Annotated in this window: 54 protein-coding genes and 1 pseudogene (1 of these 55 cut by a window edge); 19 read left to right on the plus strand and 36 right to left on the minus strand. The window is 62.9% G+C overall.

All coding sequences use genetic code 11. From position 1 onward, the window contains the following. Window positions 1-37: 37 nt before the first annotated feature. Window positions 38-304 (minus strand): hypothetical protein, encoded by a 267-nt coding sequence (locus tag HU736_RS03815; RefSeq protein WP_101319072.1) that lies wholly within the window; start codon window positions 302-304, stop codon window positions 38-40. 332 nt (window positions 305-636) lie between these two features. Between HU736_RS03815 and HU736_RS03820 the strand changes: the two genes are divergently transcribed. Continuing rightward, the gene (locus HU736_RS03820) at window positions 637-1,962 is read left to right on the plus strand and encodes a sigma-54 dependent transcriptional regulator (RefSeq protein ID WP_101319074.1); all 1,326 of its coding nucleotides are present in this window, start codon (window positions 637-639) and stop codon (window positions 1,960-1,962) included. 51 nt (window positions 1,963-2,013) lie between these two features. Here HU736_RS03820 and alkB read toward each other — a convergent pair whose 3' ends face one another. Then, entirely contained in the window at window positions 2,014-2,658 is a 645-nt protein-coding gene (gene alkB, locus HU736_RS03825) for a DNA oxidative demethylase AlkB (RefSeq protein WP_186698294.1), read from the minus strand. Window positions 2,659-2,914: 256 nt separating this feature from the next. Here alkB and HU736_RS03830 point away from each other — a divergent pair, with 256 nt between their 5' ends. Beyond that, window positions 2,915-3,211 carry a hypothetical protein gene (locus tag HU736_RS03830; protein ID WP_103437205.1) on the plus strand — a complete coding sequence of 99 codons (297 nt, stop codon included), beginning with the start codon at window positions 2,915-2,917 and terminating at the stop codon, window positions 3,209-3,211. Window positions 3,212-3,311: 100 nt separating this feature from the next. Here the strand turns inward: HU736_RS03830 and HU736_RS21945 are convergent, their stop codons facing one another. Beyond that, a complete protein-coding gene (locus HU736_RS21945; RefSeq protein ID WP_256585737.1) occupies window positions 3,312-3,446 on the minus strand; it encodes a hypothetical protein in 135 nt (44 codons plus the stop codon). Window positions 3,447-3,570: 124 nt separating this feature from the next. On the opposite strand from HU736_RS21945, the gene HU736_RS03835 reads away from it, so the two are divergent. Beyond that, window positions 3,571-4,071: a methylated-DNA--[protein]-cysteine S-methyltransferase gene (locus HU736_RS03835; RefSeq protein WP_186698292.1), complete on the plus strand. Its 501-nt coding sequence runs from the start codon at window positions 3,571-3,573 to the stop codon at window positions 4,069-4,071. On the opposite strand, the gene HU736_RS03840 is transcribed toward HU736_RS03835, so the two are convergent. Beyond that, on the minus strand, window positions 4,068-4,817 hold the full coding sequence (locus tag HU736_RS03840; protein ID WP_186698290.1) for a carbon-nitrogen hydrolase family protein: 750 nt from the start codon (window positions 4,815-4,817) through the stop codon (window positions 4,068-4,070). The genes HU736_RS03835 and HU736_RS03840 overlap by 4 nt on opposite strands. A gap of 87 nt (window positions 4,818-4,904) precedes the next feature. On the opposite strand from HU736_RS03840, the gene HU736_RS03845 reads away from it, so the two are divergent. After that, a complete protein-coding gene (locus tag HU736_RS03845; RefSeq protein WP_186698288.1) occupies window positions 4,905-5,420 on the plus strand; it encodes a DUF2867 domain-containing protein in 516 nt (171 codons plus the stop codon). Window positions 5,421-5,425: 5 nt separating this feature from the next. Next, window positions 5,426-6,121: a metallophosphoesterase gene (locus tag HU736_RS03850; protein ID WP_186698286.1), complete on the plus strand. Its 696-nt coding sequence runs from the start codon at window positions 5,426-5,428 to the stop codon at window positions 6,119-6,121. On the opposite strand, the gene HU736_RS03855 is transcribed toward HU736_RS03850, so the two are convergent. Continuing rightward, window positions 6,099-6,719, minus strand: a complete 621-nt coding sequence (locus HU736_RS03855) for a LysE family translocator (RefSeq protein WP_186698284.1) — start codon at window positions 6,717-6,719, stop codon at window positions 6,099-6,101. The genes HU736_RS03850 and HU736_RS03855 overlap by 23 nt on opposite strands. 75 nt (window positions 6,720-6,794) lie before the next feature. After that, complete coding sequence (locus tag HU736_RS03860) at window positions 6,795-7,613, minus strand: helix-turn-helix transcriptional regulator (RefSeq protein ID WP_186698282.1); 819 nt, start codon at window positions 7,611-7,613, stop codon at window positions 6,795-6,797. 135 nt (window positions 7,614-7,748) lie between these two features. Between HU736_RS03860 and HU736_RS03865 the strand changes: the two genes are divergently transcribed. Further along, window positions 7,749-8,372 (plus strand): LysE family translocator, encoded by a 624-nt coding sequence (locus HU736_RS03865; RefSeq protein ID WP_103437211.1) that lies wholly within the window; start codon window positions 7,749-7,751, stop codon window positions 8,370-8,372. Here HU736_RS03865 and HU736_RS03870 read toward each other — a convergent pair. The 13 genes from HU736_RS03870 to HU736_RS03930 all read right to left on the minus strand — a co-directional run bounded on the left by HU736_RS03870 (window position 8,369) and on the right by HU736_RS03930 (window position 21,987). Beyond that, on the minus strand, window positions 8,369-10,801 hold the full coding sequence (locus HU736_RS03870) for an autotransporter family protein (protein ID WP_186698280.1): 2,433 nt from the start codon (window positions 10,799-10,801) through the stop codon (window positions 8,369-8,371). The genes HU736_RS03865 and HU736_RS03870 overlap by 4 nt on opposite strands. Before the next feature lie 95 nt (window positions 10,802-10,896). Then, window positions 10,897-11,172: a peptidylprolyl isomerase gene (locus HU736_RS03875; RefSeq protein ID WP_101319093.1), complete on the minus strand. Its 276-nt coding sequence runs from the start codon at window positions 11,170-11,172 to the stop codon at window positions 10,897-10,899. Window positions 11,173-11,246: 74 nt separating this feature from the next. After that, window positions 11,247-12,014, minus strand: coding sequence for a 3-hydroxybutyrate dehydrogenase (gene hbdH, locus HU736_RS03880; RefSeq protein ID WP_186698278.1), 768 nt, complete (start codon window positions 12,012-12,014; stop codon window positions 11,247-11,249). A 91-nt stretch (window positions 12,015-12,105) separates the two neighbouring features. Then, on the minus strand, window positions 12,106-12,768 hold the full coding sequence (locus tag HU736_RS03885) for a glycosyltransferase family 2 protein (RefSeq protein ID WP_103437214.1): 663 nt from the start codon (window positions 12,766-12,768) through the stop codon (window positions 12,106-12,108). Further along, window positions 12,765-13,364, minus strand: a complete 600-nt coding sequence (locus HU736_RS03890; RefSeq protein WP_103437215.1) for a class I SAM-dependent methyltransferase — start codon at window positions 13,362-13,364, stop codon at window positions 12,765-12,767. Before HU736_RS03890 ends, HU736_RS03885 begins: the two co-directional genes overlap by 4 nt. Further along, on the minus strand, window positions 13,361-14,116 hold the full coding sequence (locus HU736_RS03895; RefSeq protein ID WP_186698276.1) for a PIG-L deacetylase family protein: 756 nt from the start codon (window positions 14,114-14,116) through the stop codon (window positions 13,361-13,363). Before HU736_RS03895 ends, HU736_RS03890 begins: the two co-directional genes overlap by 4 nt. Then, on the minus strand, window positions 14,113-15,183 hold the full coding sequence (locus HU736_RS03900) for an acyl-CoA dehydrogenase family protein (RefSeq protein ID WP_225912968.1): 1,071 nt from the start codon (window positions 15,181-15,183) through the stop codon (window positions 14,113-14,115). The genes HU736_RS03895 and HU736_RS03900 overlap by 4 nt, the downstream gene beginning before the upstream one ends. 94 nt (window positions 15,184-15,277) lie before the next feature. After that, complete coding sequence (locus tag HU736_RS03905) at window positions 15,278-16,294, minus strand: ABC transporter permease (protein ID WP_186698273.1); 1,017 nt, start codon at window positions 16,292-16,294, stop codon at window positions 15,278-15,280. Next, window positions 16,294-17,355, minus strand: a complete 1,062-nt coding sequence (locus HU736_RS03910; protein WP_186698271.1) for a microcin C ABC transporter permease YejB — start codon at window positions 17,353-17,355, stop codon at window positions 16,294-16,296. The genes HU736_RS03905 and HU736_RS03910 overlap by 1 nt, the downstream gene beginning before the upstream one ends. Continuing rightward, complete coding sequence (locus HU736_RS03915) at window positions 17,352-19,175, minus strand: extracellular solute-binding protein (RefSeq protein WP_367615280.1); 1,824 nt, start codon at window positions 19,173-19,175, stop codon at window positions 17,352-17,354. Before HU736_RS03915 ends, HU736_RS03910 begins: the two co-directional genes overlap by 4 nt. A 121-nt stretch (window positions 19,176-19,296) precedes the next feature. Then, window positions 19,297-19,578, minus strand: coding sequence for a peptidylprolyl isomerase (locus HU736_RS03920; protein WP_101319110.1), 282 nt, complete (start codon window positions 19,576-19,578; stop codon window positions 19,297-19,299). Window positions 19,579-19,719: 141 nt separating this feature from the next. Beyond that, entirely contained in the window at window positions 19,720-20,787 is a 1,068-nt protein-coding gene (locus HU736_RS03925; RefSeq protein WP_186698266.1) for a 3-deoxy-7-phosphoheptulonate synthase, read from the minus strand. Window positions 20,788-21,321: 534 nt separating this feature from the next. Further along, a complete protein-coding gene (locus tag HU736_RS03930) occupies window positions 21,322-21,987 on the minus strand; it encodes a response regulator transcription factor (protein WP_101319114.1) in 666 nt (221 codons plus the stop codon). A gap of 202 nt (window positions 21,988-22,189) precedes the next feature. On the opposite strand from HU736_RS03930, the gene HU736_RS03935 reads away from it, so the two are divergent. Beyond that, window positions 22,190-22,825, plus strand: coding sequence for a response regulator (locus HU736_RS03935; protein WP_186698264.1), 636 nt, complete (start codon window positions 22,190-22,192; stop codon window positions 22,823-22,825). 10 nt (window positions 22,826-22,835) lie between these two features. Here the strand turns inward: HU736_RS03935 and HU736_RS03940 are convergent, their stop codons facing one another. Next, entirely contained in the window at window positions 22,836-23,480 is a 645-nt protein-coding gene (locus tag HU736_RS03940; protein ID WP_103437221.1) for a pentapeptide repeat-containing protein, read from the minus strand. 96 nt (window positions 23,481-23,576) lie between these two features. Further along, the gene (gene exaA, locus HU736_RS03945) at window positions 23,577-25,442 is read right to left on the minus strand and encodes a quinoprotein ethanol dehydrogenase (protein WP_186698262.1); all 1,866 of its coding nucleotides are present in this window, start codon (window positions 25,440-25,442) and stop codon (window positions 23,577-23,579) included. 257 nt (window positions 25,443-25,699) lie between these two features. Here exaA and pedF point away from each other — a divergent pair, with 257 nt between their 5' ends. After that, window positions 25,700-26,137 (plus strand): cytochrome c-550 PedF, encoded by a 438-nt coding sequence (gene pedF, locus HU736_RS03950; RefSeq protein WP_181087847.1) that lies wholly within the window; start codon window positions 25,700-25,702, stop codon window positions 26,135-26,137. Window positions 26,138-26,292: 155 nt separating this feature from the next. Here the strand turns inward: pedF and HU736_RS03955 are convergent, their stop codons facing one another. Next, window positions 26,293-27,444: an acyl-CoA dehydrogenase family protein gene (locus HU736_RS03955; RefSeq protein ID WP_186698260.1), complete on the minus strand. Its 1,152-nt coding sequence runs from the start codon at window positions 27,442-27,444 to the stop codon at window positions 26,293-26,295. Window positions 27,445-27,460: 16 nt separating this feature from the next. Further along, window positions 27,461-28,531 carry an enoyl-CoA hydratase/isomerase family protein gene (locus HU736_RS03960; RefSeq protein WP_186698258.1) on the minus strand — a complete coding sequence of 357 codons (1,071 nt, stop codon included), beginning with the start codon at window positions 28,529-28,531 and terminating at the stop codon, window positions 27,461-27,463. 340 nt (window positions 28,532-28,871) lie between these two features. Between HU736_RS03960 and HU736_RS03965 the strand changes: the two genes are divergently transcribed. Then, the gene (locus HU736_RS03965; protein WP_186698256.1) at window positions 28,872-30,056 is read left to right on the plus strand and encodes a porin; all 1,185 of its coding nucleotides are present in this window, start codon (window positions 28,872-28,874) and stop codon (window positions 30,054-30,056) included. 86 nt (window positions 30,057-30,142) lie between these two features. Continuing rightward, the gene (locus tag HU736_RS03970; RefSeq protein WP_186698254.1) at window positions 30,143-30,679 is read left to right on the plus strand and encodes a sterol desaturase family protein; all 537 of its coding nucleotides are present in this window, start codon (window positions 30,143-30,145) and stop codon (window positions 30,677-30,679) included. Here the strand turns inward: HU736_RS03970 and HU736_RS03975 are convergent. The 5 genes and pseudogenes from HU736_RS03975 to fni form a co-directional block, all read right to left on the minus strand. Next, window positions 30,624-31,550: pseudogene (locus HU736_RS03975) on the minus strand (phytoene/squalene synthase family protein); the annotation flags it as partial. The gene HU736_RS03970 and the pseudogene HU736_RS03975 overlap by 56 nt on opposite strands. Further along, window positions 31,547-33,037, minus strand: a complete 1,491-nt coding sequence (locus HU736_RS03980; RefSeq protein WP_103437228.1) for a phytoene desaturase — start codon at window positions 33,035-33,037, stop codon at window positions 31,547-31,549. The gene HU736_RS03980 and the pseudogene HU736_RS03975, both read right to left, overlap by 4 nt. After that, the gene (crtY, locus tag HU736_RS03985; protein ID WP_186698252.1) at window positions 33,034-34,200 is read right to left on the minus strand and encodes a lycopene beta-cyclase CrtY; all 1,167 of its coding nucleotides are present in this window, start codon (window positions 34,198-34,200) and stop codon (window positions 33,034-33,036) included. The genes HU736_RS03980 and crtY overlap by 4 nt, the downstream gene beginning before the upstream one ends. Then, the gene (locus HU736_RS03990; protein WP_186698250.1) at window positions 34,185-35,471 is read right to left on the minus strand and encodes a glycosyltransferase; all 1,287 of its coding nucleotides are present in this window, start codon (window positions 35,469-35,471) and stop codon (window positions 34,185-34,187) included. Before HU736_RS03990 ends, crtY begins: the two co-directional genes overlap by 16 nt. Further along, window positions 35,468-36,514, minus strand: a complete 1,047-nt coding sequence (gene fni / locus HU736_RS03995; RefSeq protein WP_186698248.1) for a type 2 isopentenyl-diphosphate Delta-isomerase — start codon at window positions 36,512-36,514, stop codon at window positions 35,468-35,470. Before fni ends, HU736_RS03990 begins: the two co-directional genes overlap by 4 nt. 165 nt (window positions 36,515-36,679) lie before the next feature. On the opposite strand from fni, the gene HU736_RS04000 reads away from it, so the two are divergent. Continuing rightward, window positions 36,680-37,660 (plus strand): polyprenyl synthetase family protein, encoded by a 981-nt coding sequence (locus tag HU736_RS04000; protein WP_186698246.1) that lies wholly within the window; start codon window positions 36,680-36,682, stop codon window positions 37,658-37,660. Continuing rightward, window positions 37,657-37,881, plus strand: a complete 225-nt coding sequence (locus HU736_RS04005; protein ID WP_103437233.1) for a hypothetical protein — start codon at window positions 37,657-37,659, stop codon at window positions 37,879-37,881. The genes HU736_RS04000 and HU736_RS04005 overlap by 4 nt, the downstream gene beginning before the upstream one ends. A 79-nt stretch (window positions 37,882-37,960) precedes the next feature. Here the strand turns inward: HU736_RS04005 and HU736_RS04010 are convergent, their stop codons facing one another. Both HU736_RS04010 and HU736_RS04015 read right to left on the minus strand, forming a co-directional pair. Next, a complete protein-coding gene (locus HU736_RS04010) occupies window positions 37,961-40,081 on the minus strand; it encodes a TonB-dependent siderophore receptor (protein WP_186698244.1) in 2,121 nt (706 codons plus the stop codon). 162 nt (window positions 40,082-40,243) lie between these two features. Further along, window positions 40,244-42,247 carry a peptidase U32 family protein gene (locus HU736_RS04015; protein WP_150569337.1) on the minus strand — a complete coding sequence of 668 codons (2,004 nt, stop codon included), beginning with the start codon at window positions 42,245-42,247 and terminating at the stop codon, window positions 40,244-40,246. 178 nt (window positions 42,248-42,425) lie between these two features. Between HU736_RS04015 and HU736_RS04020 the strand changes: the two genes are divergently transcribed. The 3 genes from HU736_RS04020 to HU736_RS04030 are packed head-to-tail and all read left to right on the plus strand — an operon-like array spanning window position 42,426 to window position 46,104. Then, window positions 42,426-42,932 carry a (2Fe-2S)-binding protein gene (locus HU736_RS04020; RefSeq protein WP_150569336.1) on the plus strand — a complete coding sequence of 169 codons (507 nt, stop codon included), beginning with the start codon at window positions 42,426-42,428 and terminating at the stop codon, window positions 42,930-42,932. Beyond that, window positions 42,929-43,915 carry an FAD binding domain-containing protein gene (locus tag HU736_RS04025; protein WP_186698241.1) on the plus strand — a complete coding sequence of 329 codons (987 nt, stop codon included), beginning with the start codon at window positions 42,929-42,931 and terminating at the stop codon, window positions 43,913-43,915. Before HU736_RS04020 ends, HU736_RS04025 begins: the two co-directional genes overlap by 4 nt. Further along, entirely contained in the window at window positions 43,915-46,104 is a 2,190-nt protein-coding gene (locus tag HU736_RS04030) for a xanthine dehydrogenase family protein molybdopterin-binding subunit (protein ID WP_103437239.1), read from the plus strand. Before HU736_RS04025 ends, HU736_RS04030 begins: the two co-directional genes overlap by 1 nt. Before the next feature lie 54 nt (window positions 46,105-46,158). Here HU736_RS04030 and HU736_RS04035 read toward each other — a convergent pair whose 3' ends face one another. Continuing rightward, a complete protein-coding gene (locus HU736_RS04035; protein WP_186698239.1) occupies window positions 46,159-48,243 on the minus strand; it encodes a TonB-dependent receptor family protein in 2,085 nt (694 codons plus the stop codon). Window positions 48,244-48,288: 45 nt separating this feature from the next. Continuing rightward, window positions 48,289-48,669, minus strand: a complete 381-nt coding sequence (locus HU736_RS04040) for a RidA family protein (protein ID WP_103437241.1) — start codon at window positions 48,667-48,669, stop codon at window positions 48,289-48,291. A gap of 164 nt (window positions 48,670-48,833) precedes the next feature. On the opposite strand from HU736_RS04040, the gene HU736_RS04045 reads away from it, so the two are divergent. After that, complete coding sequence (locus HU736_RS04045; protein ID WP_103438769.1) at window positions 48,834-49,532, plus strand: tRNA (adenine(22)-N(1))-methyltransferase; 699 nt, start codon at window positions 48,834-48,836, stop codon at window positions 49,530-49,532. Window positions 49,533-49,536: 4 nt separating this feature from the next. Here the strand turns inward: HU736_RS04045 and HU736_RS04050 are convergent, their stop codons facing one another. Further along, window positions 49,537-49,806: a DUF2790 domain-containing protein gene (locus tag HU736_RS04050; RefSeq protein ID WP_186698237.1), complete on the minus strand. Its 270-nt coding sequence runs from the start codon at window positions 49,804-49,806 to the stop codon at window positions 49,537-49,539. A gap of 120 nt (window positions 49,807-49,926) precedes the next feature. Between HU736_RS04050 and HU736_RS04055 the strand changes: the two genes are divergently transcribed. Further along, window positions 49,927-50,859 carry a LysR family transcriptional regulator gene (locus HU736_RS04055; protein WP_103437243.1) on the plus strand — a complete coding sequence of 311 codons (933 nt, stop codon included), beginning with the start codon at window positions 49,927-49,929 and terminating at the stop codon, window positions 50,857-50,859. Window positions 50,860-50,906: 47 nt separating this feature from the next. Here HU736_RS04055 and HU736_RS04060 read toward each other — a convergent pair whose 3' ends face one another. The 3 genes from HU736_RS04060 to HU736_RS04070 form a co-directional block, all read right to left on the minus strand. Further along, the gene (locus tag HU736_RS04060) at window positions 50,907-51,188 is read right to left on the minus strand and encodes a hypothetical protein (RefSeq protein ID WP_186698235.1); all 282 of its coding nucleotides are present in this window, start codon (window positions 51,186-51,188) and stop codon (window positions 50,907-50,909) included. Between the two features lie 96 nt (window positions 51,189-51,284). Next, a complete protein-coding gene (locus tag HU736_RS04065) occupies window positions 51,285-52,577 on the minus strand; it encodes an MFS transporter (protein ID WP_101319166.1) in 1,293 nt (430 codons plus the stop codon). 214 nt (window positions 52,578-52,791) lie between these two features. Then, window positions 52,792-53,718 (minus strand): LysR family transcriptional regulator, encoded by a 927-nt coding sequence (locus tag HU736_RS04070; RefSeq protein WP_186698233.1) that lies wholly within the window; start codon window positions 53,716-53,718, stop codon window positions 52,792-52,794. 93 nt (window positions 53,719-53,811) lie between these two features. Here HU736_RS04070 and HU736_RS04075 point away from each other — a divergent pair, with 93 nt between their 5' ends. Together HU736_RS04075 and HU736_RS04080 are read left to right on the plus strand one after the other, a co-directional pair. Next, on the plus strand, window positions 53,812-54,759 hold the full coding sequence (locus HU736_RS04075; protein WP_186698230.1) for a ketopantoate reductase family protein: 948 nt from the start codon (window positions 53,812-53,814) through the stop codon (window positions 54,757-54,759). Further along, window positions 54,756-54,778: the 5' end (the start) of a VOC family protein gene (locus HU736_RS04080; protein ID WP_101319171.1), read on the plus strand. The gene runs 373 nt beyond the window's last position; only the first 23 of its 396 coding nucleotides appear in the window; the start codon lies at window positions 54,756-54,758; its stop codon lies off the right edge, out of view. The genes HU736_RS04075 and HU736_RS04080 overlap by 4 nt, the downstream gene beginning before the upstream one ends.

Here is a 54,778-nt window from a genome sequence, read left to right on the forward strand (position 1 = left end):
TGCGCGCCAGGCACGCACTTTTAGCATGAACAAATGCTTACTTGGGCATTGACCAAGGTTGCAAGTCATAACCCTTCTGACACAGTTCGGCGCGCACTTCCTCGATCAGGCTGGCCCACTGCGCCGGGTCTGAATAAATACGCGAGGAGACTTGCTTGCTGCCGATACGGGTGTTGGTCCGGTCGATCACTGCCAGGCTCAGTTCACCAGTACCGTTGGGTGCATCCCAGGCAACGCACTGGAAGGGTTCGAAGGCGTGGTCGGCAATCAGCAGTGCTTCGTTGACACGGAGCGGGGCATTCATGGTTCGGTCTCTCTATGGTCCCAAACAGCGAAAGTAAGTCCGCGCTGTATCAAAGGTGCCAGGGTAAATAGCGCGGGGTTATGGATACTGATGCTCGATGAGTAGGATGAAGTCACAGCCTTGACGAATTTTTTTTGCACATAGTCCAATCCGCGCAGGTGCCCGGCTCAGACGGCAACAATTTGTAAAAGCCGGCGTGTAGCGGAGTTGCCGGTGGGCATTCGGCAGACCAACGGTACTGGGTAAGTTGGAGTTCGTTGCTACTGTTAATTCGGGCGCTGCAACGTACTGTTTCTACTTAAAAAACCAAAATTTGGCGCCAAGGAACGGTCATGCTCGAAGCTGCAGCGCAACGTCGCCTGTTGATCGTCGACCCGTGCGACGACTGCCACCGTCTGTTACCGGGCCTGCGCGGTGCCGGTTGGGACGTGCACAGCTGCACCCTGGCGGCGGCGCTTGAGCATCCTTGCGATGTAGGTGTCCTGCGCCTGCAAGCGTCGCACCTGCAGGCGCCTGATGCGGTCAAGGACATGATCAAGCGCAGCAATACCGAATGGATCGCCGTGCTCAATGCCGAGCAACTGCGTGCGCAGAACGTTGGCGACTTTGTCTGCGAGTGGTTTTTTGACTTTCATACCTTGCCGTTCGACGTTTCTCGGGTGCAGGTAACCCTGGGCCGCGCCTTCGGCATGGCCCGCCTGCGTGGCAAGGGCGCAGTGCAGGTGGACAAGCCCGAGCATGAACTGCTGGGTGACAGCCGGCCGATACGCGAGCTGCGCAAGCTGCTCGGCAAGCTGGCGCCGACCGAGTCGCCAGTACTCATCCGCGGCGAGAGCGGTACCGGCAAGGAGCTCGTCGCGCGGACTCTGCACCGGCAGTCGCAGCGGCACGATAAGCCGTTTATCGCGATCAACTGCGGGGCGATCCCTGAGCATCTGATCCAGTCCGAGCTGTTTGGCCACGAGAAGGGTGCATTCACCGGCGCGCACCAGCGTAAGGTCGGGCGCATTGAGGCAGCCAACGGTGGGACCCTGTTCCTCGATGAAATTGGCGATCTACCGCTTGAGCTGCAGGCCAATCTGCTGCGTTTTCTGCAGGAAAAGCACATCGAGCGTGTTGGCGGCGATCAACTGATCCCTGTTGATGTGCGGGTTTTGGCTGCTACCCATGTGGACCTTGAGCAAGCCATCGAGCGCGGCAAGTTTCGCGAAGACCTGTATTACCGGCTCAACGTGCTGCAGGTGGTCACTGCGCCCCTGCGCGATCGGCACGGTGATCTGTCGATGCTGGCCAGCCATTTTGCCCAGTTTTACAGCCTGGAGACCGGGCGCAGGCCGCGCTCGTTCAGCGACAGCGCGCTGGCCGCGATGGGCCGGCATGAGTGGCCGGGCAATGTGCGCGAGCTGGCCAATCGGGTCAGGCGCGGGCTGGTGTTGGCCGAGGGCCGGCAGATCGAGGCGCAGGATCTGGGTTTGCAGGTGCTGGTACCCGAGGAGCAGCCGCTGGCGACGCTGGAGGATTACAAGCACCGTGCTGAGCGCCAGGCCTTGTGCGATGTGCTCAACCGGCATTCGGACAATCTGAGTATCGCCGCCAAGGTGCTGGGCATCTCTCGACCCACCTTCTATCGACTCTTGCACAAACACCAGATCCGTTGATTGGGACGTGCGATTGCTTTTCTGCTGCTCTTGGACATTGAGCTCGGCCAGTTAACCCGCCCGGCGCAGGGTGAGGTTGATCCGGCGTGCGCCCATCCGTGGGTGGTTGCCGGGCTTGACGGGCATTACCCCGTGAAAGCGCAGGCGGTCTTCGCCGCCCCATACCAGTACGTCACCGTGATTGAGGGCGATGCGCTGGGTCGGATCCTTGCGTTGCATCCCGCCGAACAGAAACACCGCCGGCAACCCTAGCGAGATGGACACGATCGGATGGGCGAAGTCGTTTTCGTCGTGGTCCTGGTGCAGGCTCAGCTTGGTGTCGGCAAGGTAGTGGTTGATCAGGCAGGCATCGGGGGTGAAATCATCGAAGCCAGCGGTTTCAGCCGCGTTACGGGCGACCTGCAAGAAGCTCTCAGGCAGGGCTGGCCAGGGCTGTTGGGTGAGCGGATCGTGCGTGCTGTAGCGGTAACCTTGCTGGTCGCTGACCCAGCCAAGCGAGCCGCAATTGGTGAGCGCGACGGCCATGGCCTGGCCACCTGGGGTGCGCATGTGCCGAAACGGGGCTGCGCGCAGGATTGGCCGCAGGTCGTCCAGCAGGGTTTCGACCTGAGGCAGGACAAAACCTGGAAGCAGGACCGTCTGCGCAGCCAGGCGCTGCGGGGATGGGCCGAACAGGTCGAGGTCGGACTGAATCATCTGGCTAAGGCTTGGCGTCGGTGGTTTGGGTTCAGGTGTACCTAGCGATGCAACCCATACTAACGGCAGGTTGCGCGTCATGTCGCGCTGGTCCGCTCGGCGGAGCTCCTACCAGACAACGCCAAGGCGTCTGCAAACGTGGTTCGGCAACTGGTAACGTACTGCCAAGTCTGCGCCTTGATCCGGCGCTGGCAGGTCAGGCCAAACTGAGCTATTGCTGATGAACTGGCGGTGAGGCCGCGCGTGGAGGTAAACGATGAAACGAGTATTGAGCATCATCGCATTGGTATCGCTGGCCGGCGTCGCCAACGCAGAGATACCGATGGTGAACGCAACCTGTCCGGGCAACCTTGAGGTTCATGCCGATGAAGGCGGGCCGTTGTTCATCAATGGCAAAGAAGCCAAGCTGAAGAAGATCAATGACAATTACTTCGAGGCCAAAGGCAGCGGTGTGACCGTATCGTTATCGCTCAGCCCTGATGGTACGCCGAGTATTTCCTATACCGGCAAAGGCGGGGCGAATGGCATGTGCGAAATAGCCGAAGAAGATTAGATCGTGAAGGTTGCCACAAGGGTTCACCAATCGCCCTTCGCACAACCTGACCCTCCTCAGCGCGAGCTATGCGCTCCAAACCAGCGGGTAGCAAAGGCCGTCAGCGCACTTCGCAGACCCACTTGTGGTTGCACCGGTACGGGGTGCGTGTAAACCGAACCTGGACCAGACGGGTCAGCCCCTGCTGGGCCAGGACATCGGTGAGCTGGGTGAGTGTCTCTGCTTCGATAGTCATCGCTGTTACCTCTTCAGATTACTTTGCTCATGATTATCGACTGGCACACCCGCGCAACAATTCAATTTGATTAGCTCGGCATCGATTGCAGTAAGCTGATGATTCTTTGCTCATGGTCCGCCTTATGCCCAGTTCATTCACGCTCATGCCTTCGCCCGTTGGCGTGCTCACCCTGGTCGCCCGCGATGACCGCCTGGCTGCGGTACTGTGGGAGCAGGAGCGAGCAAACCGGGTGCGTTTGGGTGAGCTGCTGCGTGACGACGAGCATCCGCTGCTGCAGCAGACCGCGCTGCAGTTGGGTGAATATTTCGCCGGGCAGCGGCGCCACTTCGAGCTTGAGCTGGACTTTGCCGGCACCGCGTTTCAGCGTGAGGTGTGGTCGGCGTTGCTGACCATCCCGTTTGGCGAAACCCGCAGCTACGGCGACATTGCCCGACAGATCGGCAAGCCGAGTGCGGTGCGCGCAGTTGGCGCGGCCAATGGGCGCAACCCGCTGTCGATCATCGCGCCGTGCCACCGGGTGATTGGCGCCTCGGGTAGTCTGACCGGGTTTGCCGGCGGCTTGCAGGCCAAGCAGTTTTTGCTGGCTCTGGAAGGGCGCCAGAGCCTGGCCCTGGATTTTTAACGGCCGTCAGGCAGCTCGGGTAACGCAATCACCGCAGCACTGGCGCTGGAAGTGTCGAGCATGAGCAGGCCTTCGCTGTGCTCATCCAGCGCTGCCAGCAGCCGGCCCTGGCTGTCCCAGGCTGCCGAGCAGCCGGCGCCAATGAAGGTGTCCGCCGGGCCCACGCAATTGGCCAGCAATACAGGCATGCTCAGCCGGCTGGCAACGGCGGGATAATGGGCAAAACCTTCACCTATGCCTTTGGCTGATTTGGCTACGCTGACCAGATACACCTCTGCGCCGTCTTTGCGGGCCTGCATCGCGTGCTCAAGAAACATCGACTCATAGCAGATCGCCGGAGCGACCCGCAGCTCACCTGCAGTGAACACCAACTGATTGTCCCCTGCGGTAAAGAAGTCCATCTCGTCGGCATGCAAGCGCTGTTTCGCGTACACCAGTGCAGGTTTCGCAGGGCGCAGAATCGGCATACCGATCTGCACGCCACTTGCGGCCTGCAGCGGCAAGCCCAACGCCACGCTTACTCCAAGCTGGTCACACAGCATTTGCACCGGCTCCAGCCAGACCGAGTCTGCGGTTTGCGCCAGCGCTTGGGCGAGGGCGGGCTCGTAGCCGCTCAGGGATAACTCTGGAAACACCACCAACTGCGCGCCGGCACGTGCCGCCTGCTCGATGCAGTACAGGTGTCGACGCAGGTTGCCAGCCAGGTCACCCCTGAGCGCTGCCAGTTGTACTGCACACAGTTTCATGACCAATCCCTGGATGACGCCGCTGAAACACCGAGGATACTATCGGAGCAATTACCCACGCCAGTGGGACCCACGGACGGAGACGAGATGAGCCAGCAAGCAGCTATTCCACCTGATTCATTGATTTGGCCCAGCGCCCAGCAAGCCAGCTTTAGTCATTGTCAGTCGATCACGCTCGTGGACCATGGGCTGCCGGCGATGGCGCATTACCTGCAGATGATGCGCGGCATGCCGCGCTGGATCGACAATTTGATGGTGCTGCGCAATCGACTGGTCCAGATGGTGGGGCTCAAGGATCTGGGCCGGCTCAGCGCAGTCAATTCGCAGTGCTCTCCGGGCAGCTATGAAGCAGGGCAGCGGGTGGGCATTTTTACGCTACTGGCCAATACTGATGATGAGGTGCTGCTGGTCGACAGCGATCGCCATCTGGATGTGCATGTAGCCTTGCTGCGTCGACCGTCTGCACAGACCGGGCAGTGTGAGGTAGTGGTTAGCACCGTGGTGCGAACCCACAACCTGTTGGGACGTCTGTATATGTTGCCCGTGGCGCCGTTTCACCGGCTGATAGCACCGATTGCCTTGCGTCGTTTGCGAAAGGGGTAGTTGCAATGCAGCGTTTCCAGCAGGTAGCCGCCAATGAGCTGGGCAGGGACTTGGCAGTTGGTGATATCCACGGTCATTTTCCGCGTTTGCAGCAGTGCCTGGACGAGGTGGCGTTCGATCCGCAGGTTGATCGCTTGTTCAGCGTCGGCGATCTGGTCGACCGCGGGCCGCACAGTGAAGAGGCCCTGGAGTGGCTGGCGCAGCCTTGGTTCCATGCAGTGCAGGGCAACCACGAAGCGCTGGCGGTGAGTTATCTGTGCGGCGACCCGCTGGATCTGGACATGTACCGCGCGGCAGGCGGCGGCTGGTTTCTGGATTTGCCCAGTGCTGAGCAGCAACGCTATGCCAGTGTTTTCGTTACCCTGCCGCTGGCCCTGCAGGTGGCCACCGCAGACGGGCCGATCGGCCTGGTGCATGCCGATAGCCCATTCAATGAGTGGTCACAGTTACGTACCAGCCTGTTGGGTGAGGATGACCCGCGCGTCCGCGAGATCTGCCAATGGTCGCGGCGGCGTTTGCGTGAGGGCGATACGCATACGGTAGAGGGCTTGAGAGCGCTACTGGTGGGGCATACCGCGGTGCTGCAGGTAAAACAGCTGGGCAATGTCTGGCACCTGGATACCGGCGGCTGGAACAAGGGCCATTTCAGTCTGCTGGATATGCAGCGGCTGGTCCTGCTCAATCTCGCCACAAGTGAATGAGCACGACGCTGGCGAGCAGAATCAGCAGTGCCCCTGAGGCGCGTTCCAGCCATGGCAAGGCGTGGATGAAGCGGCTAAGCACGCGGCGGTTGCCAATGGCGCAGGCGACCAGCAGGTCCCACAGCAACACCACACCAAACATCCAGCTGGCATAGGCAAGTTTCCACGCGTTGCTGGTACTGGCGAGCATGCTTGCCAGGCTTACGTAGAACAGCGCGTTCTTCGGGTTGAGAATGGCCGAAGCAAAGCCCATCAGCAGGCACCTCAACCAGCCTTGAGCGGCCTGCACGGGTTCGCTTTCGACCTCACCAAAGCTGCTTTTGCCGGCATGGCGCAGGAACAGTCCGCCGATGTACAGCAAGTAGGCGCAGCCTGCGATCTGCAGCGCGATAAACAGTGCACTGCCGTCCTTGAGCACCGATACCCCGGTAAACGCTGCACCGATAAACACGCCGTTGGCCAGGGCGATACCCAGGCAGGCGCCGCTGGCTACCCGCCAGCCGGCTTTGATCGAGCTGCGCGCAACCAGAAAGAAGTCAGGGCCGGGTGACAGCAGCGCGAGGAAATGGGCGCTGGCGACTATCAGAAATTGCTCCATGGGGCGGCACTACTCAGGCATTGGAGGGCGCAATTCTGCGGCCCGCCCGGGATAGCGTATTGAACAATATTGCAGTCAGCGCATCAGGCGATAGCGCCCCGGCGTTGTGCCGGCATGCGCCTTGAATACCCGCTGAAAATGGCTCTGGTCGGCAAAGCCCAGTTTATAGGCGACTTCTGCCAACGGCAGGCCTTGGCGTAGGCACTGCCGTGCCCGATTGACCCGCGCATTGAGCAGGTAGGCGTGCGGGGTCAGGCCGGTGGCCGCCTGGAATGCGCGGATCAGCTGATAACGTCCAAGCCCGGCTTGGGCTGCGAGAGAGGCCAGACTGAGCTCGGCCAACTCGGCCTGGTCGATAGCCGCGATAACGTCCACAAGGGCGGCAGCGCTCAAGGACGGTGCAGGAGCTGTCGGAGAGGGCGCATACGCTGAGAAGTCGTGCTCGGCCATGAATTGGACCAGCGCAGTCTCTTTGTGCAGCGGCGCGGCGGCGGAGAACAGCAGCGTGTTCAGCTGACAAAAGTGTCGATAGGCCTGCGGGCAGCGGCTGATTCTTGCCGGCCCCCCACGGTCGCCTGCGACGACGCCGGATTCTGCGCGCAACTGACTTAGCCACTGCGCATCGATGTGCACCATCTGATAACTCCAGGCCTGCCCGGATTCAGGGTTGCACGCATGCACCCGCTGCGCGGGCACCAGTACCAGAGCGCCCGGGCTCAAGCGTTGCTGGCCTGCACCGGCACCGCTAAAGCGGCTGAAGCCGGCATCGACGGCGCCAATCGAGAAGGTCGGATGGCTGTGCGCCTTGTAGCAGGCACGGCTGTGACAGGCGCGTCTGCTCTCGACGAAGGGCAACGCCGGGTCATGCCAGATTTCGCTGCTTGCGGTGTGCATCAGTGGCCTGTCTGAGTTGCTGTGCAGACCTGCGAGTCTACCTGCTCGGTACTGTGCCGGCCATTTGCCGCGTGACTGTGCTTGACCCGGTTCCAGAGCGGGGCGACCCTTCGCAGGTATTCGAGGAGAACAACAATGGACATGTCGAGCCTGCTGCTATTCGTCCCCGCCTGCTTTGCCCTGAACATGGCGCCTGGACCGAACAACCTGCTGTCACTGCACAATGCCAGCCGTTATGGCCTGCATACTGCCTGCCTGGCCGGGGCCGGCCGAATTCTGGCGTTCAGCGGCATGATCGCCCTGGCAGCGATGGGCCTTGCTGTGGTGCTGCATACCAGCGCCTGGCTGTTTCTGACCATCAAGTTGATCGGGGCGGGCTACCTGTTCTATATCGCTTGGCAGCTATGGCGGGCGCCGGTGGGTGAGACAGCTTTGGGAAGCGGCGAGCCTCGCGGGATCTGGCGGCTGGCCCGGCAGGAGTTCTGGGTGGCGGCGGGCAATCCAAAAGCCATATTGCTGTTCACCGCGTTTTTGCCGCAGTTCGTCAGCACAGAAAGTCCCATGCCGGTAGGCGAGCAGTTCCTTTGGTTGGGCGTGTGGTTCCTGTTGCTGGAATGGGCAGCCATCGCCATCTATGGCGCACTCGGTGCCTACCTGCAGCGTTGGTTCAACCAGCCGCGCCCACGCCGGCTGTTCAACCGGATCAGTGCCTCACTGTTAGGCCTCGCCGGCGTGGGCTTGCTGGCTGCGCGTCGCTAGTACTGCCAGCGCAACCCCAGGTTGATGCCGCTGCTTTGTTGCTGATGGCTGTCGAGGTTGGTGCTGTACTGAACACCGACATGCACGCCCAGCGCTTTGTTGACCTGGGCTACCAGACCGCTTTCAAGCTGCAGTGAGGTGTAGCGGTAATCGGTCTTGATCGTGTCGACACCGTCAAAGACCAGGCTGTCACGGCCGCCGTCGCCGTGCCACAGGTTCAGTTGTAGGTAAGGTTGCAGCATGCGCTTGTCGGCATCGGTGAACGTGCCCTCGAGGCGAGCGCCGAGCCTGCCGGTCAACTCCAGTTGAGCATCGTGGCTCACCTGCGCGACGCCATCGCCCGCGCTGTCCAGTTTCACTTTCTGGGCAATCAGCTGGGCTTGCGGCTCCAGCGTCCAGTGCTCGGACAGGGCAAGCGGGTAGCCGCCCTCCAATGAGCCGGACCAGCTGCGACCGTCGAGATCGAGTTGCCTGCCACGTTCTGAGCGAGCACGACCGCTCAGATCGGTAAACTGGAGTACCGCATCGAGATAGCTGCCCTGTGCGCCTACCCGTGTCCAGTAGGCACCGACGCTATCGCCCTCCAACCGCAGTTTGCCAACATCGACGTTCCGCTGGGCCAAGGCAAAGCCTGTGGCATCGGCGTCCAGGCGACTGTGGCTGAAATAGACACCAAACTGCTGGCGTACACCGTCTGCGTCGACATGGGCATAGAGATCCTGGCCGACCTTGTAGCCCTGATAGTCACCGTCCAGCCCTGGGCTGACGGTGCCGCTCCATTGCTGGCGAATGGCACCGCCGTATGCCTGCCCCCAACTGGCGCCGAGTGAGCCGGATCCAGCCAACAGGCGCTGATCGCCCTGGCGTTGATGGAATGTGCCCAAAGCCTGCCTGACGATGATACCTGCGGCGCGTGGCGCGGCAGCGTACAGCGCTACCTCGGGGCGATACAGCGGGATATCTTGGCCTGGTTGGGCGGTCGGCAGCGCGGCCTGGCCGGGTGCAACGGCCGTGACCGGCGTAGCTATTGCCACTTCGCCTGGTGGCGCCTCAGGTGCGGCGACAAGGCTCGAGCGCAGATACCAGCTGTTCTCGCTGCCCGCTGTCACACCCCCTTTGAACAGTCGATAGTCATAGGCGCCCGCCGAGAGCACCTGGCTTTGCACGAACGCGGTGTTGCTGCTGGTAGCACCCTCGCGCGCTTCGACCACTTGAATGCCATTATGCGAGGTCGAAGCGCCTGAACCAGCGAGGTTGGTCACCTGCAAGGCAGTGCTGCCGCTCAGCGTGCCCTGGCTGACGACCAGCCGGTCAGAGGCGGCGCCGTCACCCGCGAGCACACTGTTGATGCGCAAAATGCCATTGTCACCCTGATAATTGCCCTGCACCTGCAGGCGTCCTTGAGCGTCGCCGCCGCTGCCTAGGTCAAGTGTGCCAGCGTTGATCAGGGACGCGTTCTGGCCAGGAGCAAAAGGGCTGACACTGCCTTGGCGGGAGATCACGCTGCTGCTGGGGTCGACGGTCAGCACACCCGTGCCACTGCTGGCGTCGCCCAGTACCAGCGAGTCATTGAGTGTCAGCCGGCTAGCATCTTTCAGTATGATTTTTTCGAATTGGCTATAGAGTGCGCCACCCGTGGGCTGACTGGCCTCGAAGGTCAGTGTGTCCTCGCCTACGCCGCCGTTGATGGCGGTGCGCAGCGCCTGAGTGTCCAGGTTCTTGAGCAGGGCTGTGTCATCATCGGCGCCGAGGTCCACTCGGCCACCGATAGTGCCGCCGTCCCAGACAAAGCGATCGTTGCCAAAACTGAGCAGAATGTTGCCGCCCACGCGCCCACCATGGATCAACACCTGGTCATCGCCGCCGCTGACACTGATGTTACCGCCCACGTCGCCCGCAAAAATCTCCACCAGATCGGTGTCGAAAGCGGTGCTGATATTACGATCGATGGTACCGCCGCGCATGATGAACACATTCTTGTCGAGCAACATGTTGACGTTGCCGATCCGTCCTGCGGTCATTTGCGCGTAGTCGCCGCTGAGAAAAGTGCCGACGATATGCCCGCCGGTCATGCTGAAGGTGTCCAGGCCATCGCCTTGATTGAGGTTGCCGCGGATGATGCCGCCGCTCATGTTGAAATCGTCGATGCCACCCCCCTGATCAACGTTGCCGCCGATTTCACCTGAGGCCATGGTGAGCGCGTCCTTGCCATCGCCAAAGGAGACATTGCCGGTGATCACCCCATTACCGCCAGCGGGGAAGGACAGGCTGTTGTCGCCCACATTGTCCGTCAACGAGGGCGCGCTGCCACTGTCGCAGACATGCGCGTCGTTACCAGGGCCTGGAGTGAAGCTACAGGCGGCCTGAACATGAGCAGTGCTCAGCAGCGGTAAGCTAACTATGAAGCAAAGCGTGGTTGGGCGAATCATACAGACCTCCGATGTCCTCGACTTGGGCGAGTTTCAGAGGTCGCATCCTGTGCTGGCAACTGGCAAAACTGATGGGTGGCAAGGCGCTACTATTATCAGTCGCGGTACACCACCTGGACCAAGTGATAACCAAACTTGGATTTGATCGGGCCGTGGATTTCGCGCACGGCTTTCTTGAAGATCACCTGGTCAATTGCGCCGACCATCTGCCCGGGGCGCACTTCGCCCAGGTCGCCGCCACGCTTGGCAGAGGGGCAGGTTGAGAACTTCTTGGCCAGCACGTCAAACGCCTCGCCCTTGGCGATACGCTGCTTGAGCTGCTCGGCTTCAGCGGCGGTCTTGACCAGAATATGGCGGGCTTGAGCTTTCATGGGACACCTGCGTACCGGGAAAAAAAGGCGGCCATTATGCCTGATCGCGGCGCGCACGGCTGGCCGCTCGACGGTTACTGGGCGAGCCAGCCGCCATCCACGTTCCACGCAGCGCCACGGACCTGGCTGCCGGCCTCGCTGCACAGGAACACCACCAGCTCACCCAGATGCGCAGGGGTGACGAACGCGCCTGAGGGCTGCTTCTCGGCCAGCAGATCGTGCTGTGCCTGCGTCAGATCGACACCTGCCGCGATGCGATCGTCAATCTGCTTTTGCACCAGCGGGGTGAGCACGAAGCCTGGGCAGATGGCATTGCAGGTGACGTTGCTGGCGGCGGTTTCCAGGCCAACCACCTTGGTCAGGCCGATCACCCCGTGCTTGGCTGCCACGTAGGCCGATTTGCCGACCGAGCCCACCAGGCCATGCACCGAGGCGATATTGATGATCCGCCCCCAGTTGCGCTCACGCATGCCCGGCAACACCAGGCGGGTGCCGTGGAACACTGCGGAGAGGTTCAAGGCGATGATCTTGTCCCAGCTCTCGGCGGGGAACTGCTCGACCGAGGCGACATGCTGGATACCGGCATTGTTGACGAGAATATCGACGCCGCCAAAGCGCTCGGCAAACGCGAACAGCTCTTCGAGCTGGGCGATGTCAGAGAGGTCAGCCGGATGATGGGCGACTTGTACGCCGTGTTGATTGATTTCGGCAAGGGCAGCGCTTGCATCGCCAAAACCGTTGAGAACGATATTGGCACCCGCGCCGGCCAGCACCTTGGCTATACCCAGGCCGATGCCGCTGGTTGAACCGGTGACCAGTGCAGTTTTACCTTGTAGAGACATGCAAAGCTCCTGGAGTGCTGGCGCTTGTGGGCAGCGCCTCGGCGAGGAACTTGAGGTTAGCACTTCTGTCTCTGCAGATGCCTGCCCCGCACTAGCCTGTTACGGATTCCAGCCCAGCTAGATAATCGCCAAAACCCTCGCGTGCACGGCTGTCACGGCGGCTGCTGGTGGCTACGCTGTGCCTGGCGGTCCAGACTATCTGTGCGCCTTGAGCCTCAAGCGCCCGCACCAGGTGCACGTCTTCATGGGCGGCCAGCGGAGCAAAGCCGCCAGCCAGGGTATAGGCTCTGGCGCAGATGCCAAGGTTGGCCCCATGAATATGCCGGTGGCCCTCACGAGCTTCATAGCGGCTCAGGTACAACTTGCGCAGCGCTGCCGTCTGCCACGGCTGCCAGCGCTCGATATGCACCGTGCCGCAAACTGCCTGCGCTTCGCAGGCCAGTTGCGACAACAGCCAGTGGCCGGGCACGCAGCTGTCGGCGTCAGTGCACGCCAGCCAGGTTGCGCCGCGCTCCAGCATCAGTGCCGCGCCCGCCTGGCGCGCGGCACCGACACTGCCCGCGTTGACGCTCAGCGTCTCCACCTGATGACGGCGGGCAATGGCTGCGCTGCTGTCCGTGCAGCGATCCAACACCACCAGCACTTCTACCTGATGCCCGGCCTCGCGTGCCAGCGCGGCGGCGGCATTGACTGACTTCAGGCAGCGGCCAAGGCGGCGTGCCTCGTTATGGGCGGGGATGATCACGGCAATCATGCGCACCTCTCGTCGACATCGACCACGCGGGGCTGACACGACCAGTACTCGAGCAGGAAGTCAGCCTCTTCATGGCGAAACTGGGCGTACAACGGTAAATGTCTGGCGAGCATCGCATGCACCTGGCGGCCGTTCTGCGGGCATCCGGCGATCGGGTGAAGCCAGTGGCAAAGGACCAGGCCACCGTCATCGTCCAGGCTGGCTACCGCTTGTTCAAGCACCTGCAACCAGTCGGTAGGGTCCAGGTAGTAGCCAACCTCGCTCAGGACAATCAGATCGAAACGCTCAGCTGGCCAGTCACCCGGCAAGCGCCCGCGCTCGACGCTGACATGCTCCATACCGGCTGTGCGCTGGCGGGCCAACTCTACGGCGGTCGGATCAAGGTCCTGGCATACCAGCTCCGCGCAACGCTCAGCCAGCAGCACACTCAGTTCGCCGTTGGCGCAGGCAGGTTCAAATGCGCGCTCATAGCGCTGGCGCGGCAGGCTGGCGACCAGCAGCTCGCGCTTGCGCCGTTCATACCAGCGGCTGCGCAATGCCCATGGGTCATCATTACCGGCGTACAGGTCGGCGAAATACTGCGAATCAACACTCATAGAAACACCAGTTCGAAAGGTTGCAGCAGGCAGTCGAGCAAATGTTGCGGCAGCACCGGCGGCTGGCCGTCATCGGCCTCCAGTTGGCTTGAATGGGCGCCGATGGCTTTGCGCTTGCGGGTTTGGCGCAAGTCGTCGAGCGGGTAGCGGTGCGCGCGTGACCATGGTAGGCGTGGATCATCCGGTTCAGCCCAGTGCCAGGCCCATACCGGCACCTCAGCCAATTGCGCGCTGCGCGCCTGAGCCGCCTGCGCGGCGGCGCGGCCTACGGCTTCGTGGTCGCAGTGGCCGTCGTTGCGCCAGGTGGCCATGAGCAGGTCATCCGGCTTGAGCAATTGATTGAGATGGTTGACCAGAAATGCCTCGTCGCGGCGCACGGCACCGTCTTTCAGACTCAGCCGGCGCCAGTCCAGTTTGTTCAGGTCCAGATCCAGCTGCTGCAAGGCGTGGCGGCTTTCAAGCGGCCGCTGCCGGCGCAGCCGGTGCTCGCTCCACTGGGCAGAATCCGGGTGGCTGCCCTCGCCATCGGTTACCGATACCAGCACCAGATCCTCCTCACGGCCTTGGAAGCCGGCCAGTAGCCCGCCGGCCATGAGGATTTCGTCGTCTGGGTGCGGTGCCAGTAGCACCAGCCGGCGACCGGGCGGGCACAGCGTGTCAGCGTCGATCCACTTGCTGCGGGCCAGGTGCGCAGAGTGCTGCCAGTCTGCCCAAGCGGTGCCGGTGCTGGCCTGGATCAAGTTCTCGGTCATAGCTGCCAGGCTCCTGCTGGCTGTTGTGCCAGCTGTTGTCCAAGGGTTGCCAGGTCCCGCTCGGCGTGGCTCTGGCGCAGGTAAACGGGCAAGTCGGCGCTGAGCCGGGCGAAGTGGCTATCACGGCAGAACGGCGTCGCACCAAGGGCGCGGCCCACATGATGAATGACGCACTCTGCTGCCTGCTCGACCTGGGCACGTACGCGGCGCACCGGCAAACTGGCGTCTGCCTGCGGATGTTGATCAATCCAGGCGGCGCACTCGTGCAGCGCGGCCCTTGCGGCGGACAACGCCCCGTCAACGGCGCCGAGGTGGGCGTCACCGTGGGGGTCCGGGCGTGTCTTGCTCCGCTGCTGATGTAGATACCCCCCGAGCGCTTCGGCGGCGCCATACCAACAAGCGGCAATGCCGCCACCGCCCTGCCAGAAGCCAGGGCGGGCGAGGTACTGCCCAGGCTCGCCGACGGCAACGCCTATCGCTCCGTCGAAGACGATATCGGCGCTGGCTGTGGCAGCCATGCCGAGCGCCTGCCACTTTTCCAGCTCAATCCGCAGGCCAGGCTGGCGCAGATCAACGGCTACCAGTTGCGGCTGGTCATCGTCGGCCCAGGCAGTGATCAGGGCATGGTCGACCTGCAGCGCGCCGGAGCACCAGGCTTTGCGGCCCGCGAGGCGCAGCTGCTCGCCGCTGCGCGAATTGATCAGCGCGCGGGCATCCGGTGGCTCTGCAGCCCACACCGCCCATATGCCATTGCCAGCAAGCCGCGCAGCACCGCATTCGGCCAAAATCGCCAGGGCATCGGTATGGCCTTCGTAAAGTTTGGCCAGGGTCAGATCGCAGCCGCCAATCTGCGCCAGCATCCGCCAACGTTGAAGCGTCTGGCCATGGCCGGGCAATGGCAGTTGGTCGAGCTGTGCCGCTTGCAGTGTGTGCATCAGCTCGGGCAGTTGAGTGTCCACATTCACCTGTAGCGGTCGCTCGGCGAATGCCTGCAGCAGTGGGAGTAACTGATGTTGCGGCTGGCCAGCTGTTTCCGTACGCAGGCACGCCTGCAGGGGCTTCTCCATGATGGCTCCAGGACAATCGACAAGTCTCTAGAGTGGGAGAGGGCGGAGCAGTCCAGAGTTCAATCGATTCGCGGCGCGGGCAGTTGTGCCGCGCTTAAGCACGCGGATCGAATGCCTCGCGCAGCGCATCGCCGATGAACACCAGCAACGACAGGATCAACGCCAAGGCAAAAAATGCGGTAAAGCCCAACCATGGCGCTTGCAGATGCTGCTTGCCCTGGGTCACCAGTTCACCCAGCGACGCGCTGCCGGCGGGCATGCCGAAACCGAGGAAGTCCAGAGCCGTCAGGGTGGTGATCGCCCCGGTGAGCATGAACGGGACGTAGGTCAGGGTCGCATTCATGGCATTGGGCAGAACATGGCGCAGCATCACCTGCATGTCCGTCAGGCCGAGCGCACGTGCCGCCTTGACGTATTCAAGGCTGCGCCCGCGGAGAAACTCGGCACGCACCAGGTCGACCAGCGCCAGCCAGGAAAACAGCGCCATGATCCCCAGCAACCACCAGAAATCCGGCTCGACGAAACCGCTGAGAATGATCAACAGGTACAGCACCGGCAGGCCGGACCAGACTTCCAGCAGGCGCTGGCCAAGCAAGTCGACCCAGCCGCCGTAATAGCCCTGCAAAGCGCCGGCAGATATGCCAATCAGGACGCTGATGGCGGTCAAGGCGAACGCGAACAGCAGTGACACGCGCGTGCCGTACAGCACCCGAGCCAGCACGTCCCGGCCTTGATCATCGGTACCCAGCCAATTGCTCGCGGAGGGTGGGCTGGGGGTGGGGACCTGCAGATCGTAGTTGGGGGTGTCGGCACTGAACGGGATCGGCGCAAACAGCATCCAGCCGCCCTGATCCCCGATCAGCTGGCGCACATATTGACTGCGATAGTCGGGCTGGAACGGTAACTGGCCGCCAAACTGCTGCTCGGTGTAGCGCTTGAGGGCCGGTACATACAACTCGCCCTTGTAGCCGAGCAGCAGCGGCTTGTCGTTGGCGACCAGTTCGGCGCCCAGGGTCAGCACCAGCAGGCCGGCAAATAGCCACAGGGCAATCCAGCCGCGGCGGTTGCGGCGAAAGCGTTGCAGGCGGCGCAGGGTGACGGGCGAGAGCATCAGTGCGCCCTCCCGTCGAAGTCGATCCGCGGGTCCAGTACGGTGTAGCAGAGGTCACCTATCAGGCGAATCAGCAGCCCGGCCAAGGTGAAGATGAACAGCGTGCCGAACACCACCGGATAATCGCGCGAGACCGCTGCTTCATAACTCATGCGACCCAGGCCATCGAGCGAGAAGATCACTTCGATCAGCAGGGATCCGGCGAAAAACATCGTGATCAGCGCCTGGGGTATGCCGGCCACTACCAGCAGCATGGCATTGCGCAGCACATGCCCGTAGAGCACTCGCCGCTCGCTCAGGCCTTTGGCGCGAGCAGTCACCACGTATTGACGAGAGATTTCTTCGAGAAACGCATTCTTGGTCAGCAGGGTAAGCGTGGCGAAACCGCCGATCACCAAGGCGCCTACAGGCAATACCAGATGCCAGAAGTAGTCGGCGACCTTGCCCAGCACACTCAACTGATCGAAGTCCTCGGAAACCAGCCCGCGCACCGGGAACCAGTTCAACGAGGTGCCACCGGCAAACATCACGATCAACAGCAGGGCGAACAAGAATGAGGGCAGGGCGTAGCCGATCACGATCAGCGCGCTGCTCCAGGCATCGAAGCGGCTACCGTGGCGCACGGCCTTACGGATGCCCAGGGGGATCGACACCAGGTAAGTGATCAAGGTCGCCCAGAAGCCCAGCGACAAGGTCACCGGCAGCTTCTCCACGATCAGGTCGGTAACCTTTGCCCCGCGAAAGAAACTGTTGCCAAAATCCAGCCGGGCGTACTGACCCAGCATCAGCCAAAGCCGCTCGGGGGCAGTCTTGTCGAAGCCGTACTGGCGCTTGATCTCCTCGATCAGTTTCGGGTCCAGGCCACGGGTGGCCCGGGACTGTGCATGAACCACTTCGCTGCCGGCGCCTGGCGTACTGCCACCGCCGAGACCCTGCAAGCGCGCTACCGCCTGTTCGACCGGCCCGCCAGGCGCGGCCTGAACGATGGCGAAGTTGACCAGCAGAATGGCCAGCAGGGTTGGGATGATCAGCAGCAAGCGGCGCAGGATATAAGCGGTCATGGCGAAGCCTTCAGCCGTTTGGCCATCTGCTCATTGGTCAGTGCGGTCGGGCTGACCTCCCACCAGCTGTCCAGGCCTTCATCATAGGCGGCCTGGACCTTGGGTCGGCCAAAGCGGTTCCACCATACCGTGGAGCTGCCGGGCGGGTAGTAGTTGGGGATCCAGTAGTAATTCCATTGCATCACCCGGTCCAGCGCATGCGCGTAACGGCGCATGCTGGCCTGGCTGTTGGCCTGCACCAGCCCAGCCAGCAGGCTATCCACGGCGGGGTCCTTGAGCACCATCAGGTTGTTCGAACCTGGATCGTTGGCGGCCGCCGAGCCGAAGTAGTTGAACAGTTCGCTGCCGGGCGAGAGGGTCACCGGATAGCCGGTGACGATCATGTCGTAGTCGCGCGCCATCAGCCGGTTGACGTATTGCGCCGAGTCGACGTTGCGAATGTTCAAGGTGACGCCGATCTGCGCCAGGTTGCGTTTCCACGGCAGCAGCATGCGCTCAAGCCCTGCCTGGCCGTTGAGAAAGGTGAACTCGAACGGCTGGCCCTCGGCGTTGACCAGGCGGTCACCAAGCGGCCGCCAGCCGGCAGCTTGTAGCAGTGCCAGGGCCTGAAGTTGTTGCTGGCGGACGATCCCTGAAGCATCGGTCACCGGCGCGGTGAACACCTGCGTAAAGACCTCGTCCGGCACGCGACCGCGTAGCGGCTCAAGCAACTTCAACTCTTGCGCATCCGGCAACTCACGGGCAGCCAGCGGCGTGTTGGCGAAGATGCTCTGCTGGCGGATGTACATGCCGCGCATCATCTGCCGGTTGCTCCACTCGAAATCCCAGAGCATGGCGAGCGCCTGGCGTGTGCGGCGATCCTTGAACATCGGCTGGTCCAGGTTGAATACAAAACCTTGGGCCACCTGCGGCTTGGCTGGCCCTAGGTGGGCGCGCTGCAAACGACCGTCGTCCAGCTGCGCGCCGTTGTAACCGAGGGTGTAGGCGGTGGCTGAGAACTCGCGGTTATAGTCAAAACCGCCACCACGCAGCACCTGCCGGGCGACCTCGGTATCGCCAAAGAACTCGATGCGCATGCGTTCGAAATTGTAGCGACCACGGTTGACCGGCAGGTCATTCGCCCACCAGTGCGGGTCGCGCTCGAAGGTGATGCTGCGGCCATTGTCGATCTTGCCGATGCGGTACGGGCCGCTGCCCAGCGGTTTGCCGAAGCCCGCACCCGTGGCGAAGTCACGCTGCTGCCAGTCGTGCTCAGGCAGTACCGGCAGGGTGGCCAGATCCAGCGCCAAGGTGCGCCCATGGGGTTGTTTGAAGTCGAAGCGGACAGTGCGCGGGCCCTCTATGACAACCGCCGCAACCTCGGCAAACTGCGTGCGAAACTTCAGGCTGCCTTTGCTCAACAACAGCTCATAGGTAAAGCGCACGTCTTCTGCGCGGACGGGTTTGCCGTCGGCGAACGTCGCGCGGGGATCGATCTCGAAGCGCAACCAGGCGTCTTCCGGCCCGCGTTCCATGCGCCGAGCAATCAGGCCGTAGACCGTGTAGGGCTCGTCGAACGAACGTACTGCCAGTGGCGCATACAACCAACCGTCGACTTCGCTGACGCCGGTGCCTTGGTCGATGTAGGGCAGGACATGGTCGAACTGGCCAATCTCCATCGCCGAGCGGCGCAGGCTACCGCCTTTGGGGGCGTCAGGGTTGACGTAGTCGAAATGCTGGAAGGTGTCGGGGTAGCGTGGTGCTTCGTCATAGACCGTAAGGGCGTGCCTGGGCTCCGCCTGGGCGAAGGTTACAAGGCAACCGGCAAGCAGAATTGTCACCAGACGACAAAAGCGCCCAATACGCGCGACAGCGCCTCCCCGGCGTGCGCCAGGTCGGTCGCCATCGCAAGCCATGCCCGGCGCCGCAGCGAAACTGCAGAGGCGGGCAGGCAGGACTGGATCAGTCCTGACGGCTGGTCACTTCCAGCAGGTGGTAACCGAACTGGGTCTTGACCGGACCTTGAACTTCATTCAGCGGCGCGCTGAAGACCACGGTGTCGAACTCCTTGACCATCTGGCCTGGGCCAAACGAACCCAGATCACCGCCTTGGCGGCTGGATGGGCAGCTGGAGTTGGCCTTGGCGACTTCAGCGAAATCGGCGCCGCCCTGGATCTGCGCTTTGAGCTCGTTGCACTTGTCTTCGCTGCTGACCAGGATGTGGCGGGCGGTGGCTTTAGCCATGGGAAATGCTCCTTTTGAATGAGTCCGCAAGCCTAGCGCAAACCACACGCGGTTGTCTGCCATGGTTGTTGTCGCTGGCAGCCAACACCGTTTGCAGGGCGCCGCAAGTGCCTCTGCTGCGCGCCGTGTCTGCGCCGGGTACTACTGACGCAGGCGCATGGCGCAGCGTTGCAACAGTCGCTCGCTGGCCTCCCAGCCAAGGCATCCGTCGGTGATCGATACCCCGTAGGCGAGGTCGCCTTTGCCGAGGGCCTGGCAGCCATCGTACAGATGCCCCTCAAGCATCATGCCAACCACCGATTGATCCCCCGCCAGCCGCTGTGCCAGCACATCGTCGAACACGGCTGGCTGCCGAGCTGGGTCCTTGCCGCTGTTGGCATGGCTGCAGTCGACCACGATGCGCGCAGCGAGCCCCGCCTTGGCCAGGCTCTGTCGCGCACGAGCTATGCTCTGCGCATCGTAGTTAGGCCCATCATGGCCGCCGCGCAGGACCAGGTGGGTGTCTGCGTTGCCCAGCGTTTCGATGATCGCCGGATGACCCTGAGCGTCCATGCCAAAGTGCCGATGCGGATGGGCGGCGCTGCGCATGGCATCGGTCGCAACCGTGATGCCGCCGTCGGTGCCGTTCTTGAACCCCACCGGCAGCCGCAGACCGCTGACCATCTCGCGGTGAATCTGCGACTCGGTGGTGCGTGCACCAATCGCTGCCCAACTGAGCAGGTCATCGAAGTAGCCGGCAGCCATCGGCTGGAGCAATTCGGTGGCGATCGGCAAGCCGCGTTCAAGCATGCTCAGCATCAAACCACGGGACAGGGCGATACCGGCGTGCATGTCGTCGCTGCCGTCCAGATGCGGGTCGTAGGCCAGGCCCTTCCAGCCGACTGTAGTACGCGGCTTTTCGACGTAGGCGCGTATCACCAGCAGCAGCTTGTCCTCGACCTTACGGCTGAGTGCAGCGAGGCGGTCGGCGTATTCCAGCGCTGAGCGTGGGTCATGAATCGAGCACGGGCCGACAATCACCAGCAGGCGCGAGTCACGGCCCTCGAGAATGGCGCGGATGGTCTGGCGGTGCTGCTCCACTTGCTGGGCAAGTTCAGGCGTGAGTGGCATTTGCTGCTTGAGCAGGTGCGGGCTGGGCAGACGTTGGCTGACAGCGGAATTGGCAGCAACAGGTTGGGTCAGGGGCAGGGCGAGGGTAGCGGCTTGCATAGTTCTGTTTCCCTGGGCGGACAGCGGGTTCAGGCCCGCGTGGTCGGCCCTATCGAGGTGTTCGACAAATCGTCAAATGCGGTTCTTGTGCGGCATCGCCACCGGAAATCGACCGAACGGAGGCGGCAGGCTGGCCCGAACGGGATTGGCTAAATCGCCAGGTATAGGTGGCTGCGCGGTAGGAAGTGCGGTAGTTCATGTTGAAATCCTCGATATGTTTGGTGTTTTTCAAAGGTCTGGAAATGCAAAACCCCCGGTCGGGAAGCCGACCGGGGGTTGAGTATTCTCATGTTCGGCGGCCCCTCGAAGAGTGGGCGCCGGTGGGTATCAGCGGCGCCTAGTGGCTAAACCAATACCCAAAATAAACGGTGGAGACGACCGAACCAGGCACGACAGCCAGCAGCCGGCGCGCAGTGCGTGCGGTGCAGGTGGCAGTGTGGTGGTGGCTGTGGGTCATGTTGTACTCCAGTGACTGAGTCCGAGCTTACTGCACCTGCAACGGCGCATTCAATGGCTGAATGCGCTTTTTTTTCCTCAGCGCCGCAGGTAGGCGGTGAAGTCGATATCGCCGGCGCTGAGGATCGCCTGCACCCGGTTGTGCACATTCAGCTTGCGCAGGATCGCCGATACGTGAGCCTTGACCGTGGTCTCGGCAATGTCCAGGTGGTAGGCAATCTGCTTGTTCGATTCGCCCTTGGTCATCCGCTCAAGTACCAGCAGTTGCTTGCGGGTCAGCGCCTGCAGCAGCTCCGGGGCGAAGCTCTGCGCTTCGCTGACCGCACGGCGGGTGCCGGGCTTCTGCGTGCGAATGATGTCCGGTGGCAAATAGACGTTGCCGTTGAGAATCTGCTCGATGGCGTCGGTCATCTGAGCCCGCGGTGAGGACTTGGTGATGAAGCCGACCGCGCCATAGGTAATGGCCTGGAGCACCACCTGCTTGTCCTGCTCGGCCGAGACGATTACCACCGGAATGGTCGGCGCCTCGTTGCGCAGGTTCATCAAACCGCCCAGACCGTGCATGCCGGGCATGTTCAGGTCGAGCAGGATCAAGTCGAGGTCGTCGTTTTCGCAGGTCATCGCCAAAGCGCTGTCGAGGTCGGCGGTTTCCATTACCTCGCTGCCTGGAAATCCATCGGCAATCACGTTGTGCATGGCCTCGCGGAACAATGGGTGATCGTCGGCGATAAGAATCTTGTACATGGCTGTGCACCTTATTGTTGTATGTGTGCTCGCACGCAGGGGCAGTTTGCTTGGCAGCAGCCCTCGTTATGCCGCTATTAAGAGCCGGTAGCAAGGCTTTGTGAATGCGACCATCGCCATGCGAAGCAGTACCAAAGTAGTAGGTCTGGGCAGCGGCAGGGCTTCTAGCATGGAGGCCTGCACTGTATAGGAGGCACAAGGCATGGCCATTTTGCTGGTAGACGACCACCCGTTGCTGCGCGCCGGCATTACCGCGACCCTGACCCAGGCGTTGCCGCAGATGCCCTTGCTGCAGGCCAGCGATGGCGAGCAGGCGCTGGCCATGGTGCAGGCGCAGGTGCCGGGGCTGGTGATCATGGATTTCGACCTGCCGGGCATCAGTGGCCTGGAAACCACCCGCCGTCTGCGCCAGCGTTTGCCACAGCTACGCGTGCTGTTTCTCAGTGAACATGCGCAACTGAGCCTGGTGCGCCAGGCATTGGCGGCTGGGGCTTGCGGCTTTCTGTCCAAGCAGATCACCCCTGAGGTACTGGTCGAGGCGGTGCGCAAGGCCCTTAGCGGACATGCCTATATCGAGCAGGGCTTGGCGACCGCGTTGGCCTGTCAGCCCGCGCAGGCTGAGACCGACTGCCTGCATGGCCTGACGCCGCGCGAGGCCGAGATTTTCCTGCTGCTGGCCAAGGGCACGGCGTTGCGCAGTATTGCCACCCAGCTGTGTATCAGCAGCAAGACCGTGTCCAATCACCTGACCCTGCTCAAGAGCAAGTTGCGCGTCAGCAGCCAAGCGCAGCTGGTCCACCTGGCACTGCAGGCAGGGTTGCTCAAAGCGGTCGCCTGAACAGACCGGATTACTTCCAGGTCTGCGGGCAGCCTTTGCAGCCTTCCATGTTGCTGTCCTGGAAATTCGCATAGTGCTGACGGGTGCCGCGCAGGTCAGCATTTTCCAGATTGCTTTCGCCAAGCTTGGCTTCCTGCAGATTGGCATCGGCCAGGCTTGCGCCCTTCAAGTCGGCTTTGCTCAGCCAGGTCATCTCAAGGTCAGCCGCATGCAGCTTGGCGCCGTGCAGTTTGGCCCCGGACAGGCGTGCGAATTCCAGATAGGCCGCCGACAAATCGGCATTTTCAAAATTGGCGCCTTGCCCGTACATGCCCCAGGCCTGCACTGCGACCAGTGTTGCGTTCTGCAGTTGCGCCAGACGCAGGTTGCTTTGCTGCAGGCTGGCACGGGTCAGGTTGGCGCCGCGCAGGTCGGCTTTTTCCAGGTTGGCCAGATCCAGCCGGGCATGGCGCAGGTTGGCCTCGCGCAGGTCGGCGCCAGACAGGTCAATCTTGCGCAGGTCCTGATTGCTCAGATCGGCGCCGCGCAGGTTGGCGTTGGCGCACTTGCTTTCGGCGGCGATCACGCAGCCATTGATGGTAAGTGGGGCATCGCCCAGTTCATCGGCAACAACCGGGCTGAGCGCCAGAATCAACGCGAAGGGAAGGTAGTTCATGGTGGCTCCTCAGAGGAGGGCGAGGCCCTCGTTCACGGCGCTTGGCCGCAGCCACAACCAGCGCACGAGGCGCTGGTGGGGCCGCAGCCAGGCAACTCAGCGCTGGGCTGTCTTGCTCTTGCTGTCCCAGGCCGGGATCTTGAATACCCAGAACGAGCCGCCCTGTGCCACAGGTTTGGTCAGCTCGGCCATGTCGCCACCCCACAGCGGTACCGCGCCACCGTAGCCGACGGTTACGCCGATGTACTGCTCACCGTCCTGGTCCCAGGTGATCGGCGGCGAGACGATGCCGCTGCCGGTCTGGAATTTCCAAAGCTCCTCGCCGGTCTTGGCGTTGAACGCCTTGAAGTAACCGTCGCCGGTACCGGTGAACACCAGGTTGCCTTTGGTTGCCAGCACGCCAGCCCAGAGCGGCAGGCGCTCCTTGTGCTCCCACACCATCTTGCCGGTGGTCGGGTCCATCGCGCGCAGGGTGCCGACGTGGTCGTCATACATGCGTTTGATGCGGAAGCCCATGCCCAGGTACGCCGAGCCCTTCTTGTAGTTGACCTCTTCGGTCCAGTATTCCTCTTTCCACTGGTTGGCCGGCACGTAGAACAGCCCGGTGTCCTGGCTGTAGGCCATCGGATTCCAGTTCTTGCCACCGAGGAACGGCGGCGAAACTTCGACTGGCTTGCCCTTGGTCTGGCCTGGCTCAGGCTTGGCCGGACGCTGCCCTTCGTTTTCAACCGGGCGTCCAGTCTTGAGGTCGATGTGGCTGGCCCAGGTGATGTTGTCGGCGAACGGGAAGGCGTTCTTCAACTTGCCGTTGGTGCGGTCGACCACGTAGAAGAAGCCGTTGCGGTCAGCATGTGCGGTGGCTTTGAATTGCTTGCCGTCCTTGTCCTTGTAATCGAACAGGACCAGTTCGTTGTTGCCGGAGAAGTCCCAGGCATCGTTCGGCGTGTGCTGGTAGAACCACTTGACCTCACCGGTGGTGGGGTCGACGCCGACCTGGCCGGAGGTGTACAGGCTGTCGTAGTCGTGCGGGTTGCCGTCCTTGGAGGTGCGCGCCCAGGTGTTCCACGGGCCAGGGTTGCCGGCGCCGACAATGATGGTATTGGTTTCGGCATCGAAGCTGGCGCTCTGCCAAGGGGCGCCGCCGCCGTGGCTCCAGGCCTCGACCTTGCCGGTTGGCGAGCTTGGATCATCCGGCCAGGACGGCGCTTTGACGTCGCCGGTCGGGGTGCTGTCCTTGCCGTTCAGGCGGCCCATGTGGCCTTCGACAAACGGTCGCATCCAGACTTCTTCGCCGGTGTCCGGGTCACGTGCATACAGCTGACCCACCACGCCGAACTCATCGCCCGAGCTGCCGTGAATCAGCAGTACCTTGCCGCTCTTCTGGTCTTTGATCAGGGTTGGCGCGCCGGTCATGGTGTAGCCGGCGCTGTGGTCGCCGAACTTCTTGTTCCAGACCACCTTGCCGGTGTCCTTGTTCAGCGCCACCACCCGTGCATCGAGAGTGCCGAAGAAGATCTTGTCGCCGTAGATGGCCGCGCCCCGGTTGACCACGTCACAGCAGGGGCGAATGTCGTCCGGCAGGCGGTGGTTGTAGGTCCACAGGCGCTTGCCGGTCTTGGCGTCGAGGGCAAATACCCGCGAGTAGGAGCCGGTAACGTAGATCACGCCATCGTTGATGATCGCCTGGGATTCCTGGCCGCGTTGTTTTTCGTCACCGAAAGAAAACGACCAGGCCGGCGTCAGTTTGAATACGTTCTGGTCATTCACCAGCGCCAGTGGGCTCCAGCGCTGGGCGTTGGTGCCCATGCCGTATTGCAGCACGTTGCCGGTGGTCTTGTGGTCGTCGGCGATATCTTCCCAGGTAACCGACTTGGCCTGGGCAGCGCCGCCGCAGGCTAGGCTGGCCAGGAGCAGGGCGGCAGAAAGAGGCGAAAGCAGGGCGGGTGATGTTCTTGTTGTCATGGTGGAGTTCCCAGTGAGGTTGTGCCTGGTTAGCCTGGAACGCCGCCGCTGATCGAGATACGGAAAAAGTCCCGGTCACTGCGGGAAATCTTCCCAGTCCGGACATGATTTGGCACTGCGCCGCAAGCGCTACTACCAAGGGATAAGGGCGCGACCCCCAAAGCAGCATGTGGCCGCAGGCACTGGCTTTCTAGGATGGTCAGGCCGCCTCCGTTCGAGAGGCGCAGCGTGCAACTTCAGCAGTCGAGGGCAGAACAATGACAACCCCTAAAAGCGCCTGGCACCTTTCCCTGTTGCTGGCTGGCCTGTGCGCCGCCGGTGGCAGCTTCGCCCACGGCAACGTAACGCCATCGGCGGTCAACACCGATGGGCTGGAGCCCTTGGGCAGTGAATGGCGTAGCGAAAACCCCTACCGCAACAGCAAGGATCATGACAAGGCGCTGTCGATTGGCGCGTCGGCCTATAACCAGAACTGCGCCGCGTGCCATGGCCTGGAGGCCAAGTCCGGTGGCATCGCCCCTGATCTGCGGATGCTCGATGAAGGCGCGGTGGGTGATGAGTGGTTTGTCGAGCGGGTGCGCAACGGCGCGGTGCGCGATGGCCGCGTGTACATGCCGAAGATGGCCGACTTCCTCAGTCAGGAAGCGTTGTGGGCAGTGCGCACGTATCTGGACAGCGTGCACGTCAGCGAGTGATCGAGTTGGGCAATACAATGCTGGGGGCGCTTTGCGCCCCTTTCGCGACACAAGGCCGCTACAGGGACCGCGTTAGCCTGGGTGTACGCGGTGCGTGAGCGGCCTTGTGTCGCGAAAGGGCTGCAAAGCAGCCCCGGCGCACTCAACCAACACACTTACAGCGGGTAGTGCCTCAACTCCCGCGCAATCAACATCCGTTGAATTTCGCTGGAGCCTTCATAAATCTGGGTAATCCGCGCATCGCGGTAGTAGCGCTCCACCGGATAATCCTCCAGATACCCGTAACCACCGTGCACCTGAATCGCCATCGAGCAGACCCGCTCAGCCATTTCCGAAGCGAACAGCTTGGCCTGCGAAGCCTCTGACAGGCACGGCTTGCCGGCACTGCGCAGGCGCGCCGCGTGCAGGATCAGCAAGCGAGTGGCATTGACCTGGACCTGCATGTCGGCGAGCAGGTTGGCGATGCTCTGGTGCTCGTTGATCGGCTTGCCGAACTGGATGCGGTCTCGCGAGTACACCAGTGCTGCTTCGAATGCCGCACGGGCGATGCCCAGCGCCTGGGCGGCGATACCGATGCGGCCGCCTTCAAGGTTGGACAGTGCAATCGCCAGGCCCTTGCCACGCTCGCCGAGCATGTTGGCTGCGGGGATGCGGCAGTTGTCGAGGCTCACGGCACAGGTGTCGGACGCGCGAATGCCCATCTTGTGTTCACTGCGGTCGACCTTGAAGCCAGGGTTGTCGGTCGGTACCAGAAACGCCGACAGGCCTTTTTTGCCCAAGTCGGGGTCAGTCACTGCAAAGACGATCGCCAGACCGGCGCGGCGGGCATTGCTGACAAACTGCTTGCTGCCGTTGATCACCCATTCGCCATCGATCAGTTCCGCACGGGTGCGCAAGTTGTGCGCCTCGGAGCCGGCCTGCGGTTCGGTCAGGCAGAAGCAGCCAATCACTTCGCCGCTGGCCAGGCGTGGCAGCCAGTGCTGCTGTTGCTCAGGCGTGCCGTAGGCCAGCAGCGGGCCGCAGCCTACCGAGTTGTGAATGCTCATCAAGGCGCCGGTCGCGCCGTCGCCAGCCGAGATTTCCTCGACCGCCAGGGCATAGGCCACGTAGTCGGTGAAACTGCCGCCAAACTGCTCCGGCACGACCATGCCAAGCAAGCCCAGCTCACCCATCTTGCGCACCACACCGTCGTCGATCCAGGCGGCTTTTTCCCAGGCCTGGGCATGCGGGGCGATTTCGCCGCGGGCAAAATCGCGTGCCATGTCGCGGATCATGATCTGTTCTTCGTTCAGTTCCAGGTCTTGCATCTGCGTACTCCCAGGCTCACAGCCCTTCGAAGAATTGGTCGACCCGCGCCTGCGCTAGCTCTGCCAGGGTCGGCGGGTTCCAGCGTGGCTGCTTGTCCTTGTCGATGATCAGCGCGCGCACGCCCTCGATGATGTCGCCATGGGCGAACCACTGCCGGTCCAGGTGCAGCTCCATGGCAAAGCACGCCTCCAGGCCAAGTTTGCGCCCGCGCCGGAGCATCTCCAGGGTCACGGCCATGGCCAGCGGCGAGCGGCTTTGCAGCAGGTCGGCGGTGGCCAGCGCCCAGGCCTGGCTGTCGCCGATCCGCACCGTGCGCAGTTGTTCGATGATGCTGGCAAGGTCAGCCTGGGCGAAGTAGTGGTCGATCACCGGGCGCAGCTTGGCCAGCGGCGCGTCGGCCAGTACCTGGGTGCCGAGGCGGGCCAGGGCGCCCTGCAGGTCCTTGAGCGGATGCTGACCGAAGCTGAGCTGGTCCAGGGCCTGATCGAGCTGAGCGAGCCTGTCGCTGCTCAGGTACCAGTTGGCGAGGCCGCAATACAAGGCATCGGCCGCCTGGATCTGGCAGCCGCTGACGCCCAGGTAGGTGCCCAGTTCGCCCGGCACGCGCGACAGGAAGTAACTGCCGCCGACGTCCGGGAAGTAACCGATGGCGGTTTCCGGCATGCCCAGCCGGCTGCGCTCGGTAACCACGCGCAGATCGGCGCCTTGTGCCAGGCCCATGCCGCCGCCCAGCGTGAAGCCGTCCATCAACACCAGGGTCGGTTTGGGGTAGTGATGGATGCACAGGTCGAGGGCGTATTCCTCGACGAAGAACTCTTCATGCAGGCTGCTGCCGGCTTTGAAGCTGTCGTACAGCGAGCGGATATCACCGCCGGCGCAGAAGCCTTTTGGCCCTTCACCGCGCAGGACCACAGCCTGCACCTGCGGGTCGGCCGCCCAGGCGTCGAACGCCTGCTGCAGGCTGCGCACCATGTCCAGGGTCAGCGCGTTGAGCCCGGCCGGGCGATTCAAGGTGAGGTAGCCAATCTGATTGCGGACTTCAGCCAGCACATGATCGGTGGATGAAATTCGAGCGTGCGCGGTCATCGCGATCTCCCTGCTTTGTTATTGATTTTCCAAGTGAAGTCTGGAGTGCACTGGAGGATCAAAGGATCCTGCCATGCAAATATGTCCTGCACAATCGACATATCTGCAGCAGCTGACTGCATGAATGTGCCATGTACCCGCTTTGTGCACCCCGCCTTGCGAGTGAGTTACTGCCACTTTAGCCGAGTGCGCCCCAAGGAGCGGGTCGTAGTGCTTGTAGGTGCAAGCCGCTCGGCACCGGCCAAGGAACTGGCCAATCGCCGCCAAGGCAGCGTAGGGCCGCGTGCGTGGGCTTTCGATAATCGCCTGGACACCTGTCCAACCGATTGCGGAGCGCGTCATGCACAACAACAATAACAACTCCCACCGTCGTATCATGCCGCTACTTGGCGGCCTTGCCAGCCTGGCCTTGGCCCCGTTGGCGGGGGCCGAGATCATGCTCTACGACAAGGACCAGACCACCTTTTCCACCGACGGCTACATCAACGCCTTCTACGTCAACAGCGATATCGATCGCGCCGGCGAGCAATATGATCGGCGCCAGTCACGGGTGAAAATGGGCTTTCTGCCCAATACCCTTGGTTTCAACATGACGCGCCAGATCGACGATCTCAAGCTGGGTGGACGTGCCTCGTTCTGGGTCAGCATCAACGACAGTGAAACCAACGGCACCGACACCGCCATCGATGTCCGCCAGTTCTACGGCACGGTGGCCAACCCGGAGTGGGGCGAGGTGTTGATCGGCAAAGACTTCGGTTTGTTTGCCCGCTCCAACATCCTCCTCGATGAACTGCTCACTGGCTACGGCCAGGTCAGCGACACTCTTGGCCTGGTTGACGGCGGCGGGGTCTCGTTCGGCAACATCGGCAGCGGCTATCCCTATCCTTTCCCGACCTCGCAGATCACCTACCGCACACCGGTAATGGAAGGCCTGCGCGTGGCCGTGGGGATCATGGACCCGGTCGACACCAACGACGACAGCGCGGTCGGCAAGGCCTATCAGGAGAATCCGCGCACCGAGAGCGAGATCACCTACCAGTTCGATCTGGGCGGCGCGAAGATCTACAGCTGGCTCAACGGCAGTTACCAGACCTCCGACAACACCGACAGCAACGTCGACTCGGTGACTTCCAAAGGTCTTGGCTACGGCGTACAAGCCAAGATGGGTGCGTTCTCGCTGACAGGCTCGGGCTTCAGCGCCAAGGGCATCAACCCGTTCTTCACCAACAATGCTGGCGAGGCGACCCTGCGTGAGGTCGACAGCCAGGGTTATCTGGTGCAGGGCTCGTACACCTTTGGCAAAAACCGCCTGGCGCTGTCGTATGGCAAGACCAAGGATGACGGCAACGGTGCAGTGAACACTGGCGCCGACTATGAGACCCGCGGCATTGCCCTGTTTCGCGAAATCAATGCCAACTTGAAACTGGTCGCCGAATACAACCAGTTCGAGATCGATGGCCACGAGGGCGATGCGCAAAACGAGGACACCGATACCTTGGCCCTGGGGGCTGTACTGACCTGGTAAGCGGGCGGCTGGCGCGGCGGCATGCCGCTGCAATACGCTGGGGCATTTGTTGTATGCTCACAGGCATTGCCAGGAGATGCCGCGCCATGTTCACCAGTCTGCTGACGTTTCTGATCACCCTTGCCGCCATGGAAGGCGTTGCCTATCTGGCCCACAAGTACATCATGCATGGCTTTGGCTGGGGCTGGCACCGCTCGCATCACGAGCCACGCCACGGTGTGTTCGAAAAGAACGACCTGTACGCCGTAGTGTTTGCCGGGCTGGCCATCACCCTGATTGCGTTGGGCACTGCCGGCTGGTATCCACTGCAGTGGATCGGTGCCGGCATGACCGGCTATGGCCTGCTCTACTTCATCGCTCATGACGGCCTGGTGCACCGGCGCTGGCCGCTGCGGATCGTGCCGCGCCATGGCTACCTCAAGCGCCTGTACCAGGCCCACCTGATGCACCATGCGGTGCAGGGCAAGGACGGCTGCGTGTCGTTTGGTTTTCTCTACTCGCCTACGATTGAGCAGTTGAAGGCGCAGCTGCGTGCGCGTCATGGTGGACCGTTGCGCGAGCAGCGAGTGGACGCTGCCAAAGCTGCAGCGCCCGTGGCGGATAGCGACGCCAGCCGCGGCTGAGAGCCTGCCACAGGCCACTGGCAACGGCGGCGAGTTTCTCCCCCTTGCTGGTCGAAAGGCGCCCGTCCCAGGCGGCATCACCCGCCGCCAGAATCTTCAGGCCGATGCGCCGATACACCGAACCCGCTGTTGCCACAGCCCATGCTGAACGCCAGGGCAGGGCGCTCAAACCAGCCTGGGCGCTGGCATAGTAGGGCTCTGCCTGCTCCACCAGACGTGTGCCCATGCGCGCCACGGCAGTACGGTGGCGTGGTTCGGCAAGCTGTTCGGCAGTGATCGCAAACTCGTCCAGCCAGACTTGCGGCAGATAGCAGCGGCCAACCTTGGCATCATCGACGATATCCCGGGCAATATTGGTCAGTTGCATGGCCAGGCCAAGGTCGCAGGCGCGATCAAGCACGGCGTCATCGCGTACGCCCATGACCCGCGCCATCATCAGGCCGACCACGCCGGCCACGTGGTAGCAATAACCCAGTGTTTGCTCTAGCGTCTGGTAGCGCTGGCCGGCAACGTCCTGCTCAAACCCCGCCAGCAGGTCGAACGCTTCTGCCTGCGGTACACCATGGCGCCGGGCAACTTCGCGCAGTGCAGCAAAGGCGGGGTCGGTGACCGGCTGATCGGCGCAGGCAGCTGCGGTTTGCTGATACAGGCCGGCCAAACGCTGGCGGGCTTCCTCAGTCTCCAGCACGCTAGCCTGATGGCCGGCTTGCTGGCCGTCGATCACGTCGTCGCAGTGTCGGCACCAGGCGTACAACAGCACTGCGCTGCGGCGGGTGACCGGGTCGAACAGGCGCGAGGCCGCAGCGAAGCTTTTCGAGCCGACGGCGATGCTGTGTTCGGCGTGGGCGAGCAGTTGCTCATCGCCACTCATCGCTGCAGATCCTCGAGCATCAAGCCTGCGGTGGCCTTGGCCGAGCCGATCACGCCTGGCACGCCAGCGCCTGGGTGGGTGCCGGCGCCGACCAGGTAGAGGTTGCTCACCTGGGCATCACGGTTATGCGGGCGGAACCATGCACTCTGGGTCAACACCGGCTCCAGCGAGAACGCCGAGCCCAGGTGGGCGTTGAGCTCGTCACGAAAATCTACCGGGGTGAAGCTGCGGCAAGTGACCAGGTCTTCGCGCAGCCCAGGGATGTAATAGCGCTCGAGGTAATCGAGGATTTTCTCCTGGTAGCGTGGGCCTTCGACCGCCCAATCGACTGGCGCGTTGCCCAGGTGCGGCACTGGCGCGAGCACGTAATGGCTGGAGCAGCCGTCCGGCGCCATGTCCGGGTCGGTCGCGCAGGGCGAGTGCAGATACAGCGAGAAGTCTTCCGGCAGGTTGGGGCCGTTGAAGATTTCCTGCACCAGCTCACGGTAGCGCGGGCCGAAGCAAACCGTATGGTGACGCAGCTGCGGCTGCCGGCGCTTGAGGCCGAAATGCACAACGAACAACGAGTTGCTGAAGCGCTTGCTTTTCAACCGGCGTGCTTCGGATTGACCGCGCCGGTGCGCGCCGAGCAGGTCGGCGTAGGTATGCACCACGTCGGCGTTGGAGGCGATCGCATCGGCCGTCCAGTGGCGGCCGTCGCGGCTGCGCGCACCGATCAGGCGGTCGCCCTGGGTATCGAAGCTGACCACGTCGGCGTTCAGTTCGAGGGTGCCACCGAGGTCGGTGAACAGCCGCGCCATGCCCTCGACCAGCGCGCCGGTGCCGCCTTTGGCAAACCACACGCCCCACTCACGCTCCAAGGCGTGGATCAAGGTGTAGATGGCTGAAGTGGCGAATGGATTGCCGCCCACCAGCAGGGCATGGAAGGAGAACACCTGGCGCAACTGCGGGTTGCGGATGTACTGTCCGACCATGCTGTAGACACTGCGCCAGGCCTGCAAACGGGCCAGTTGCGGGGCGGCATGGAGCATGTCGCGGAAGGTCAGGAACGGCACCGCACCAAGCTTGATATAGCCCTCTTCGAGGACTGCTCGGGAGTACTTCAAAAAGCTCTGATAGCCGGCGACATCGGCCGGCTCCATGGCGTGGATCTGCTGCTCGAGCTCGGCTTGATCGTTGCTGTAGTCGAACTGCGTGCCGTCTTCCCAGCACAGCCGGTAGAACGGCGCGACCGGCAGCAGCTCGACGTAATCGGCCATCGGCTTGCCGGCCAGCTCGAACAGCGCTTCGATCGCGGTCGGGTCGGTGATCACCGTCGGGCCGGCGTCAAAGGTATAGCCCTGGTCGTGGTAGACGTAGGCACGCCCGCCCGGCAAGTCGCGACGCTCCAGCAACGTGGTGTGAATCCCGGCCGCTTGCAGGCGAATGGCCAATGCCAGGCCGCCGAGGCCTGCACCAATCACCAGCGCGGTTTTGCCTTGGGTCATGACTGCTCCTTGAAATGCTGTGGAGAATGGCGCAACGCCGCCCGTAGCGCTTGGCCGACGGGGACTGGCGGTTTGCCCGAAAGAATGCGCAGGCGATCAGCCGCAGAGCTTTGGCCTGCATAAAAACGTGCGATCAAGCCTTCCGGCAGGCGATAGAAGCGCTGCATGACCTGCCAGCGCTGCTGCGCGCTGCCAGCCAGGAACAGCATGCGATTGAGCAGCCGATAAAAGCCCTGGCCGCGCCAGCGCTGTGCTAGATACGTGCCTATCGCCCGGTGCAGTTGCGCACTGCTGTCAAACGGCTGCGTTGCCAGCCAGTCGGCCAGGCGCACCGCCTCCGGCAGTGAATAACCGGTCGTACAGTGGCACAGCCCGGCGCGTAGCCCGGATGAGACCTGGCCGTGCTGCTGCGCCCACCAGGCCGGAAAGTCTTCTGCCAGGGTGATCGGCAAGTCGCCTTGTTCTTCGCGCAGGCACTCGGCGACCCGCCAACCGTGCTGACGCAGATAGTCATCGATATTGCTGCGCAACAGCGCTGCAACTGGCGGGCTGTGGTCGACGTAGTGGGTGTCCTCGATCAGCAGGGTATCGGCGCTGAACGGCAACACGTAGACAAAGCGGTAACCGTTGCCCTGGGCGACTCGGGCATCCATCAGGATCGGTGCTTGCAAGCCGTGGGGCTGCTCAAGCCGCAGCACCTGGCCTAGAAACGCCTGGCGGCCAAGCACCCGGTGCGGGCTGGCCTCGGCGCCACGGCCATCGATGGTGACCCGCGCCTGCAGCACCTCGCCGCTGGCCAGGGTGACCTGCTCCGGCGCAAGCGAGGTGATCTCGCAGCCGGTACGCAGTGCCGGCCCCAAGGCCTGGGTGATGACCTCGGCAAAGCGCTCGCTGGTGATGCTCGCATAGCCACTGGCCAGGCGCCGCGACAAGTGCGGGAAGTGCACGTGGTAGGCCGGCCAGCGCTTGACCACCAACGGCTCCAGCCAACGCTGCTGGGCGGGCGTAAGGTCGGCATCATGGAACGACCAGGTATGGTTGCCACCCAGGCTGGCGTCACGCTCAAGGCACAGCAGTTTCAGCTCAGGCCGCAGTTGGCTCAGGCGCCAGGCGATCAGGCCATTGGCCAGGCCGCCACCGGCAAGGATCAGGTCGTAATGCATGGTGAGTTCTCTGCCAGTATCGGTTGTTGACTGCGCAGTGCAGCCTCGACGATGTCCGCCGCCTTGGCCACGCCACCGGCTGTGGCCAGTTCGCGCTGCAGCGCAGTCAGCCTGGGCAGCGGTTCGCGCAGCAGGTGGGCGAGGGCGCTGCGGATGGCGCTGACACTGGCCCGTCGCGACAGCGCCACGCCCAGACGATGATAGGCAACCCGCGCCGCCACGCCCGGCTGATCGAATGCAATCGGCATGACCAACAGCGGCGTGGCCGCGGCGATGGCATCCAGCACGGTGTTCAGGCCGCCATGGCTGATGACCACGTCGGCGCGGCGCACCGCCCATTGCTGGGGTGCGAAGTCGGTCACGAAAGTAGCGCCCTGTTGCCGCAACTGCGCTTGCTGAGCGTGATCGAGGCCGCCGCAGTGGGCGATCAGCAGCTGCACATCCAGCGTCTGACAGGCCTGGCTGATCTTGCTGAACAACTCGAAGCGATGGCCCTGCAGGGTGCCCAGGCTGGCAAACACCAGTGGCCGCGCCGGATCCAGGGGCCAGTCGGCGGCGTCCTGCTGCGCCGCCACCCGCAGCGGCCCGACGGCATGAAAGTGCGCCGGCAACGCCTGGCGCGGGAAATCAAAGCTGGGCACGGTCTGGCTGATTTGCGCCAGCGGCGACAGCCAGTCATGCAAACCCTCACGTTCGACCAGGCCATGTTCGCGGCAGGCTTGGCGCAGCACGCGCCCCAGTGGCTGCATCAACCAGTCGAAGACCTCGGTGCTGCCGCGGTACAGGCGCCGCTTGAAGCGGCTTTGGCCGTAGTCGAATGGCATCACCGGCAAGGGTATGCCGGGTTCGCGGTTGATCGGCAGCGCGCAGGCGATGGATATCCAGGGAATACCCGCCACTTCCGCCGCCAGCGCCCCGGCCGGCTCCATCTGGTCACAGAGCATGGCATCCACCTGCTGCGCAGCGAGCGCCTCGGGCAGGCAGGCGCAGAGCATCGCGCCGGTGCTCGCCAACTGGTCGATCAAACGGCGCAGATGCATCGGCCCACTGGGGATGGCGGCCAGGCGCAAGGTCTGTTCAAGATGGTCGTCGGCCAGCCGCCCGTGGCCAACCGCGACAAAGCCGATGCGTGGGTCGCTGAGCCAGCGCTGCGCGGCAGGTTGGTGAAAAAAACTCACGCGGTGGCCGCGCTCGACCAGCTCCCCGGCCAGCGCCTGCAAGGCCTGGAAATGGCTGGGGTAGGGCGGGGCGACCACCGCAAAGTGACTCATGACAGGTCCAGCCCGGCCGCCAGCAAGCGCGCCCGACGCAGCGCTGCCAGGTCACGCGAGCCGGTGCAGAAGCACGCGACGCGCAGCTGGCGAATGATGATCTCGAAGTGCTCGACCACCGCCTCGGTCGACTCGGTGGCGGCCTGCAACACGCCGGCTGCCTGACCGACCAGATCAGCGCCGAGGCGGATCGCCTTTGCCGCATCGATGCCGTCACGAATACCGCCGGAGGCGATCAGAACGCTATTGGGCAAGGCCCGGCGCAATGTCTGCAGACACAGCGGCGTCGGAATGCCCCAGTCCGCGAAAGCCATGGCCACAGCGCGATCGGCGTGGGTGCTGGCACGCTCGGCTTCAACCGCTGCCCAGCTGGTGCCGCCGGTGCCGGCCACGTCGATCACCTGCACGCCGGCCGCGAGCAGGTCGCGGGCCACGCTCGGCGAGATCCCGGCGCCGACTTCTTTGATGATCACTGGCACCGGCAGCGCTGCAGTCAGCGCCGAGATCTGCGCGAGCACGCCACGCCAGTCGCGGTCACCTTCGGGCTGCACTGCTTCCTGCAGCGGGTTGAGGTGGATGATCAAGGCGCTGGCTTCGAGCATATCGACGGCGCGTCGGGCCAGATCCAGGCCGTCGGCTTCGCGCAGTTGCGCCGCGCCAAGGTTGGCCAGCAGCGGGATATCCGGGGCCAGCCGGCGTAGCTCGCGGGTCAGGCCCTGGTCGTCGGCGCTGCGCAGGCTGACTCGCTGCGAGCCGACACCCATGGCAATCCCCAGCGCCTGCGCAGCCTCGGCCAGATGGCGGTTGATGCGTGTGGCGCGCTCGGCGCCACCGGTCATCGAGCTGATCAGCAGCGGCGCGCGCAATGGCATACCCAGCAAGGAGCTGCTCAGGTCGATGCTGTCAAGGCACAGTTCAGGCAGGGCGCAGTGCTCGAAACGGACCGCGGCCCAGCCTGCATCGGCATGCGCGGTGGTTTTATCTGCGCCCAATACGATGTCAAGATGATCGTCCTTGCGCTGGCTCAACACGCTTTTTTTCATTCCGGCTCCGCTGGCAATGAATCATTGGGTGAAAATCATGGCCTTACCTTGTACAACGCTAGTAGCTTTGTACAGCTATGCTGGGAAACAGTACAGTTCTGGCAACGGCCCCTGATAGTCGTTCCGTCAACTCGCGGCCAAGACCGCACCACCGAAGAGGCCAGGATGACCACTATCGCCCGCACAACCTCGGCCACTGACGCCGACTTCGCTGTTTACCTTGCTCGCATGCGGGCAGAGCTGGACAGCCGCCTCAGCGCGCTGCTGCCAGAGGTCAGTCACGAACGCGATCTGCTCGCCGCCGCCATGCGCGACAGCGCCCTGGCGCCGGGCAAACGCCTGCGTCCGTTGCTGTTGCTGCTGACTGCCGAGAGCTTAGGTGGTTGTAAAGCGGCAGCGCTGGATCTGGGCTGTGCGATCGAGATGGTGCACGCCGCCTCGCTGGTGCTCGATGACTTGCCCTGCATGGACAACGCCGCGCTGCGTCGTGGCCGGCCCACGCTGCACCTGGCGTTTGGCGAGGACGTTGCCATCCTTGCCGCCATTGCCTTGCTGTCGCGCGCCTTTGGCGTGGTGGCGGCGCTACACACGGTCGAGCCGGAGCAGCGCAATCGCCTGATCGCGATCATGTCGCAAACCATCGGTGCCCACGGCCTGGTCAAAGGCCAACTGCAAGACCTGCGTGACGGTGCAACAGTGCGCAGTGCCGAGCAGATCGCCGAGACCAATCAGCTCAAGACCGGCGTGCTGTTTGCCGCGATCATGGACATGGCCTGCCTGCTCGGCCACGCCCATGAAGGCGTGCGGCAGCCTTTGCAGCGCTTTGCCAGCGAGCTGGGCCAGGCGTTCCAGCTGCAGGATGATCTGCGCGATTGTGACCCGGACACCGGCAAGGACCTGGGCAAGGACGCCGGCAAGTCGACACTGTTTGCCTTGTGCGGCGAAACCCAGGCGCGCCATCGCCTGCACAGTCACCTTGAGGCTGCCGAGCAGTGCCTGGAGCAGGTATTTCTTGCCGAGCAACCGATTGGTAGCCTGCTGCGTGCAGTGTTCGCCAATGTACGTTCACCCTTGGCCCAATCAAACTTTTGCGCCAGCGTGCGATCTGCAGAAGTACAGGTAGATATCTCAAGGAGCACGCCATGACCGACCACGACCCGCAACACACCGGCGACAAGGTGCCACGTCCACTGTCCTCCGAGCAGACCCAGCAAGGCCAGCGCGTAGAGGGCAAACCGCTGGAGCGGCCGGACCCGGACACCGAAACGGTCGACAAGGTGATTACGCCCACCTCGATCAAGGAGCTGGAAGAGCAGACCGCAGAGATCGAGCGGCGCCTTCGTGAGGCGCGGGAGAAGGGTTTGTAATTGCTTGAAGGCCAGCCTGCTGATTGCCAGCAGGCTGGGACGCTTGGCACCGCGCCTGCAAGGGCGCGGTTGATCAACGTCAGAAGGTATAGGCAACCCCGGCCTGCACAGTGCGTGGCTCACCTGGGTAGGCGTAGCGGTTGAACGCGCTTTCGTCATAGCCTTTGTTGAATACGTTGCGCACATCCAGATTCAGCCGCACATGCTCGTTCAACTGATAGAAGCTCAGCAGGTCGACCACGGTGTATTGCTCCATGGTGTAAGTGCTGGCGGCCGTCTGACCCTGGCGGTCATCCACGTATTTGACGCCCATGCCCATGCCGAAACCTTTGGCCAGGCCGTCCTGGAATTCGTAGGTGTTGAGCAGGCTGAAGCTATTGCGTGGGATGTTGGCCAGACGGGTGCCGGTAGGCAGGGTCGTGTCCTTGGTGACTTCAGCATCCACATACGCGTAGCCACCGATTACCCGCCATTCAGGCGTCAGGTTGCCGGCCACGTTGATATCCAGGCCACGGCTGCGGACTTCACCGGCGGCGACTTTGAAATCGGCGTTCGAGGGATCATTGGTGAGCACGTTTTCTTTGACGATGTGATAGATCGCTGCGTCAACGCTCAGTTGGCGATCCAGTGCCTCCCACTTAACGCCTAACTCGTAGGATTTGCCTTTTTCTGGATCGAAACCGCCCCCTTGGAGGCTTGCTCCGCTATTGGGCTTGAACGAGCGCGCAGTGTTTGCGTAAACCGCGACGGTATCGGTCAGGTCGTAGATCGCACCCAGGCGTGGGGTGACAGCGTTTTCTGCCTTGCTGAAATCACGGGTAGTGCTCAGGTAATCTTCATACTCGTGTTCGAAGCGTTCCAGACGTACGCCGGCCAGCATTTTGAAGCGCTCGGTCAAAGCGACTTGATCTTGGACAAAGGCCGACCAGGTTTTCAGGTTTTCTTTGTCGTGAGTCGTAGGACCTACCAGAGCAGGGCGAGGCTGGCCGAGCACCGGGTTGTAGATATCAATAGGGTAAGTGCCTGGGACTGTAGAGGATCGAACGATAATCGATTTGTAGTCATAGTCCTCATACTCAACACCTGTCAGCAAGGTGTGAGCGAAGCCTGCGGTTTCGAAGTGGCCGGTCAGATTGAGCTGGTAGTCACGATCAGTCCACTCTAGCTTGCGGTAGTTGAAGTTGCGTTGCAGGGTGCGTCCATCGGCAGGCGGGCCATTGGCCTCAACCGCATTCCCTTTCAAACTCCCATCAAGCCACTGCATACCGCCAGCCAGGGTCCAATTGTCATTGAGCAGATGCTCAAAGCGCAGCTGGGCCATGTTGTTGTCGTTGTGCAGCAGGTTGTCGCTGCCTTTTTCCCAGACGTTGGTGTCACGCGAGGCGCTGCCGCGCTGGGTGTCATAGCGGGTCAAACCACGGTCGAGCGGGTGGTTGTTGCGCATGAAATCGCCTTCGAAGACGATCTTGGTGCTGTCGTTGGCCTGCCAGCTGAGTACCGGGGCGACGTCGTAGCGCTCGCTGTCAACGTCATCGCGGAAGCTCTCGCCGCCTTCGCCCAATACGTTCAGGCGATAGGCCAGGCTGCCGTCCTCGCTGAGCGGGCCAGTGGCGTCCAGTGTTGCACGGTGCATGCCCTGGTCATCGAACTGGCTGCCTAGGGTCACTTTGGACTCAGGCAGCGGCTGTTTGCTGACGATGTTGAAAGTGCCGCCGGGATCGCCACGGCCATACAGGCTGCTGGCCGGCCCGCGCAGCACTTCCAGGCGCTCGACGGTGTTGGCGTCCGGCGCGTTGGGGTAGCCGCGGTTGATCGGGAAGCCGTTGCGGTAGTACTCACCGGTGGTGAAGCCGCGCACGGTGACGTTGGTCAGGCCCTGGCCGCCGAAGTTGTTGGCCCGGCCCACGCCGCCGGCGTAATCCAGCGCGTCCTGCAGGCGGGTTGCGCCAGTGTCTTCGAGCACATCCTTGGGTACCACGCTGACTGACTGCGGGGTTTCATGCAGGGCGGTATCGGTGCGGGTAGCGCTGGCCGAGCGGGTGGCGCGGTAGCCGATCACAGGGCCATCGGCGCGTTCGCGCTCGCTGGCGGCATCGATGTTGACGGCTTGCAGCTCGACCGTTTGGGCCGGTTCGGCATCAGCCAAAGCCACAGGGGAGATAACATTGAGCAGACAAAGGGAAACGAACGCACGGCGCATGGACGATACGATCCTGGCAGGGGGAAGATGCGCGGGATCATATCTGGAAACAATTCTCGTTTACAGAAATATTTTGCGTACTAACGTACCAGGTTTTGGCTGCAATCGTTGGGGTGATTGCCGAGCGAGCCGCAGCGCTGACAAAGCGCTGCGGCAGGCCGATCAGTGCGGAGCGCGGATGATCGTCTTGAGCAGGTCTTCCGGGCTGATATGCCCAACCACCTGCTGCACGCCGCCACTGCCTGGCGAAGGCAGGTCGATGATGTGCGAGCGCATCTTGCCGACAACATGCATCTCACACGGCTTGCAATCGAACTTCAAGGTCAGCACTTCATCGCCCTGGATCAACTGCATCGGTGCGACCTTGGTGCGTACGCCGGTCACGCCTTTGGCCTGTTTCGGGCACAGGTTGAACGAGAACCGCAAACAGTGCTTGGTGATCATCACCGGCACTTCGCCCAGCTCTTCGTGAGCCTCGTAGGCGGCGTCGATCAACTGCACACCATGACGGTGATAAAACGCCCGTGCCTTCTCGTTGTAGACGTTGGCCAGGAACGACAGGTGCGATTCCGGATACACCGGCGGTGGGTTGCTTTCGGCCTTGCGTGCACCGCGTGGGTGGGCAGCGATCCGTGCTGCGGTCAGCGCCTCGATGGCCTCACGGCGCAGGGCCTTGAGCTGCGAGTTGGGGATGAAGAACGCCTGCGGTGCATCCAGCTCGATAGCGCTGGCGTGGTACTGGGTGGTGCCCAGTTGGCCGAGCAGGTCATGCAGTTGATCGAGCGCCTGTTGCGGCTTGTTGGCCGGGCCAAACGGGCCGTCGAGGGCGACGCTGACGCTGATGCCTTCTTCACTGGTGGCGGTCAGCTGCAGACGCTGTTCGCTCAGTTGCGCCTGCCAGGCCACACCGACCCGGCGTTCAGCGGAGGTGCGCTGCAAGGCCTGCTGCCAGTTGTGATCGAGGTTGCGCGACAGTGGATGGTTCGGCTTGAGCCGGTACATGCCATCCGGCATCTCGTTGGGCTCGACCCGGTAACGGTAGCGCGGTGCACCGTCTTCCTCGAACTCGCCCTTGAGCTCGGCGATGTTGGCGCGGAACCCCACTACTTCGCGCTTGACCAGCACGTTGAGGCCGTCACCGTTGCTCAATGGCACCTCGGTGACCACCTGCATGTCACGCTTGCCGACCTTTTCCACCACGCCTACCGGTAGGCCGGTGAAGGTGGGCGAGTCGAACGCGCCGATGTCGATCTTGCGGTCGCTGACGAAGTAGTCGGTGCTGCCGCGGTGGAAGGTCTTGTCCGGGTCGGGCATGAAGAAGTGTTCGGTGCGGCCACTGGAAGCTCGCGCCAGCTCGGGGCGGTTCTCCAGAATCGCATCGAGCTCTTTGCGGTAATGGGCAGTGATGTTCTTCACATAGCCCATGTCCTTGTAGCGGCCCTCGATCTTGAACGAGCGCACGCCGGCATCGACCAGATCGCTGAGGTTGGCGGTCTGGTTGTTGTCTTTCATCGACAGCAGGTGCTTCTCGAACGCTACTACTCGGCCCTGATCATCCTTGAGCGTGTACGGCAGGCGGCAGGCCTGCGAGCAGTCGCCACGGTTGGCACTGCGCCCGGTCTGCGCCTGGGAGATGTTGCACTGGCCGGAGAACGCCACGCACAGCGCGCCATGGATGAAGAATTCGATGGCCGCATCGGTTTCGCTGGCAATCGCGCGGATCTCTTGCAGGTTGAGTTCCCGCGCCAGCACCAGCTGGGAGAAACCGGCCTGATCAAGGAAACGCGCCCGAGCCAGGGTGCGGATGTCGGTCTGGGTGCTGGCGTGCAGCTCGATCGGCGGGATGTCCAGCTCCATCACCCCAAGGTCCTGCACGATCAACGCATCAACGCCGGCATCGTACAGCTGATGGATCAGCTTGCGCGCTGGCTCCAGCTCGTTGTCATGGAGGATGGTGTTGATGGTGGTGAACACCCGCGCATGGTAGCGCCGGGCGAACTCCACCAGTTCGGCGATCTCGCTGACTTCGTTGCAGGCGTTGTGCCGCGCGCCGAAGCTCGGGCCGCCGATATAGATGGCGTCAGCGCCGTGCAGGATGGCTTCGCGGGCAATCGCCACGTCGCGGGCAGGGCTGAGCAGTTCCAGGTGATTCTTGGGCAAGGACATGGCTTTATTTTTTCGGGCTGTCACGGTTTAGGCGGGCATTGTAACGGTGAAACGCTCACGCGGCACCTGCGCACTGCCCGATGGTGAGCCGGTACTGGTCAATTAGCTTGAACGCCTGCGCTTGCCACCCGGTCGTACCTGAAAACATAGCCCGACCGACCGTGATGAGGCCCCGACCATGAGCGACACCCCGACCGACCCTAGCGGCCAGGCCATCAGCCTGACCTTGAACGGAACGCCCCGGCAGCTGCAGGTGCAGCCCTGGACCACCCTGCTTGACCTGCTGCGCGAGCAGCTCGACCTGACCGGCACTAAGAAAGGCTGCGACCACGGCCAGTGCGGCGCCTGCACGGTGCTGCGCAATGGCCGCCGGGTCAACGCCTGCCTGACCCTGGCGATCATGTGCGATGGCGACCAACTGACCACCATCGAAGGGGTCGCAGACGGCGACAGCCTGCACCCGCTGCAACAAGCCTTCATCGAGCATGATGCCTTCCAGTGCGGCTACTGCACCCCCGGGCAGATCTGCTCGGCGCTGGGCATGGCCAACGAAGGCCGCGTGCGCAGCCGTGACGATATCAAGGAAGCCATGAGTGGCAACCTGTGCCGCTGCGGTGCCTACAGCAATATTCTCGATGCCGTGGAAGCGACCTTGCCGTTGATTCATGGAGGGCCGCGGCCATGACTCCGTTCCAGTACAGCAAGCCCACCAGCATCGACGCTGCTTTGGCCCTGACCGGCCCACAGGCGCGGTTTATCGCTGGCGGCACCAACCTGCTCGACCTGATGAAAGAAAACCTCGACCAGCCCGAACACCTGATCGACATCACCGGCCTGCCGCTGGACCAGGTCAGCCAAACCGAGGCGGGCGGGCTGCTGATCGGTGCGCTGGTAAGCAACGCCGACCTGGCCTGGCATCCCCTCGTCGAACAGAGCTATCCGCTGCTCAGCCAGGCGATCCTGGCCGGTGCATCGCCGCAGCTGCGCAACATGGCCAGCACTGGTGGCAACCTGCTGCAGCGCACCCGTTGCTACTACTTCTATGACGCCAGCACGCCGTGCAACAAGCGCGAACCTGGCTCGGGCTGCCCAGCCCGTGATGGCCTCAACCGCATCCATGCGATTCTCGGCGCCAGTGGCAGCTGCGTTGCGGTGCACCCCTCGGACATGTGTGTGGCGCTGGCAGCGCTGGAGGCGCGGGTACATGTGCAGGGCAAGGCTGGCGTACGCCAGATCGACTTTGCCGACTTCCATCGCCTGCCGGGTGACAGCCCGCAGCGCGACAACCAGCTGGCATACGATGAGTTGATTACCGCCATCGAGCTGCCGGCGCCGCAGTTCAGCCAGCACAGCCACTACCTCAAGGTCCGCGATCGGGAGTCCTATGCGTTTGCGCTGATCTCGGTTGCCGCCGCGCTGGAACTGGACGGCGACAACATCGTCAGCGCGCGGTTGGCACTCGGCGGGGTTGCGCACAAACCTTGGCGCAACCCCGCAGTCGAGCAAATGCTGCAGGGCCGTGCTGCCAGCAGCGAAAGCTTTGCCGCAGCGGCAGACATGCTCTTGGCTGATGCCAAGCCACTGGCGCACAACGCCTTCAAGATCAAGCTGGCCCACGCGGCCATCGTCCGCGCCTTCACTGAAGCTGCCGCAACAGGAGTTGCCTGATGAATACCTTGAAACCCGTTAGCGGCCAGCCCATGGACCGCGTCGACGGCCCGGCCAAGGTCACCGGTCAGGCCCGTTACGCGGCCGAATACCCCACCACTGATTTGCTCCATGGCAGCGTGGTCTCGAGCACCATCGCTCGCGGCCGCGTGCGCCATATCGACTGCGAGGCAGCATTGCGCCTGCCAGGCGTGGTGGCGGTGCTGCACCATCAGAACCGGCCAAAGCTGGCGGGCGAAGATGAGCAGTACGAAGACGCTGATTCGGCCGATGGCTCGCCGTTTCGCCCGCTATACAACGACCGTGTGCTCTACAGCGGTCAGCCGCTGGCACTGGTCGTCGCCGACAACCTCGAACTGGCCCGGCATGCCGGCACGCTGGTGCGCATCGAATACGAAACCGACGCCCATCAGACCGATCTGCTTGCCGGGCAGGCCCATCCCGCGCCGGCTGAGCTACCCAAACCCCGCGGCGACTTCCAGCAAGCCTATGACGCTGCCAAGATCCGGGTCGATGCCACATACAGCACCCCTATCGAGCATCACAACCCGATGGAGCCGCACGCGTCCACGGTCATCTACCACCCAGGCGGCAATCTGGAAGTCCACGACAAGACCCAAGGTACGCAAAATTGCCGTGATTACCTGCACAGCGTGTTCGGCTTGCCCAAGGAGAAACTGCGAGTATTCGCGGCCTATGTCGGCGGCGCCTTCGGCTCTGGTTTGCGCCCGCAGTATCAGTTGCCACTGGCAGTGATGGCGGCGCTGCAACTGCAGCGCTCAGTGCGCGTCACCCTGACGCGCCAGCAAATGTTCACCTTCGGCTACCGCCCACGCACTGTGCAGCAGTTGCGCCTGGCCGCTGACGCGCAGGGCAAGCTGCAGGCGATCCATCATGCGGCTACCGGCCAGACCTCGCGTTTCGAAGACTTCACCGAGCACGTGGTCGAATGGAGCGGCATGCTCTACCAGTGTGACAACGTGGCCCTGGACTACCGCCTGGTGCCGCTGGATGTCTACACGCCGCTGGACATGCGTGCCCCCGGTGCGGCGCTGGGCTTGATCGGCCTGGAGTGCGCGATGGACGAGCTGGCAGTGGAGCTGGGCATGGACCCGGTCGAGCTGCGCCGGCACAACTTTGCCGAGAGCAACGGCAACGAGGGTAAACCGTATTCCAGCAAAGCCCTGCTGGACTGCTACAGCCAAGGTGCCGAACGCTTTGGCTGGGCCGCGCGCAATCCGCAGCCACGCAGCATGCGCGAAGGCCATGAGTTAATCGGCTGGGGCATGGCCGGCGGGGTCTGGGAAGCGATGCAGATGAAAGCCAGCGCCCGTGCGCGCCTCGATGCCCACGGCCAGTTGGTGGTGAGCAGCGCGACCACCGATATCGGCACCGGTACCTATACCGTCATGACCCAGATCGCGGCTGACGCGATGGGCATGGCGCCGGGCGAGGTGACCTTCCTGCTGGGCGATTCGGCGCTGCCGACCGCGCCATTGCAGGGCGGCTCGTTTACGGTGTCATCGGTCGGTTCAGCAGTGCGCCAGGCCTGTGAAGTGCTGCGTGGCAAACTGCTGATGGCGGCGCGCAGCTGCTACCCGGAGCTGGCCGGTCATCCGGCTGAGGACATGGTTATCAGTGAGGGTGAGCTGCACGCTGGTCGCCGCCGTTATCCGCTGGGCGAGATACTGCCGCGCAGTGGTCTGGAGGCGAAGGTGGTGTGCGAGCCCGATGCCCGCCGTGACGGCTATGCAACGGCAACGCACTCAGCGGTATTCGTTGAGGTGCGGGTCGATGAAGAGCTCGGTACGGTGCGTCTTGGGCGGGTGGTCAGCGCGATTGCAGCGGGGCGGGTGATCAATCCGAAGATGGCCCGCAGCCAGATTCTCGGTGGGGTGGTCTGGGGCGTCAGCATGGCGCTGCATGAAGAGACCTTGATCGACCATGAGCTGGGCCGCTACATGAACCACAACCTGGCTGAGTACCACATTCCGGTACAGGCGGATTTCGCTGACATCGATGTGCTGTTCGTAGATGAACCGGACGAGATCGTCAACGCGCTCGGCTCCAAGGGCGTGGGCGAGATCGGCATCGTCGGAGTGCCAGCGGCGGTGGCCAATGCGGTGTATCACGCAACCGGCAAGCGGATGCGTGAGTTCCCGTTGACGATTGATCGAGTGCTTGGTTGAGGCTGACTCCGGCTGCAGCGGCCTGGATCGAGGCTGCTGCAGTCGGGGCAGCGGTCAGAACTGGTATTTCATGCCGGCGCCGGCGTACCAGGAGCGGCCGGGGGCTGCTTCGTAGTAGCGCTGGTTGCCATCGCCGACAATCACCGAACCGACGTATTGGCGATCGGTCAGGTTGTCCAACCGCAGCAGTTGATGGAAGGTCCATGGGCCAAGGTTCTGCTCGAAGCGCGTGCGCCAGTTGAATACGGTATAGGCCGGCGCAGCAGTCTGTTGATTGCTGTCCTCAACGTAGACTTTGCTGCGATATTGGCCCTCAAGGCCCATGCTGATCCCTGGATGCGGTTTCCATACGAGCTCGGTATATAGACTGCTGCGCGGTACGCCAGGCAAATTGTTGCCTTTCTCGATGGTGCTGCTGCCTTGGCTGACGGATTCGTCATAGGTTGCATCAAGCAGCGTGTAGGCGATGTTGGCCTGCCATTGTTCGCTCAGCTCCCGTTGTACACCAAGCTCCAGGCCGCGTCGCAGTGTCTGACCGGCGTTTTGGTAACTGGTGCGACCGTTGCTTGAAGCAAATACCACTACTTCGTCTTCGGTCTGAATCTCGAACAGCGCCAGGTTGATCCGGGTGCGCTCGTCCGGGCGGGCTTTAAGGCCGATCTCGTACTGCGTGCTGGTCGCGGGCTTGAGGCCGAAGTTGAAACCTTCCGCAGCCCCCGGTGCGTAGGCCATTTCGGCTTGGGTAGGGGTCTCGAACGCCTTGCCTGCGCTGACATAGCCGTGCAATTCAGGCGTGAAGGCATACATTACCGACAGAGTCGGCGTGGTGCGCTGATACTTCTTCGAGCCACTGGAGTCGCCATTGGCCAGATACTTGTCGTTGACCTCCATTTCCATGCTGCTGCGGCGCACGCCAGCATCCACGGTCCAGCGGTCGAGTTCCCAGTGGGCTTGTAGATAAGGGTCGAGGCTGGTGGCGGTGTCCTTCTCGTCGCGACGCAGTTCACCTTTGACGCCCAGGGTGTCGCCGCTGAAGTTCTGGAAACCGCGGCGGTCGTCCGTGCTGCGGTCGTAGTCAGCGCCGGCAGTGAGAGTCAGGGCACCGTAGGCGACTTCGATCGGTTGAATCCAGCGCAAGGTGCCACCGTGGAACTCCCGGTCGAAATCGACCACGCCACCGCCACGGTTGTTGGGCGCTGTGCCTTGGGGGATGGACAGATACTGAATCACACTACGCTTGCCCGCATACAGATTGAACTGCAACGTCGCGTCACCGAAGTAACGCTCGTAATTCATCCCAACTTGCTGGTGATGGATGCTTTTGCGCGTGTTGTATTCTTCGGCGCGGCTGCTCACTGAGCGGGGATCATCCTTGTAACCTTGCCAGGTCTGTCCCAACGGGTCCTGGGTGCCGTTCTGCTCCAAAGTGCTGAAGATCAGTGCCAGGCGGCTGTCTTCATCAGGGCGTACATGCACCTTGGCAAAGGTCTGGTCGCGCCGCGCCGCACTGTGGTCGCGGTAGCCGTCGGTGTCCAGCCGGGAAGCATCGAGGACAAACCCGGCGTAGTCGTTGCCGCCCTCACCGTAGACATGGTTCTTGTTGAAGCCATCGCTGCCAAAGGTGGTGTCGACGCCGACCTTGGGCGCCCCAGCACCATCGCGGGAGAACATCTGGATCACCCCGCCGGCATTGCTGCCGTAAATCGCCGACGCAGGGCCGCGCAGCACTTCGATGCGCTCGGCCACATCGAGGTTGAGCGAGGCTGCCTGGCCCTGGCCGTCGGGCGTACTTGCCGGGATTCCATCGCTGAGCAGCTTGATCCCGCGAATGCCAAATGCCGACCGAGCGCCATACCCGCGAGAAGATATCTGCAGGTCCTGGGCGTAGTTCTGACGGTTCTGCACCACCAGCCCGGGCACGCGATTGAGCGCCTCGGACAAGTTGACCCCCAACTGGCCATCAGCGATCTGCGCGCGTTCCACGGTGTCGATGGAGTAGGGCAGGTCGAAGCTCTGGTTGGGTGCATAGGTGCCTGTGACCACCACCGGCTCGAGCAGGTTGAAGGTGGTCGCAGGCTCGGCATGGGCCAGGCTGCACAGGCCGAGGGTTGGCAGTAGAACGGTGAAATGGCGACGCATGGGGCTTCCTGCTGCTTCAAAACGGTGGTGACGGGTGGGCCAGGGTCAGGCCTTTGCGGCCATAGCGGTTACTTCGACGCGCATACCTTCTACCGCCAATGCCGCCACGCCAACGGCCGCTCGGACCGGCCATGGCTGGCTGAAGAAGCGCTGGTACACCTCGTTGAATGCAGGCCGGTCGGCCATGTCGGTGAGGTAGATGGTCAAGTGCAGCACACGGTCCATGGAACTGCCAGCGCGCTCCAGCGCAGTTTTCAGCGCCTGCAGGGTGCATTCGCTCTGCTCGACAATACCGCCCAGCTCCAGGCTGCCGTCTGCCCGGGTCGGGATCTGCGTGCTCACCAGCAAATTGCCGAAGCCGGTCACGTCGGACGAGATTGAGTCCGGGTCTGGGTCTGGAATGAAGGTGATGTCTGCATTTGCCATGGGAATAGATGCCTAGCACGGGAGGAAAGGCGCAAGCCTACGTGAGCGAGCCGGGCCGGTCGAGCCGCCGCTGGGCCATTGAAATTGAAATAGTAGGCATTGCCGGTCAGAATCGCGGCCATTTGGCCGAGCGCACAGCCTCGGTTATGCAGAAGGAACAGGGCTTGAACGAACACACACTGTCGCAGCGCCTGGAGCGGGTCGCGGCGAACGTGCCGGCATCAGCGCGGCTGGCGGATATTGGCTCGGACCACGGTTACCTGCCGGTGGCGTTGATGCTGCGCGGGGCGATCGAGTTTGCCGTGGCTGGCGAAGTGGCGCAGACGCCGTTTCACTCGGCGCAGCGCAAGGTGCGTAAAAATGGCCTGGAGCAGCGTATTGCCGTGCGCCTGGCGGATGGCCTGGCGGCGATCGAGGCGGGTGACCGGATCGATGTGGTCAGCCTGTGCGGTATGGGCGGCGAGACCATGTGCGAGATATTCGAGCGCGGCAAGCACTACCTCACCGGCACCGAGCAGTTGATCATGCAGCCCAACGGTGGCGAGCAGGAGCTGCGCACCTGGCTGATGAAAAACGGTTACCGCATCGAGCATGAAGAGGTGCTGCGCGAGAACCGCTTCGACTACGAAATCATCGTTGCCGTGCCGGCTGCTGACGTGGTCTACACGCCGCAGCAGCTATTGTTTGGCCCGTGCTTGATGGAGCAGCGCAGCGAGGCGTTTCTGGGCAAGTGGCGCCGCGTGCTGCGTCAGCGCCAGCAGACCCTGGCGCACTTCGAGCATGCGCAAGAGGTGCCGCAGGCCAAGGCCCGGCTGTTCAGCGAACAGGTCGAGTGGATTACTCAACTGCTGGCCGGGGCCTGATCGATTACATCTGCGAGCAGTTGCCCATCTCGCGGAAGCTGATGTCGTGGCGCTGGCCTTGCTGGTCCAGATAGGCCATCCGCGCGGTGCCCACCTTGCAGTCTTCGATGTCGCTTGCCGGGGTAATGGAGATCACCTTGGCAACGTCCAACGGCATGCCGTAGTGGTACTGCTCAACCGCTGCGGGTGCTGGTTGTTGATTGCCCTGGTCCGCGTAGGCAACGGTGGTGGCCACTGAGCTGAGAAGGGCAAAAATTGCGATAACGGCTTTCATGATGAGCTCCTCGATTACGTATGAGCCATGATGCATTGCTTGGCGATTCACAATAAATGGCCTGCAACGTGATAGATTGCTGCTCTTGATGTACGAATTAAACTTCAGGAGCGCGCTTCCATGGACATGCTGCATGCCATGCGGACTTTCACCCGGGTAGTCGATTGCGGCAGTTTCGCGGGCGCCGCCAATGCCCTCGACATCTCTGCCGCCCAGGTCTCACGCATCGTCGCCGAGCTCGAAAACCAGTTGCAGACTCGCCTGCTGCACCGCACTACCCGGCGCCTGCGCATGAGCGAGGCGGGCGAGCGTTTCCTTGAGCGGGCGCGGCAGATCCTGTTGCTCAGTGAAGAAGCCATGGACGAGGCGCGCGGTGCCCACCTGACCCCGCGCGGGCGGCTGCGGGTGCACTCCACCCATGGCTTGGGCCTGCTGATGATGCCGCTGGTGGCGGCCTATCAGGCGGCCTGCCCGGAAGTGGTGATGGAGCTGACCCTCTCGCAGCGCAATCCCGATCCGCTTGATGAGGGCCACGACGTGGTCATCACCATCGGCCGCGGCTTGCCGGATTCGCAGCTGATTGCCATCCCCCTGGGCGGCATCTACAGCATCCTTTGTGCCTCACCTGACTATCTGGCGCGTCACGGAGTGCCCGAGCGTCCAGAGGACTTGCAGCAGCATGTGTGCATGCGCATGGGCGACCCATTGTTCGAAGAGGACTGGGTGTTTGAACAAGCGGCCGAGAGCTGCGTGATTCAACCGCAGCAGACCTTCCTGACCAACGTCGCGGATGCCATGTTGCAGGCTACCGAGCTGGGTATGGGGATTGGCTTGATTCCGTATTTTTCCGCGACCAGAGCGATCGAGCAGGGACGGCTATGCCGGGTCTTGGCGCCGCATCGCCTGCGTCAGCGGGAGATTTATGCGATCTACCCGTCCCGGCACTATCTGGATGCCAAGGTGCGGACCTGGCTGGACATGCTCAAGGAGCAATTGCCGCTGATGTTCCAGGCGCATGAACAGATAGTCGAAGAACAGCGCCACTGGCGCTGATTGAACTGAAGCGCGGCGCTGCAGGTTTCCCCACAGCGCCCCTGCGATCAATGATCGTCTTGCTCGGCACTGCTCGAGTCGCTTGGCCCAGGGGTCTTGCCTTCTGCGCCATCGGAATCGGTACCGGTATCGCTGCTGTCATTATCCGGGCTTCCGCCTGGTGTGTTGACGCTGCTGCCGTCACCGGCGGTGCTGCCACGCGGTTGGTCGCCAGAGGACTGTTCAGTGGTGGACTTGCCGCTGTTCATGTCTGTGGCAGCAATGCTGACGGTAGAAGCAAGGCCCAACGACAGGGCAAGAACTAACGGAAGCGGGCGGAAGCGAACCATGGTGAATCTCCTATAAGGATGATCGTCATGTGTTCGGCCACGCCAGCGGGGGCAGGGTGCCCGTCGGGCGACGAGCGGTCATGCCCCCGGCGCGGGTCAGGCGTGTTCTGCAGCAGGCGCCGGCGCCTGGGTTTCAGCCATCGATGGGTGCTCCTGCACAGCATGGCGCAGTTCTTCGGTCACCCGCAGTTCGGCGCCACTCGGCGAGAACGTGGTGCTCGCAGCAAACGGCGCGGGATGCTCCGGTGCCGGGCGCTTGCCGCGGCGCCAGAGGAAGAAGCTGACCATGGCCAGGTTGATCACGGCAAATGCCCAGAACAGGCCGACTTCGCCGTACGAGGTCATCACCGGCGAAATCGCCAGCGGCGCCATTGCCGAGCCCAGCGAGTTGATCAGCAGCAGGCCCTGGATCATCGGCACCAGCGCATCCGCTGGGGCGCGGTCGGCAGCGCTGCTGACCGACACCGGGTACACCGCGAACACACAGCCGCCGAGCAGGAACAGCATTGCTGGCAACAGCACCGAGTTGGCCGGCAGCAGGCCGATCACCAGCGACAGCACGGTGCACAGCGCGGCCAGCGTGATCAACACATCCTGGCGGTCCTTGCGGTCGGACCAGCGCCCCACCGGATACTGCAGCAGCATGGCGCCGAGAATCACCCAGGCCATCATGGTGCCGACTTCACCCACCGCCAGACCGATACGCTGCAAGTACAGCGGCAGCAAGGTATACACCGCGGCGATTGCCACTCCCGATCCAAAGCAACCGACCAGACCGGTAGGGGCCACGCCCAGCAGTTGCCGGGGTTTGAGCGGTTCGACCTGATCGAGCACCGGCGATACCTGCGGCAGGATCACGATCGGCAGCACCGACAGCGCCGCCAGCATGCCGGCAACCATGTATGGCGCGCTGGCGCCCAGGCCAGTGATCTCGCCCAACGCAGCCTGAGCCAGCACGCCAGCACCGTAGAAGGCGATCATATAAAGGGCCAGCAGGCGCCCGCGGATCTTCGCGTCGCCGGCCATCAGCAACCAGCTTTCAATCACCAGAAACACGCCGACGGCAGCCCAGCCGTTGATCAGGCGCATGGCCATCCACCAGGTGGTGTCGTAGAACAGGCCCTGCATCAGGCTGGTGGCGGCGATCAGCGCGGCGAAGCTGCTGTAGGCTCGGATGTGGCCGATGCGCAGGATCAGCCGGTCATTGAACAGGGCGCCCAGGGTCAGGCCGATGAAGTAGGCCGAAGAGACGATACCGATCATCGTCGCCGATTCGCCCGCCGTACCCAGTTGCAGTGTGGTCAACGAAGACATGAAACCATTGCCCAGGGCCATGATGAACAGCCCAAGCAGGGGCGCCAGCGCCATGGCCAGCAAACGCGGAGACATACATACCTCAAGAAGAAATCAGCAGATGTGTGCCTTTTTGCCGCGCAGGCTGGGCCGGGCCGTTGCGGACCGGTAGCGAGGGTGCCTGTAGCAGGGTGACTGGCGAAAAGGAGGCGCGATTTTAAGCGTTATCCTGGATTTGCCAAGGGGGCTGGCCCTGCGACCATCCGCCGCAGGATCAACGGTCGGGGTGTTGATGCAGCAGCCCGCGCTGTCAGGCGTGGCCATCAGCCAGCCGTGGCGGCTGAAACAACTGCCGAATCAACTCGCGCAACCAGCGATTGCCGCTGTCCTGGTGGTAGCGTGCGTGCCAGTGCTGCTTGACCGTGAAGCCGTCGACCGCAAGCGGGCAATCGGTCATCTGCAGGCCGTGCATGGCGGCGAGTGTCTGGCCGATATGCCGAGGGAGCGTCGCGAGTAGGTCGGTCGAGCCGACCACCATGCCCAAACCGAGAAAGCCGGGCAGCTCAAGCATCACCCGGCGCTCGATGCCGGCCCGGGTCAGAGCCGCCTCGAGCAATTTCTGGCCGGTGCCGGCACTGACTTGCACGTGTCCCTCGGTCCGGTAGCGGGTGATGCTCATGGGCTCGCCTTCGGTGGCATGCTTGGGGTTGCTCAGGCACACCCAGTCCTGCTCGAACAACACCTGCTGGTACATGCCGCCGCCCAGCCAGGGCACAAAACCAATGGCCAGGTCGGCTTCGCCTGATTCCAGCGCGCTTTCGGTATTGCCGTCGATGCGTGCCGCTTCCAGGCGGATGCCCGGCGCGTGCGAGCGCAGATGATTGAGGATGCTCGGCAGCAAGGTGATGTGGCTGGCATCGCTGACGCATAAGCGAAAACGCCGCTGCGCGGTCGCGGCGATGAATTGTGGCTCGGAGGCGGTCAGTCGGCGCAGCGATTCGAGCACCTCACGGCACGGCCCGATCAACTGGTCGGCCCGCGGCGTGGGCGCCATGCCGCCGGGGGTGCGCACAAACAAGGGGTCGTTCAGCTGCTCGCGCAGGCGTGCCAGCCAGATGCTGATGGTGGGCTGGCTCTGGCCCAGTTGCTCGGCGGCGCGGGTCACGCTGCGGCAGTTGTAGAGGACATCGAACAGGCGCAGCAGCTTGGGATCTGGCAGGGCATCCAACGACGTCATTATTGTAATTCTCAATAGTGCTATTGAGGCCATTGTATAGCCCAAATAAGCCCGCCTGCCTAATGTGGTCGCAAAGCACAGGAGGCTTGCGACGTGAAAATCTGCATTCTTGGAGCCGGCGCCCTCGGTTGCGCCATTGGCGCTGCCTTGAGCGAGGCGGGGCACGAAACCTGGTTGTTGAACCGCGGCCAGGCGCATGTCGATGCGATCAACCAGCACGGCCTGCACGTCGATGATGAGCGTGGCGAGCGCCACGTGCGGGTCAACGCCAGCATCGATGCCGAAGAGATCGGTACGGCCGATCTGGTGGTGGTGCTGGTCAAGTCGTTCCATACCGCTGAAGCGATTGCCGGCGCCAGTGCCTTGATCGGCCCGCAGACGCTGGTGCTGTCCCTGCAGAACGGCCTGGGGCACGAGGACATTCTAGCCGAGGCAGTGGGCCGTGAGCGTGTACTCGCGGGCAAGACCTACGTCGGTGGCGTGCTGCTGGCGTCCGGCTCGATTCGCGCCGGGGTAGTGGGCAAGCAGACCTTCATCGGCGAGCTCGACGGCCAGTTGACGCCGCGGGTGCAGGCCATTGCCGACGCCTTCAACGGCGCCGGGCTGGCCACCAGTGTCAGCGACAACATCCTCGGCACCATGTGGGACAAGCTGCTGGTCAACGTCGCCACCGGCGCGCTCAGCGGCATCACCATGCTCAGCTATGGCCAGCTGTACAGCGAACCGCTGCTCGAGAGCACGGCCAAGGCAGCGGTGGCCGAAGCCATCGCGGTCGCCGAGCGGGCCGGTATCCGCCTCAGCCTGACCAGCCCAGAAGCCGCCTGGCAACTGGCTGCCGAAGGCCTGCCGGCGAGTTTTCGCACCTCGATGCTGCAGAGCCTGGAAAAAGGCTCGATCACCGAAATCGATTTCATCAACGGCTCCGTTGTGCGCTGGGGCCAGCGCCATGGCGTGCCCACACCGGTCAACGCAACCCTGGTGGCCTGCATCAAAGGCATTGAACGCGCCATGGGCGACTATCAAAAGAGGGACTTCAAGTGACTGCCAAAGCCTACCTTGA

It is taken from the genome of Pseudomonas shirazensis (assembly GCF_014268785.2).
In the GTDB taxonomy this organism is placed as follows: domain Bacteria; phylum Pseudomonadota; class Gammaproteobacteria; order Pseudomonadales; family Pseudomonadaceae; genus Aquipseudomonas; species Aquipseudomonas shirazensis.

What these genes read in the sequence shown, in the direction of transcription:
- HU736_RS03815 (WP_101319072.1), bottom strand. Translation starts at nt 304, where the DNA reads ATGAATGCCCCGCTCCGTGTCAACGAAGCACTGCTGATTGCCGACCAC.
- HU736_RS03820 (WP_101319074.1), top strand. Translation starts at nt 637, where the DNA reads ATGCTCGAAGCTGCAGCGCAACGTCGCCTGTTGATCGTCGACCCGTGC.
- alkB (WP_186698294.1), bottom strand. Translation starts at nt 2,658, where the DNA reads ATGATTCAGTCCGACCTCGACCTGTTCGGCCCATCCCCGCAGCGCCTG.
- HU736_RS03830 (WP_103437205.1), top strand. Translation starts at nt 2,915, where the DNA reads ATGAAACGAGTATTGAGCATCATCGCATTGGTATCGCTGGCCGGCGTC.
- HU736_RS21945 (WP_256585737.1), bottom strand. Translation starts at nt 3,446, where the DNA reads ATGACTATCGAAGCAGAGACACTCACCCAGCTCACCGATGTCCTGGCC.
- HU736_RS03835 (WP_186698292.1), top strand. Translation starts at nt 3,571, where the DNA reads ATGCCCAGTTCATTCACGCTCATGCCTTCGCCCGTTGGCGTGCTCACC.
- HU736_RS03840 (WP_186698290.1), bottom strand. Translation starts at nt 4,817, where the DNA reads ATGAAACTGTGTGCAGTACAACTGGCAGCGCTCAGGGGTGACCTGGCT.
- HU736_RS03845 (WP_186698288.1), top strand. Translation starts at nt 4,905, where the DNA reads ATGAGCCAGCAAGCAGCTATTCCACCTGATTCATTGATTTGGCCCAGC.
- HU736_RS03850 (WP_186698286.1), top strand. Translation starts at nt 5,426, where the DNA reads ATGCAGCGTTTCCAGCAGGTAGCCGCCAATGAGCTGGGCAGGGACTTG.
- HU736_RS03855 (WP_186698284.1), bottom strand. Translation starts at nt 6,719, where the DNA reads ATGGAGCAATTTCTGATAGTCGCCAGCGCCCATTTCCTCGCGCTGCTG.
- HU736_RS03860 (WP_186698282.1), bottom strand. Translation starts at nt 7,613, where the DNA reads ATGCACACCGCAAGCAGCGAAATCTGGCATGACCCGGCGTTGCCCTTC.
- HU736_RS03865 (WP_103437211.1), top strand. Translation starts at nt 7,749, where the DNA reads ATGGACATGTCGAGCCTGCTGCTATTCGTCCCCGCCTGCTTTGCCCTG.
- HU736_RS03870 (WP_186698280.1), bottom strand. Translation starts at nt 10,801, where the DNA reads ATGATTCGCCCAACCACGCTTTGCTTCATAGTTAGCTTACCGCTGCTG.
- HU736_RS03875 (WP_101319093.1), bottom strand. Translation starts at nt 11,172, where the DNA reads ATGAAAGCTCAAGCCCGCCATATTCTGGTCAAGACCGCCGCTGAAGCC.
- hbdH (WP_186698278.1), bottom strand. Translation starts at nt 12,014, where the DNA reads ATGTCTCTACAAGGTAAAACTGCACTGGTCACCGGTTCAACCAGCGGC.
- HU736_RS03885 (WP_103437214.1), bottom strand. Translation starts at nt 12,768, where the DNA reads ATGATTGCCGTGATCATCCCCGCCCATAACGAGGCACGCCGCCTTGGC.
- HU736_RS03890 (WP_103437215.1), bottom strand. Translation starts at nt 13,364, where the DNA reads ATGAGTGTTGATTCGCAGTATTTCGCCGACCTGTACGCCGGTAATGAT.
- HU736_RS03895 (WP_186698276.1), bottom strand. Translation starts at nt 14,116, where the DNA reads ATGACCGAGAACTTGATCCAGGCCAGCACCGGCACCGCTTGGGCAGAC.
- HU736_RS03900 (WP_225912968.1), bottom strand. Translation starts at nt 15,183, where the DNA reads ATGGAGAAGCCCCTGCAGGCGTGCCTGCGTACGGAAACAGCTGGCCAG.
- HU736_RS03905 (WP_186698273.1), bottom strand. Translation starts at nt 16,294, where the DNA reads ATGCTCTCGCCCGTCACCCTGCGCCGCCTGCAACGCTTTCGCCGCAAC.
- HU736_RS03910 (WP_186698271.1), bottom strand. Translation starts at nt 17,355, where the DNA reads ATGACCGCTTATATCCTGCGCCGCTTGCTGCTGATCATCCCAACCCTG.
- HU736_RS03920 (WP_101319110.1), bottom strand. Translation starts at nt 19,578, where the DNA reads ATGGCTAAAGCCACCGCCCGCCACATCCTGGTCAGCAGCGAAGACAAG.
- HU736_RS03925 (WP_186698266.1), bottom strand. Translation starts at nt 20,787, where the DNA reads ATGCAAGCCGCTACCCTCGCCCTGCCCCTGACCCAACCTGTTGCTGCC.
- HU736_RS03930 (WP_101319114.1), bottom strand. Translation starts at nt 21,987, where the DNA reads ATGTACAAGATTCTTATCGCCGACGATCACCCATTGTTCCGCGAGGCC.
- HU736_RS03935 (WP_186698264.1), top strand. Translation starts at nt 22,190, where the DNA reads ATGGCCATTTTGCTGGTAGACGACCACCCGTTGCTGCGCGCCGGCATT.
- HU736_RS03940 (WP_103437221.1), bottom strand. Translation starts at nt 23,480, where the DNA reads ATGAACTACCTTCCCTTCGCGTTGATTCTGGCGCTCAGCCCGGTTGTT.
- exaA (WP_186698262.1), bottom strand. Translation starts at nt 25,442, where the DNA reads ATGACAACAAGAACATCACCCGCCCTGCTTTCGCCTCTTTCTGCCGCC.
- pedF (WP_181087847.1), top strand. Translation starts at nt 25,700, where the DNA reads ATGACAACCCCTAAAAGCGCCTGGCACCTTTCCCTGTTGCTGGCTGGC.
- HU736_RS03955 (WP_186698260.1), bottom strand. Translation starts at nt 27,444, where the DNA reads ATGCAAGACCTGGAACTGAACGAAGAACAGATCATGATCCGCGACATG.
- HU736_RS03960 (WP_186698258.1), bottom strand. Translation starts at nt 28,531, where the DNA reads ATGACCGCGCACGCTCGAATTTCATCCACCGATCATGTGCTGGCTGAA.
- HU736_RS03965 (WP_186698256.1), top strand. Translation starts at nt 28,872, where the DNA reads ATGCACAACAACAATAACAACTCCCACCGTCGTATCATGCCGCTACTT.
- HU736_RS03970 (WP_186698254.1), top strand. Translation starts at nt 30,143, where the DNA reads ATGTTCACCAGTCTGCTGACGTTTCTGATCACCCTTGCCGCCATGGAA.
- HU736_RS03980 (WP_103437228.1), bottom strand. Translation starts at nt 33,037, where the DNA reads ATGACCCAAGGCAAAACCGCGCTGGTGATTGGTGCAGGCCTCGGCGGC.
- crtY (WP_186698252.1), bottom strand. Translation starts at nt 34,200, where the DNA reads ATGCATTACGACCTGATCCTTGCCGGTGGCGGCCTGGCCAATGGCCTG.
- HU736_RS03990 (WP_186698250.1), bottom strand. Translation starts at nt 35,471, where the DNA reads ATGAGTCACTTTGCGGTGGTCGCCCCGCCCTACCCCAGCCATTTCCAG.
- fni (WP_186698248.1), bottom strand. Translation starts at nt 36,514, where the DNA reads ATGAAAAAAAGCGTGTTGAGCCAGCGCAAGGACGATCATCTTGACATC.
- HU736_RS04000 (WP_186698246.1), top strand. Translation starts at nt 36,680, where the DNA reads ATGACCACTATCGCCCGCACAACCTCGGCCACTGACGCCGACTTCGCT.
- HU736_RS04005 (WP_103437233.1), top strand. Translation starts at nt 37,657, where the DNA reads ATGACCGACCACGACCCGCAACACACCGGCGACAAGGTGCCACGTCCA.
- HU736_RS04010 (WP_186698244.1), bottom strand. Translation starts at nt 40,081, where the DNA reads ATGCGCCGTGCGTTCGTTTCCCTTTGTCTGCTCAATGTTATCTCCCCT.
- HU736_RS04015 (WP_150569337.1), bottom strand. Translation starts at nt 42,247, where the DNA reads ATGTCCTTGCCCAAGAATCACCTGGAACTGCTCAGCCCTGCCCGCGAC.
- HU736_RS04020 (WP_150569336.1), top strand. Translation starts at nt 42,426, where the DNA reads ATGAGCGACACCCCGACCGACCCTAGCGGCCAGGCCATCAGCCTGACC.
- HU736_RS04025 (WP_186698241.1), top strand. Translation starts at nt 42,929, where the DNA reads ATGACTCCGTTCCAGTACAGCAAGCCCACCAGCATCGACGCTGCTTTG.
- HU736_RS04030 (WP_103437239.1), top strand. Translation starts at nt 43,915, where the DNA reads ATGAATACCTTGAAACCCGTTAGCGGCCAGCCCATGGACCGCGTCGAC.
- HU736_RS04035 (WP_186698239.1), bottom strand. Translation starts at nt 48,243, where the DNA reads ATGCGTCGCCATTTCACCGTTCTACTGCCAACCCTCGGCCTGTGCAGC.
- HU736_RS04040 (WP_103437241.1), bottom strand. Translation starts at nt 48,669, where the DNA reads ATGGCAAATGCAGACATCACCTTCATTCCAGACCCAGACCCGGACTCA.
- HU736_RS04050 (WP_186698237.1), bottom strand. Translation starts at nt 49,806, where the DNA reads ATGAAAGCCGTTATCGCAATTTTTGCCCTTCTCAGCTCAGTGGCCACC.
- HU736_RS04055 (WP_103437243.1), top strand. Translation starts at nt 49,927, where the DNA reads ATGGACATGCTGCATGCCATGCGGACTTTCACCCGGGTAGTCGATTGC.
- HU736_RS04060 (WP_186698235.1), bottom strand. Translation starts at nt 51,188, where the DNA reads ATGGTTCGCTTCCGCCCGCTTCCGTTAGTTCTTGCCCTGTCGTTGGGC.
- HU736_RS04065 (WP_101319166.1), bottom strand. Translation starts at nt 52,577, where the DNA reads ATGTCTCCGCGTTTGCTGGCCATGGCGCTGGCGCCCCTGCTTGGGCTG.
- HU736_RS04070 (WP_186698233.1), bottom strand. Translation starts at nt 53,718, where the DNA reads ATGACGTCGTTGGATGCCCTGCCAGATCCCAAGCTGCTGCGCCTGTTC.